At 67.1% G+C, this 43,725-nt stretch carries 36 protein-coding genes and 1 tRNA gene (1 of these 37 running past the window's edge); 27 read left to right on the top strand and 10 right to left on the bottom strand.

Features of this window, described 5'->3' with window-relative positions; genetic code table 11:
* The 10 genes from AC07WJ_RS31810 to AC07WJ_RS31765 form a co-directional block, all read left to right on the top strand.
* Positions 1–1,380 (top strand): porin (locus AC07WJ_RS31810; protein ID WP_494938731.1); only part of this gene is annotated, 1,380 nt, incomplete at its 5' end.
* Between the two features lie 263 nt (positions 1,381–1,643).
* Positions 1,644–4,517, top strand: a complete 2,874-nt coding sequence (locus AC07WJ_RS31805) for an OmpA family protein (protein ID WP_494938730.1) — start codon at positions 1,644–1,646, stop codon at positions 4,515–4,517.
* 10 nt (positions 4,518–4,527) lie between these two features.
* The gene (locus tag AC07WJ_RS31800) at positions 4,528–5,160 is read left to right on the top strand and encodes a hypothetical protein (protein WP_494938729.1); all 633 of its coding nucleotides are present in this window, start codon (positions 4,528–4,530) and stop codon (positions 5,158–5,160) included.
* A 163-nt stretch (positions 5,161–5,323) separates the two neighbouring features.
* Positions 5,324–7,099 (top strand): aspartate--tRNA ligase, encoded by a 1,776-nt coding sequence (gene aspS / locus AC07WJ_RS31795; protein WP_494938728.1) that lies wholly within the window; start codon positions 5,324–5,326, stop codon positions 7,097–7,099.
* A 4-nt stretch (positions 7,100–7,103) separates the two neighbouring features.
* Complete coding sequence (locus AC07WJ_RS31790; protein ID WP_494938727.1) at positions 7,104–7,976, top strand: alpha/beta fold hydrolase; 873 nt, start codon at positions 7,104–7,106, stop codon at positions 7,974–7,976.
* Positions 7,977–8,370: 394 nt separating this feature from the next.
* Complete coding sequence (locus AC07WJ_RS31785; RefSeq protein ID WP_494938726.1) at positions 8,371–8,901, top strand: CDP-alcohol phosphatidyltransferase family protein; 531 nt, start codon at positions 8,371–8,373, stop codon at positions 8,899–8,901.
* A gap of 82 nt (positions 8,902–8,983) precedes the next feature.
* Positions 8,984–10,078, top strand: a complete 1,095-nt coding sequence (locus AC07WJ_RS31780) for an AI-2E family transporter (RefSeq protein WP_494938725.1) — start codon at positions 8,984–8,986, stop codon at positions 10,076–10,078.
* Between the two features lie 2 nt (positions 10,079–10,080).
* A complete protein-coding gene (locus tag AC07WJ_RS31775) occupies positions 10,081–10,782 on the top strand; it encodes an HdaA/DnaA family protein (RefSeq protein ID WP_494938724.1) in 702 nt (233 codons plus the stop codon).
* Between the two features lie 160 nt (positions 10,783–10,942).
* Positions 10,943–13,120 carry an RNA degradosome polyphosphate kinase gene (locus AC07WJ_RS31770; RefSeq protein WP_494938736.1) on the top strand — a complete coding sequence of 726 codons (2,178 nt, stop codon included), beginning with the start codon at positions 10,943–10,945 and terminating at the stop codon, positions 13,118–13,120.
* A complete protein-coding gene (locus tag AC07WJ_RS31765; protein ID WP_494938723.1) occupies positions 13,107–14,633 on the top strand; it encodes a Ppx/GppA phosphatase family protein in 1,527 nt (508 codons plus the stop codon). The genes AC07WJ_RS31770 and AC07WJ_RS31765 overlap by 14 nt, the downstream gene beginning before the upstream one ends.
* A gap of 12 nt (positions 14,634–14,645) precedes the next feature.
* Here AC07WJ_RS31765 and AC07WJ_RS31760 read toward each other — a convergent pair whose 3' ends face one another.
* The gene (locus AC07WJ_RS31760) at positions 14,646–15,089 is read right to left on the bottom strand and encodes a winged helix-turn-helix transcriptional regulator (RefSeq protein ID WP_494938722.1); all 444 of its coding nucleotides are present in this window, start codon (positions 15,087–15,089) and stop codon (positions 14,646–14,648) included.
* Between the two features lie 130 nt (positions 15,090–15,219).
* On the opposite strand from AC07WJ_RS31760, the gene AC07WJ_RS31755 reads away from it, so the two are divergent.
* The 3 genes from AC07WJ_RS31755 to AC07WJ_RS31745 all read left to right on the top strand — a co-directional run bounded on the left by AC07WJ_RS31755 (position 15,220) and on the right by AC07WJ_RS31745 (position 18,130).
* Positions 15,220–15,783 carry an NADPH-dependent FMN reductase gene (locus AC07WJ_RS31755; RefSeq protein ID WP_494938721.1) on the top strand — a complete coding sequence of 188 codons (564 nt, stop codon included), beginning with the start codon at positions 15,220–15,222 and terminating at the stop codon, positions 15,781–15,783.
* 154 nt (positions 15,784–15,937) lie between these two features.
* Positions 15,938–17,959, top strand: coding sequence for an acetyl-CoA carboxylase biotin carboxylase subunit (locus AC07WJ_RS31750; protein WP_494938720.1), 2,022 nt, complete (start codon positions 15,938–15,940; stop codon positions 17,957–17,959).
* A gap of 86 nt (positions 17,960–18,045) precedes the next feature.
* Positions 18,046–18,130: transfer RNA gene (locus AC07WJ_RS31745), tRNA-Leu, on the top strand.
* A 66-nt stretch (positions 18,131–18,196) separates the two neighbouring features.
* Here the strand turns inward: AC07WJ_RS31745 and AC07WJ_RS31740 are convergent.
* The gene (locus tag AC07WJ_RS31740; protein WP_494938719.1) at positions 18,197–18,940 is read right to left on the bottom strand and encodes an IclR family transcriptional regulator; all 744 of its coding nucleotides are present in this window, start codon (positions 18,938–18,940) and stop codon (positions 18,197–18,199) included.
* Between the two features lie 141 nt (positions 18,941–19,081).
* Positions 19,082–19,489, bottom strand: a complete 408-nt coding sequence (locus AC07WJ_RS31735; protein WP_494938718.1) for a rhodanese-like domain-containing protein — start codon at positions 19,487–19,489, stop codon at positions 19,082–19,084.
* Positions 19,490–19,653: 164 nt separating this feature from the next.
* On the opposite strand from AC07WJ_RS31735, the gene AC07WJ_RS31730 reads away from it, so the two are divergent.
* The 12 genes from AC07WJ_RS31730 (at position 19,654) to AC07WJ_RS31675 (ending at position 32,821) form a co-directional block, all read left to right on the top strand.
* Positions 19,654–20,811 carry an acyl-CoA dehydrogenase family protein gene (locus AC07WJ_RS31730; RefSeq protein ID WP_494938717.1) on the top strand — a complete coding sequence of 386 codons (1,158 nt, stop codon included), beginning with the start codon at positions 19,654–19,656 and terminating at the stop codon, positions 20,809–20,811.
* On the top strand, positions 20,808–21,590 hold the full coding sequence (locus AC07WJ_RS31725) for an enoyl-CoA hydratase-related protein (protein ID WP_494938716.1): 783 nt from the start codon (positions 20,808–20,810) through the stop codon (positions 21,588–21,590). The genes AC07WJ_RS31730 and AC07WJ_RS31725 overlap by 4 nt, the downstream gene beginning before the upstream one ends.
* The gene (locus AC07WJ_RS31720) at positions 21,587–22,735 is read left to right on the top strand and encodes an acyl-CoA dehydrogenase family protein (RefSeq protein WP_494938715.1); all 1,149 of its coding nucleotides are present in this window, start codon (positions 21,587–21,589) and stop codon (positions 22,733–22,735) included. The genes AC07WJ_RS31725 and AC07WJ_RS31720 overlap by 4 nt, the downstream gene beginning before the upstream one ends.
* Positions 22,732–23,916: a trans-sulfuration enzyme family protein gene (locus tag AC07WJ_RS31715; protein WP_494938714.1), complete on the top strand. Its 1,185-nt coding sequence runs from the start codon at positions 22,732–22,734 to the stop codon at positions 23,914–23,916. Before AC07WJ_RS31720 ends, AC07WJ_RS31715 begins: the two co-directional genes overlap by 4 nt.
* On the top strand, positions 23,913–25,301 hold the full coding sequence (gene hydA, locus AC07WJ_RS31710; protein WP_494938713.1) for a dihydropyrimidinase: 1,389 nt from the start codon (positions 23,913–23,915) through the stop codon (positions 25,299–25,301). Before AC07WJ_RS31715 ends, hydA begins: the two co-directional genes overlap by 4 nt.
* Positions 25,298–26,521 (top strand): Zn-dependent hydrolase, encoded by a 1,224-nt coding sequence (locus AC07WJ_RS31705; protein WP_494938712.1) that lies wholly within the window; start codon positions 25,298–25,300, stop codon positions 26,519–26,521. Before hydA ends, AC07WJ_RS31705 begins: the two co-directional genes overlap by 4 nt.
* A 220-nt stretch (positions 26,522–26,741) precedes the next feature.
* Entirely contained in the window at positions 26,742–28,433 is a 1,692-nt protein-coding gene (locus AC07WJ_RS31700; RefSeq protein WP_494938711.1) for a long-chain-fatty-acid--CoA ligase, read from the top strand.
* Positions 28,430–28,912, top strand: coding sequence for a MaoC family dehydratase (locus AC07WJ_RS31695; RefSeq protein WP_494938710.1), 483 nt, complete (start codon positions 28,430–28,432; stop codon positions 28,910–28,912). The genes AC07WJ_RS31700 and AC07WJ_RS31695 overlap by 4 nt, the downstream gene beginning before the upstream one ends.
* A 72-nt stretch (positions 28,913–28,984) precedes the next feature.
* The gene (locus AC07WJ_RS31690) at positions 28,985–29,992 is read left to right on the top strand and encodes an ABC transporter permease (protein ID WP_494938735.1); all 1,008 of its coding nucleotides are present in this window, start codon (positions 28,985–28,987) and stop codon (positions 29,990–29,992) included.
* Between the two features lie 20 nt (positions 29,993–30,012).
* Positions 30,013–30,861, top strand: coding sequence for an ABC transporter permease (locus AC07WJ_RS31685; RefSeq protein WP_494938709.1), 849 nt, complete (start codon positions 30,013–30,015; stop codon positions 30,859–30,861).
* Entirely contained in the window at positions 30,858–31,832 is a 975-nt protein-coding gene (locus tag AC07WJ_RS31680) for an ABC transporter ATP-binding protein (RefSeq protein WP_494938708.1), read from the top strand. Before AC07WJ_RS31685 ends, AC07WJ_RS31680 begins: the two co-directional genes overlap by 4 nt.
* Positions 31,829–32,821: an ABC transporter ATP-binding protein gene (locus tag AC07WJ_RS31675; RefSeq protein WP_494938707.1), complete on the top strand. Its 993-nt coding sequence runs from the start codon at positions 31,829–31,831 to the stop codon at positions 32,819–32,821. The genes AC07WJ_RS31680 and AC07WJ_RS31675 overlap by 4 nt, the downstream gene beginning before the upstream one ends.
* A 171-nt stretch (positions 32,822–32,992) precedes the next feature.
* Here the strand turns inward: AC07WJ_RS31675 and AC07WJ_RS31670 are convergent, their stop codons facing one another.
* The 7 genes from AC07WJ_RS31670 to AC07WJ_RS31640 form a co-directional block, all read right to left on the bottom strand.
* Positions 32,993–34,588 carry an ABC transporter substrate-binding protein gene (locus AC07WJ_RS31670; RefSeq protein ID WP_494938706.1) on the bottom strand — a complete coding sequence of 532 codons (1,596 nt, stop codon included), beginning with the start codon at positions 34,586–34,588 and terminating at the stop codon, positions 32,993–32,995.
* A 306-nt stretch (positions 34,589–34,894) separates the two neighbouring features.
* The gene (kce, locus tag AC07WJ_RS31665) at positions 34,895–35,833 is read right to left on the bottom strand and encodes a 3,5-dioxohexanoate:acetyl-CoA acetone transferase (protein ID WP_494938705.1); all 939 of its coding nucleotides are present in this window, start codon (positions 35,831–35,833) and stop codon (positions 34,895–34,897) included.
* 7 nt (positions 35,834–35,840) lie between these two features.
* The gene (locus AC07WJ_RS31660) at positions 35,841–36,623 is read right to left on the bottom strand and encodes an SDR family oxidoreductase (RefSeq protein WP_494938704.1); all 783 of its coding nucleotides are present in this window, start codon (positions 36,621–36,623) and stop codon (positions 35,841–35,843) included.
* On the bottom strand, positions 36,620–38,950 hold the full coding sequence (locus tag AC07WJ_RS31655) for a molybdopterin-dependent oxidoreductase (RefSeq protein WP_494938703.1): 2,331 nt from the start codon (positions 38,948–38,950) through the stop codon (positions 36,620–36,622). Before AC07WJ_RS31655 ends, AC07WJ_RS31660 begins: the two co-directional genes overlap by 4 nt.
* Before the next feature lie 32 nt (positions 38,951–38,982).
* Positions 38,983–39,819 carry a MaoC family dehydratase gene (locus AC07WJ_RS31650; protein ID WP_494938702.1) on the bottom strand — a complete coding sequence of 279 codons (837 nt, stop codon included), beginning with the start codon at positions 39,817–39,819 and terminating at the stop codon, positions 38,983–38,985.
* Positions 39,820–40,201: 382 nt separating this feature from the next.
* Complete coding sequence (locus tag AC07WJ_RS31645; protein WP_494938701.1) at positions 40,202–40,732, bottom strand: hypothetical protein; 531 nt, start codon at positions 40,730–40,732, stop codon at positions 40,202–40,204.
* Positions 40,733–40,848: 116 nt separating this feature from the next.
* Positions 40,849–41,649: a polysaccharide deacetylase family protein gene (locus AC07WJ_RS31640; RefSeq protein WP_494938700.1), complete on the bottom strand. Its 801-nt coding sequence runs from the start codon at positions 41,647–41,649 to the stop codon at positions 40,849–40,851.
* A gap of 95 nt (positions 41,650–41,744) precedes the next feature.
* On the opposite strand from AC07WJ_RS31640, the gene mgtE reads away from it, so the two are divergent.
* Together mgtE and AC07WJ_RS31630 are read left to right on the top strand one after the other, a co-directional pair.
* Positions 41,745–43,142, top strand: a complete 1,398-nt coding sequence (gene mgtE / locus AC07WJ_RS31635; RefSeq protein ID WP_494938699.1) for a magnesium transporter — start codon at positions 41,745–41,747, stop codon at positions 43,140–43,142.
* 272 nt (positions 43,143–43,414) lie between these two features.
* On the top strand, positions 43,415–43,725 hold the 5' end (the start) of the coding sequence (locus tag AC07WJ_RS31630; RefSeq protein ID WP_494938698.1) for a putative bifunctional diguanylate cyclase/phosphodiesterase. 1,246 nt of this gene lie beyond the right edge of the window; 311 of the gene's 1,557 nt are visible here — the first part of the coding sequence; the start codon lies at positions 43,415–43,417; the stop codon falls past the right edge of the window.

The following is a 43,725-nucleotide window of genomic DNA, read 5'->3' as shown; positions in this document are numbered from 1 at the left end:
TACGGCGCGGGCTTCTTCTTCATCCCCGGCACCGACACCTGCCTGCGCATCGGCGGCTTCGTGCGCGTCGACTACACGGCCACGACCAGCCCGGGCAGCCGCGCCACCGGCAGCACCGCCGTCCCCGGCCAGGTGGCCGTCGGCACGTCCTACTTCGATCAGATCTACGCCACCTCGGCTCGTCTGACGCTGAACCTGGACGCTCGCTCCAACACCGAATACGGTCTGCTCCGCGCCTTCGGCCAGTTCTCGGCCTATCGCGGTCAGTTCGACGGCGCCTTCTCGTCGCAGGGCCTGTCCAACTCGGGTGCCGGCCAGTCGCCGCGCGCTTCCGCCATCAACGTCGAGCGTGCCTTCATCCAGTTCGCCGGCTTCACCTTCGGCTTCTCGGCCTCGTTCTTCAACTTCTACCAGGGCGACGTGCAGCTCTCCGGCAACTTCGCCGCGACCGCTCGTTCGACCACCGTGCTGGCCTATACCGCTTCGTTCGGTCAGGGCTTCTCGGCCACGTTGTCGGTTGAAGACAACATGTACCGCCGCTACTCGACCGGTGACGTGTTCGCCCAGGTCGGCGGCGCGCCGGTTGCTCCGGCGGTCTCCAACGTCGCGTTCATGCGTCCGTTCTCGGGCGTTGGCGGCCTGACCTACGGCGCCCAGAAGCTGCCCGACATCGTCGCCAACCTGCGCGTCGATCAGGGCTGGGGTTCGGCTCAGTTGATGGGTGCTCTGCACCAGCTGACCGATTACGGCTCGAACTTCGGTGCCGCGACGGGTGTCGGCGGTGCTGGTACCACGCCGACCGGCAATGCCGGCGACAAGCTCGGCTGGGCCATCGGTGCCGGTGTCCGCCTGAACCTCGACATGCTCGCCCGCGGCGACGTGCTCTGGTTGCAGGCAGTCTACGCTGACGGCGCTCTCGACTACGCTTTCGGCACGGCCAACCAGGGCGGTGATCGTCAGACGATCTCTGGCGCCGCCAACCTGTCGGGCGTGAACGCCCTGAACACCCAGCTGCGCGACGGTGCCGTCATCGGCATCGGCCCGACCAGCTCGGGCACGATCCAGACCACCAAGGCCTGGTCGATCGCCGCCGGCTTCCGTCACTTCTGGACCCCGGCTCTGCGTTCGTCGCTGTTCGGTGCCTACACCAACATCGACCAGCCGTTCCTGTCGACCCTCAACGACATCAAGTACTGGAATGTCGGTGTGAACACGATCTGGTCGCCGGTTCGTAACCTCGACCTCGGCCTGGAAGTTGTCTATCACAACATCCAGTCGCGCACCCAGGCTGGCGGCGTTCCCGCCATCTCGGGCGGCGGTCTGCCGCGCGGTCAGGAAGGCGCCTGGGTTGGTACCCTGCGCGTTCAGCGCAACTTCTGATCTGACTTTCAGATCCTGAGTTAAAGACCCCGGCGGGCAACCGCCGGGGTTCTTTTTTGTCGTGATGGGCTCGACCGCGCGCCGCCCATGGTCCTGGCCGCAATTGCGCCGGGACGTCATGCGAGGAAACCTCGCCATGCGAGGAAAGCTGTGGCCCGCCCCCGCTGGGGGTTGCGGTTCACCGCCGCCGTCGCAGACACTCGCGCCCGCAAGTCTCGCCACGGCGCGCGGCGGCGCTGGTTTGGGCGAGAAGGGATCGGGACATGTTTCGGCCGAAGCGTTGGGTTTGGGGTCTGCCGCCGCTGGTGCTGCTCATCGTCCTGGCCGTAAGCTTCGCGGAGACACCGGTCACCGCCGACATCGCCAAGCGCGTCAGCGGTCAATTGGCCGGTCAGGGTTTCGACTGGGCCAAGGTCGAGACCCTTGGCCGCGACATCCGGCTGACCGGCCAGGCGCCGAGCCCGGACGCGCAGGCCCAGGCCGTCGCGGCAGCCGGACAGGTCGCGGGCTCCCGATTGGTCGACAATGCGACCAGCATCATCGCCCTGCGCCGGCCTTATCTGTGGAGTGCGGCCAAGGCTGGGGGAACCATCACCTTGACCGGTGTGGTGCCGAGCGAAGCGGCGCGCGTCCAGGTCGTCGGCCGGGCGCGCCAGGTTTCACAGGGCGGCGAGGTGATCGACCGGCTGGAACTCGCCCGCGGCGCGCCCGACGGCTTCGCCGAAGCCTGCGCCATGCTGTTGCGTCAACTGGCGCGGCTCGATCAGGGAAGCGCCACCCTGTCCGATCTGAAGATGTCGTTGCAAGGCACTGCGAACGCAGCGGAAATCATTGCGTCGGTGGAGCAGGCCATGGCCGCGCCGCCGCCCGGATTTGTGGCCGCCGATATCGCCATCCGGCCGCCCCGGGCATCACCCTATCTGTTCGAGGCGGCGCGCGACGCGGTGGGGCTCGGCCTCTCCGGCCATGTCCCGAGCGAAGTCGTTCGGGCAGCGCTGCTGGCTCAGGCGCGGCAAGCCATGCCGGAGGCCGCCATCACCGACCGGATGACGCTGGCCGAGGGGGCGCCCGCCGGCTACGAGGCGATGACCGGTTTTGCGCTTGCCCAGCTCGGTCGGCTGAGCTCCGGCAGGGTCAGCTTGCGCGACGGGGTGCTGACGCTGCGCGGCGCCGCGCCCGACGGAGCCACCTACACGGCGGTGAACCGGGCGGTGCGCAGCGGCCTGCCGGCCGTGCTGGCCTCGGCGACGGCGACGATCACCGCGCCCATCATCGCGCCCTATCGCTTCTCGGTGGTCCGACAAGGTGACACCATCGCCATCGGCGGCTTCGTGCCGGATGAGAATGCCCGCTCGGATGTGCTGGCGGCGGTCAGGGCGGCGGCGCCGACATTGACGATTGCCGACCGGAGCCAGATCGGGCTCGGGGCACCCGCCGCCTTTCAGCCGATCGCGGCCTATGTCGCCGGGCAGGCGGCGAAACTCGACCCGGCATCCGCATTGCTCGCCGACACCACGCTGACCCTGCAGGGGCGCGCCGGCAATTTCGCGGTCCTCGACGCGGTCCTCGCATCGCTCAAGCAGCCACCGGCCGGGCTGACGGTCGCACGGATCGATGTCATGCCGCCGACGGTTCGGCCCTTCATCTGGTCCGCGGTGTTCGACGGCGCCGAAGTGACGCTCGAAGGTTATGCGCCATCGCAGGGCGTTCGCGACCAGGTGCTGGCGCGCGCCCGCGCCGTCGCGGCCAATGTCAGGGTGGTCGATCGCATGCGGATCGCCGAGGGCGCGCCGGCCGATTTTGCCGCCGCGGCCCTGTTCGGGCTTGGCCAGCTGCAGCGGCTGAAGACCGGATCCGTGTCGCTTTCCGACGGCAATTTCGCGATTGCCGGTACCGGCCGGGAAACGGTCGGCGCCGCTGATATCGCCAGCGCCGCCACCGGTCCGCAGGGGCTGCCACCGACGGCCCGGATCATTCAGAACGAGGTGGTGCCCACCATCCTGGTCGCCCGGCCGTTCTCGCTGTCGATCGTGCGCACCGTCCAGGGGGTGGTTGTCGACGGCTTTGCCGCATCCGAAGCGGACAAGGCCGCGCTGATCGACACCGCCAAGGCGACGCTGCCCGGCATTGCCGTGACCGACAAGGTCAAGGTCGCCCAGGGCCAGCCCACCGACATGGACTGGGTGGCCGCCGGCCGTTTCGCGCTGATGCAGGTCGCGCGCCTCAGGCAAGGCAGCGCCCGCTACCAGGATCAGGCCTTCACCATCGAGGGCGACGCCATCGACCGGCCGGGTTATGTCGCCGCCAACCAGGCGGTGCGCGCCGAGCCGTTTCCGAATGGCGGCCGGCTCGCCAGCGCCGATATCCGGCCGCCGCTGGTCTCGCCCTATCCCTGGTTCGTCCAGAAGACCGAGGCCGGCATCCTGCTGCAGGGCTTCGTGCCCACCAACGCGCTGCGCCAGGCCAATCGCACGGCGGCCGAGCGGATTTTCGCGCCGCTTGCCGTGCGTGACAGTCAGGAACTCGCGGCCGGCGCGCCCACCGGGTTCGAGGCGGTCGCGCTGTTTTCGATGGCGCAGGTCGCGCGCCTCGCCGAGGGCCGGGCGTCGATTCTCGACCGAACCCTGCGTGTCAGCGGTCGCGCGCCGTCGGAGGCCGTCGCCAATGACATCCGCGGCTTGTTGACGCCGACCGGGCCGGAGGGTTTCGTCGCGCGTCACGAGCTGACGGCTCAGGCCACGTCGGTGGCGGGCGGAGTTCAACCGGCATCCACGGTGCCCTGCGTGGCCGAAATCCGCCAGGTGCTGGCGGCGAGCACGATCGCGTTCCGCACCGACAGCGACGCCATCAGGCCGGAAGGCCTGGTCGTCCTGAACCGGCTCGCCCGCATCCTGCAGCAATGCCCCCAGATCGCCTTCACGGTCGAGGGCCATACCGACGATAGCGGCGCGGCGGCGCGCAATCTCGACCTGTCGCAGGCGCGGGCGCTGTCGGTGGTCAAATACCTGATCCGGCGTGGCGTCGCCGCCGCGCGGCTGACCGCGGAAGGCTTCGGCCAGACCCGCCCGCTGGTGCCGAACGATACGACGGCGAACAAGCTGAAGAACCGGCGCATCGACCTTGTCGTGAAGCCGTGAGGGGAGATCGATGGCTTATCTGGTGAGCACGCTCTGGCCCTGGGTCGTCGCCGCGATCGTGCTCGGTGTCGTGGTCGGGGCGGCGACCGGCCGGCCGCCGCGCCAGGGTGAAACAGCGAGCGCCGGCCTCGCGGCCGATCTCCTGGCCTGGGCGCTCGCCGCCGTGCTGGCGGCTGGCATGGCCGCGGCCGCGCTGCAATGGTTCCGAGGCCGTCACGGCCTTTGGCTCGACATGGCGCTGGCCATGACGGTTGCCTATCTGCTCGGCTGTGGCATCGGCGCCCTGTTGCGCCGGCTCGGCGCACCGGCGGCCAGTGGCGTCGAACAGCCACCGGCGGCCGTCGCCGTGACGGTCCTATCGGCCGACGTGGAGGTGCCCACGCCTCCGGCGGGTCCGGCCGACGTGCCGCTGCCGGTGATGGCCGAAGCGGGGCCGTCGCGGGCGGAGCGGTCGGACCAGATGCCTGGACCAGTTGGACCGGCCAGGCCGAAGGCCAAAAAGCCGCGCGCGGCGAAGCCGCCGGTGGGCGAACCGCCGGAACCGGCACCGAAGAAAGCATCGCGGCCGCGGCGGGCCACGCAACCCTTGGCCGTGCCCCCGGAGGCCAGGTCCCGCAAGCCGCGGGGCAAGCCGAAGGCCTGAGGGATCGCGATTCGCGCGGGCAGGGGCGCTTTATCGGGTCCGGCCAGGGCGGCGCGCGACGGTTTCGTGTCGGTTCCGTTTGAAGCGGACGCGCGCTTCCGCTAAACGGACGCACGATCTTTCGCGCGCGTTCGCGCCGCCGTTCCGTTTGCCGAGGCCTTCCATGCATCGCTACCGCTCTCACACCTGCGGCCAATTGCGCTCCACCGATGCCGGCGAGACGGTCCGTCTCTCGGGCTGGTGTCATCGCATCCGCGACCACGGGGGCATCCTGTTCGTCGACCTGCGCGACCATTACGGCATCACACAGTGCCTGGCCGATCCGGACAGCCCGGCCTTCAAGGCGCTCGAACAGTGCCGCGCCGAATGGGTCATCCGCATCGACGGCAAAGTGAAGGGGCGCGACGAAAGCCTGAAGAACGCCAAGATCCCGACCGGCGAGGTCGAGGTCTTCATCACCGAGATCGAGGTGCTGGGGCCGGCGGCCGAGCTGCCACTGCAGGTGTTCGGCGACCAGGACTATCCGGAAGAGACCCGGTTGAAATACCGCTTCCTCGATCTGCGCCGCGAGAAGCTGCACAAGAACATCATGACGCGCGGCCAGGTGGTCGATTCGATCCGCCGGCGCATGAAGGACGGCGGCTTCTTCGAGTTCCAGACGCCGATCCTGACCGCCTCCAGCCCCGAGGGCGCGCGCGACTTCCTGGTGCCGAGCCGCATCCATCCCGGCAAGTTCTATGCGCTGCCGCAGGCGCCGCAGCAGTACAAGCAGCTCTTGATGATGTCGGGCTTCGACCGCTATTTCCAGATCGCGCCGTGTTTCCGCGACGAAGACCCGCGCGCCGACCGGCTGCCCGGCGAGTTCTACCAGCTCGATCTCGAAATGAGCTTCGTGACCCAGGACGACGTCTTCGCCGCCGTCGAGCCGGTGATCCGCGGCGTGTTCGAGGATTTCGCCGAGGGCAAGCCCGTCACCCAGGCCTTCCCGCGCATCCCTTACGCGGAATCGATGCGCAAATACGGCTCCGACAAGCCCGACCTGCGCAACCCCTTGGTCATGCAGGATGTCTCCGAGCATTTCCGCGGCTCCAGCTTCAAGGTCTTCGCGCGCATGCTCGAAGACGCCAAGAACGAGGTCTGGGCGATTCCCGCGCCCGGCGGCGGATCGCGCGCTTTCTGCGACCGGATGAATTCCTGGGCGCAGAGCGAGGGGCAGCCGGGCCTCGGCTACATCATGTGGCGCGAAGGCGGCGAGGGCGCCGGCCCGATCGCCAACAATATCGGACCGGAGCGCACCGCCGCGATCCGCGACGCGCTCGGGCTGAAAGAGGGCGACGCGGCCTTCTTCGTCGCCGGCGATCCCGCCAAGTTCGTCAAGTTCTCGGGCCTTGCCCGCACCAAGGTCGGCGAGGAATTGAACCTCATCGACAAGGACCGGTTCGAGCTCGCCTGGATCGTCGACTTCCCGATGTATGAGTGGAACGAGGAAGAGAAGAAGGTCGACTTCTCGCACAATCCCTTCTCCATGCCGCAAGGCGGGCTGGAGGCGCTCGAGGGCCAGGATCCGCTGACCATCAAGGCGTTCCAGTACGACATCACCTGCAACGGCTACGAGATCGCCTCGGGCGGCATCCGCAACCATCGCCCCAAGGCCATGGTGAAGGCTTTCGAGATCGCCGGTTACGGCGAGGAGACGGTGATCGAGCGCTTCGGCGGCATGTATCGTGCCTTCCAGTACGGCGCGCCGCCGCATGGCGGCATGGCGGCCGGTGTCGATCGCATCGTCATGCTCATTTGCGGCGTGACCAACCTGCGCGAAATCTCGCTGTTCCCGATGAACCAGCGTGCCGAGGACCTGCTGATGGGCGCGCCGTCGGAGGTGACGCCACGGCAGTTGCGCGAGTTGTCGATCCGGCTCGCCATCGATCCGAAGGCCTGAGGCGATGGGCGAGGCGGGCTATGAGAGCCGGTTCGTCGGCGCGACCGATGGCCTGAAGCTGCATGTGCGGGTCTATGGCGCGCCGAAGCCGGGCCATCTGCCGCTGATCTGCCTCGCCGGACTGTCGCGCAATGCGGCCGATTTCGACGTGCTCGCCGGCCGGATGTCGGCGACACGCCAGGTGATCGCGCCGGACTATCGCGGCCGTGGCCGCTCCGACTGGGATCCGAACTGGCAGAACTACGCACTGCCGGTCGAACTCAACGACGTGCTCGCGGTCACCACCGTGCTCGGCATCGAGAGGGCGATCTTCCTCGGCACCTCGCGTGGCGGTCTGTTGACCATGCTGATGTCGGCGGCCCGGCCCGGGCTGATCGGCGGGGCCATCCTCAACGATATCGGCCCGGTCGTCGACGGCACCGGTCTTGCCCGGATCAAGAGCTATCTCGGCAAATTGCCGGAGCCGCGGGATCTCGACCAGGCCGTGGCCCTGCTGAAAAGCATCGGCAGCGCCAAGTTTCCGGCCCTCGACGATGCCGACTGGTATCGCCAGGCCGAGGCCATGTGGGTGACCAGGGACGGCAAGCTCACCCCGGCTTTCGACCCGGCCCTGACCAAGCCGATGGAGACACTGAACTTCGATACGGCCTTGCCGACGCTTTGGCCGCAATTCGACGGCCTTGCCAATGTGCCCACCATGGTGATCCGCGGCGAGCATTCCGACATTCTCTCGGCGGAAACGGTGACGGCGATGGTGGCGCGGCGGCCGGATCTCGACGTTCTCGAGGCTGCCGGTCAGGGCCATGCGCCGCTGCTGACCGACCAGCCGTCGATCGATCGCATCGCCGCCTTCGCGGCCCGTTGCGACGCGGCCTGACGGCCGTCTGAGCCCATTGGGCCGAAGTCGTGGATGGCCGGCACGAGTCCGGCCAAGACGAGAAGGGCCGTTGAGGGCAACACACTGGATCGGTGGGCGCAGGCGCTTGCCGATATCCAAGTATAATTTAGGGCTTACACATCGTCTTGCCCGGGCTTGTCCCGGGCACCCACGACTTGTTCGCACCAAGATCAACCCGTCATAATCACTGTGCGGCCGTACGCCTTCATCTCCAAGGCAACGCGATTGCTTTGCTCGGGCTCGGCCCGGGGGTGACGTAGAGCGCATAGCGATCGCGCAGGCGAAAAGGCCCGATCGGCATTTTGGCAGTCTTGGCAAGCCGTTGTCGCGGCCTTAGTGTCCCCGTCCCGAGGGCAGGATCGATATCGCGACCGTGAGCATTCCCAATCTCCTTACCATCCTGCGGATCCTGCTCGTCCCGGTCGTGGTTTGGGCCATTTCCCAAGGCCAGATGGGGGTTGCGCTCGGCATTTTCGTCTTCGCCGGCATTACCGACGCGGTCGATGGCTATATCGCCAAGCATTTCAACCAGCAGACCGAGCTCGGCGCCTATCTCGATCCGGTGGCCGACAAGACGCTGATCGTGTCGATCTATGTGTCGCTCGCCATTTTCGGTTTCATCCCACCCTGGGTGGTCATCCTGGTGGTGTCGCGCGATTTCATGATCGTCGGCGGCGTGCTGTTGTCGACCCTGCTCGACAAGCCCCTGGCGATCCAGCCCTTGCTCGTCTCGAAGGCGAATACCGTGGCGCAGATCGTGTTCGCCGCGCTGGTGCTGGCCGCCCAGGGCCTCGGCCTCGACCTCGGCCTGGCCATCGCCCTGGTGATGTGGACCGTCGCGGTGCTGACACTGGCTTCCGCCGGCGCCTATCTGGTGGCGTGGGTGCGGCATATGTCGACGTGACGCTCGATCGTCATGCGGACCCCTTGAAAGGACCGCGCGGTCTTGCGACCCTGGCGGCACGATCGGCCGCGATCCGCGAGGGATGCCTTTGACGCTTCAAAAGCAAGTGGGTTTCTGGATCGGCGGCCTGGTCTTCCTGATCCTCTCTCTCTACGTGTTGCGCGGCGTTCTGCTGCCCTTCGTCGCCGGATTGGCGCTGGCCTATTTTCTCGATCCGATCGTGCGGCGGCTCGCCAGGCTCGGCCTGCCACGCAGCCTGGGCGCGCTCATCGTCATCGGTACTTTCGTCATCCTGTTCATCGGGCTGATGTTCCTGATCGTGCCGATCCTGGCCAATCAGTTGACCAGCTTCATCGCGCGGCTGCCCGGTTATGTCGTGCAATTGCAGACATTGGCCACGGAGCAGAACCGCGAATGGCTGCAGCGGGTGCTCGGCGAGCGGCTGCCCGACGTGTCGCGCTCGGTCGGTGATCTCGTCTCCCAGTCGGTCGGCTGGGCCGCGGGGTTCCTGCAGGGGCTCTGGTCCGGCGGGGCGGCCTTCATCTCGCTGTTCTCGCTCATCGTGGTGACGCCGGTGGTGGCGTTCTACCTTTTGAACGACTGGCCGAAGATCATGATCAGGATCGATTCCTGGCTGCCGCTGAAGCACAAGGAGACGATCCTCGGCCTGATGCGCGAGATCGACCGGGCCCTGGCCGGGTTCCTGCGCGGCCAGGCTGCGGTCTGCGGCATCCTGATGATCTTCTACGGCGTGGCCCTGACCGTGTCGGGGCTGAATTTCGGCCTGTTGATCGGCATATCCATCGGCTTTCTGAGCTTCATTCCCTATGTCGGGTCGCTCACCGGCCTGATCCTGTCGCTCGGCGTCGCCATCGTCCAGTTCTGGCCGAACTGGTCGATGGTGGCGATCATCATCGGCATCTTCGTGGTCGGGCAGTTTCTCGAAGCCTATGTGCTCTATCCCTATCTGGTCGGCGAGTCGGTCGGCCTGCATCCGGTCTCGATGATGTTCGCGCTGTTCGCCTTCGGCGCGCTGTTCGGTTTTGTCGGTTTGCTGCTGGCGGTGCCGCTGGCCGCCGCAATCGGTGTCTTGACCCGCTTCGCCATCAGGCAGTACCTCGCAAGCCCGCTCTATACGGGTGTGCCCCGGGAAGGTCCGGCACCGTCGGAAAAGTGATCATGTTCCCGAATGCGTTTCGTGCCGGCCCGCGCCAGATGGCGCTCGATCTCGCGTTGCCCGAGAGCCTCGCGCGCGACGATTTTCTCGAGGCGCCCTGCAATGCCGAAGCCCTGGCGCTCGTCGAGGCCTGGCCGGAATGGCCGGCTCCGGTGGTCGCCCTCGTCGGCCCGCCGGGCGCGGGCAAAAGCCATCTCGGCGCGATCTGGGCCGACCAGGCCGGCGCCCGCCGGCTGGCGGCGCGCGACCTGGCCGGCACGCTGCCGGCCGACGCCCTGGCGACCGGCGCGCTGCTGCTCGAAGATGCGGGTCCCAAGACCTCGGAACTGGCGCTGTTCCATCTGATCAACAGCGCCAAGGAGGAGGGGGCCTTCGTGCTGATGACCGCGCGCGAGGCGCCGGTCGCCTGGGGCACCGCCCTGAAGGACCTGACGTCGCGCCTGCGCGCCATTCCGACCGTCGCCCTGGCCGAGCCCGAGGATGCCCTGCTGCGCGCCGTTCTGGTGAAATTGTTCGCCGACCGCCAATTGCTCGCCGATGCCGATATTGTCGAATTCCTGGCCCGCCGCATGGAGCGCTCGCTCGACGCGGCCCGCCGCCTGGTGACCGAACTCGACCGCGAAACGCTGGAGACGGGCCGGCGCCTGACCCGCCCGCTGGCGGCGCAAGTGCTCGAACGCGTGATGCAGCCGAGCCTGATCTGACGCGCAGTTTCCTTTGACGTCGGTCACAGCGGCGTCATGATGCCGGGCGATGGGTGTCCCCATCACCCGAGGGAATGACATGGCGACGCTCGAGACCAAGAAGGAAGCTCCGCGGCACGAACCGCTCGTCGAGCTTCGCAACGAGGAACATGTCGAGGTGATGATCCCGCCGCCGCTCGACAAGCTGGCGGCCGCGACCGACCTGCGCCATTCGCCGCAGCGCTTCATCAATCGCGAGCTGTCCTGGCTGCAATTCAACCGGCGGGTGATGGAAGAGGCCTCGAACCGCAACCATCCGCTGCTCGAGCAACTGCGCTTCCTGTCGATCTCGGCCAATAATCTCGACGAATTCTTCATGGTCCGGGTCGCCGGCCTGCGCGGCCAGGTGCTGGCCGGCGTCGGCACCCTGTCGCCGGATGGCCTGACGCCGGCCGAGGCGCTGGTCAAGATCAGCGCCAGCGTGGCGACGCTCGCCCAGGACCAGCAGCAGCGCTGGCGCGAATTGCGCGAGGACCTGTTCAACGAAGGCATCGTGCTGGTCGACGGTCCGGACGTCACCAAGGCCGAGCGTGCCTGGCTCGAGGATCATTTCCTTGGCCACGTCTTCCCGGTGCTGACGCCGCTCGCCATCGATCCGGCGCACCCGTTCCCGTTCATTCCGAACCTCGGCTTCACCATCGCGCTGTCGTTGCAGCGCGCCGGTGACGGCCGGGCGATGCGCGCGCTGATCCGCGTGCCGGCCAAGATCGAGCGGTTCATCAAGCTGCCCGATCTCGCCGATACCGGCGCCCGCCGGTTCATCACGCTGGAACAGACCGTCGGCCTGTTCATCGGCCGGCTGTTCCCCGGCTATATCGTCAAGGGGCAGGGCGCCTTCCGGGTCATCCGCGACAGCGATCTGGAAATAGAGGAAGAGGCGGAAGATCTCGTCCGCCATTTCGAATCGGCGCTGAAGCGGCGGCGCCGCGGCTCGGTGATCCGCATGGAGGTCGAGGCGAGCATGCCCGACGACCTCCGCCATTTCATCGCGCGGGCGCTCGGCGTGGTCGACGACGAGGTGTTCCGGGTCGAGGGCGTGCTGGCGGTGAACGAGCTGGCGCAGCTGGTCTCGCTCGACCGGCCCGACCTGAAATTCGTGCCTTATGCCCCGCGCTATCCCGAACGCATCCGTGACCAGGGCGGCGACTGTTTCGCGGCGATCCGACAGAAGGACCTGATCGTCCACCACCCCTATGAGAGCTTCGACGTGGTGGTGCAGTTCCTCAATCAGGCCGCACGCGATCCCAATGTCGTGGCGATCAAGCAGACGCTCTACCGCACCTCCTCGGATTCACCGATCGTCAAGGCGCTGGCGGAAGCCGCCGAGGCCGGAAAGTCGGTCACGGCCCTGGTCGAACTGAAGGCGCGTTTCGACGAAGAGGCCAATATCCGCTGGGCGCGCGACCTGGAGCGGGCCGGCGTGCAGGTGGTGTTCGGCTTCATCGAGCTGAAGACCCACGCCAAGCTGTCCATGGTGGTGCGGCGCGAGGGCGAGGCGCTCGTCACCTATTGCCATGTCGGCACCGGCAACTACCACCCGATCACCGCCAAGGTTTACACCGACCTGTCCTATTTCACCGATGATGCGGTGATCGGCCGCGATGTCGCGCGCATCTTCAACTTCATCACCGGCTATGCCGAGCCCCAGGAGCTGGAGGCGATGGCCGTGTCGCCGCTCAACCTGAAGAAGCGCCTGCTCGACCATATTGCCGAGGAGACCGAATTCGCCAGGACCGGCAAGCCGGCGGCGATCTGGATGAAGCTCAATGCGCTGGTCGATCCGGTCATCATCGACGCGCTCTACGACGCGAGCCAGGCCGGTGTCTCGATCGACCTGGTGGTGCGCGGCATCTGCTGCCTCAGGCCGGGCCTGCCCGGCCTGTCGGAGAATATCCGGGTCAAGTCGATCGTCGGCCGTTTCCTCGAACATACCCGCATCTACGCCTTCGGCGGCGGCCACGGCCTGCCGCATCCCAAGGCCCGGGTCTATATTTCCTCGGCCGACGCCATGCCGCGCAATCTCGACCGGCGCGTCGAGTCGCTGTGCCCGCTGAACAATCCGACGGTGCATCAGCAGACGCTCGACCAGATCATGATGGCCAATCTGAAGGATAACCAGCAGAGCTGGCGGGTCTTGTCGGACGGCAGCTCGGAGCGTATCAAGCCGGCCGAGGGCGAAGAGCCGTTCAACGCCCACAAATATTTCATGACCAATCCGAGCCTGTCTGGACGTGGAAAATCCCTCAAGGAATCATCTCCCCGTCACCTCTCTCGCCGGTCAGAGCGTGGAACGGCCTGACTTTTTCGAGATCGCGCCCGGCCGGCTCCAGCTCGGGCCGACGGTTGCGGTCATCGATATCGGCTCGAATTCGGTGCGCCTCGTCGTCTACGAGGCGCTGACCCGTTCGCCGACGCCGATCTTCAACGAAAAGGTCTTGTGTGGCCTCGGCCGCAACGTGCTGACCAGCGGCAGGCTGGCCGAGGATGCGGTGGCCAAGGCGCTGGCCTCGATCCGCCGGTTCCGCGTGCTGTGCAACCAGCTGAATGTCGGCGAGCTGCATGTGCTGGCGACCGCCGCCGTGCGCGACGCCAAGAACGGCGATGTCTTCGTCGCCGAATGCGAGGCGATCTGCGGCGTGCCGCTCCGGCTCCTGTCGGGGCGCGAGGAGGCGACCTTCGCCGCGCTCGGCGTCATTTCCGGCACCTATGAGCCGGACGGCATCGTCGGCGACCTCGGCGGCGGCTCGCTGGAACTGGTCGACGTCAAGGACGGCCAGATCGGCGGCGGCGTGACGCTGCCGCTCGGCGGGCTCGCATTGCAGGATACATCGGGCTTTTCGGTCAAGAAGGCCGAGCGGATCGCCGCCAAGACCATCGCCAAGGTCGATCTCCTGAAGAAGGGCAAGGGCCACACCTTCTATGCGGTGGGCGGCACCTGGCGGTCGCTCGCCAAGCTGCACATGGCCCAGCGCGGCTATCCCTTGAACGTCATGCATGGCTATGCGCTGTCGGGCAAGGAAATCGCCGACTTCTGCTACCTGGTCAGCCGGCAGCCGACCGACACGATCTCGCGCATCGAGGTCGTCGCCGAAAGCCGCCGGCCGCTGCTGGCCTATGGCGCGCTGGTGCTGGAGGCGGTGGTCCGGGCCTCGAAGGTCGACCGCGTGGTGATCTCGGTGCTCGGCGTGCGCGAGGGCCTGCTCTATTCGCTGCTCGACGATATCGAGCGCCAGCAGGATCCGCTGCTGTCGGCGGCCCGCGAGCTCAGCCTGCTGCGCTCGCGCTCGCCGCGCCATGGCGAGGAGCTGATCGCCTGGACCGACCGTTTCATGGAGGTTTCCCATCTGGAGGAGACCGCCGAGGAGTGCCGGCTGCGTCACGCCGCCTGCCTGCTCGCCGATATCGGCTGGCGCGCCCATCCCGACTATCGCGGCGAGCAGAGCCTCAACATCATCGCCCATGCCAATTTCACCGGCGTCGATCATCCGGGCCGGGCCTATCTGGCGCTGGCGATCTATTATCGGCACGAGGGTATCGTCGACGAATTCATGTCGCCGCGGATCCGCGAACTGGTCGGGGTCAGGCTGCTCGACCGTGCCCGCGTGCTGGGGGCGGCGATGCGGGTGGCCTATCTGATCTCGGCGGCCATGCCGGGCGTGCTGCCGCGCGCGCGGCTGACGGTGGAAGACCGCCGGCTGGTGCTGACGCTCTCCGGCGAACTGTCCGGGCTTGCCGGCGAGCGGCTGGTCAACCGGCTGCGCACGCTCGGCCGCATGGTCGGGCGCGACAGCGAGCTGCGGGCGATTCCTTAAAGAGTTCGGCCTTTAGGCCGCTTTGCCCTTGCCGGTCGCCGGTTGTTTCGGCTGGGGCGCGAGGTTCGGACAGTTCCTGTCGAAGCGCTCGCGCGCCGAGGCGATCTCGGCCTGATGGGCAAAGGCCCAGTCGCTGAGCGCCCGGATCGGACCGATCAGTGAGCGGCCGAGCGGCGTCAGGGCATAGTCGACGCGCGGCGGCACGGTCGGAAACACCGTGCGCGACACCAGGCCGTCGCGTTCCAGGCCGCGCAGCGTCAAGGTCAGCATGCGCTGGGAGACCACGCCGATCTTGTGCTTCAGTTCATTGAAGCGCATGGGGCCGGCGCCGAGCAGGCGCACCACCAGAACCGCCCACTTGTCGCCGATGCGCGCCAAGATCGGCCTCACCGCCTTGCAGTCGCCGGTGTGCGACCAAGCTTCGGCCTCGGTAACATCCCTGTGCCCTGGGTCCATGCATGTGCCTCCTTGCGGTCGGGGCGGCCGGTTCTCTAAATAGCCTCGGTCACAAAGAGTAACTTAGTGACTTCGGCGCCGGGTGCATAGGTCCGCGGCCGATGGCGATTGGATCAGGAGACTATCTTCAATGGCGTTGAAGCTGCACACCATCATCACCAGCACGCGGCCGGGCCGCGTCGGACCGATCTTCGCCAAATGGTTCGACGGGGTCGCCAAGGCCCATGGCAAATTTGACGCGACCCTGGTCGATCTGGCTGATTTCAAGCTGCCGATCTTCGACGAGCCGAAGCACCCGCGGCTCGGCGACTATCAGCACGAGCACACCAAGAAGTGGAGCGCCAGCGTCAGGGCCGCCGATGCCTTCGTCTTCGTCACGCCGGAATATAATTACGGCCCGTCGCCGGCGCTGATCAACGCGCTGACCTATCTCTCGGCGGAATGGGCCTACAAGCCGGCCGGCTTCCTCGGTTATGGCGGCCTGTCCGGCGGCACCCGCGCCATCCAGCAGGCCAAGCCGACGCTGACCACGCTGAAGATCATGCCGGTGCCCGAGGCCATCGCCATTCCGAATTTCGCCAGCACGCTGAACGAGGAGCGCGAGTTCACCTCGAACGACCTGATCAATGTCAGCGCCACGACACTGCTGGACGAGCTCTACAAGTGGTCGGACGCCCTGAAGACCCTGCGCTGAAGATCTCGCATTGATCGCCCGGCATTGACCGGCGAGGACGGCGGCCCGCATCCGGCGGTCCGCCGTCATCCCATCAGCCGAGTGGACGGGACTAGCGTTCGGGCCCTAGAACGCGGCATCATATGAAGTCGCGTGCCTCGAAGGGCCCCCTCGCATGTTCAAGAAGATCCTGATCGCCAATCGCGGCGAAATCGCCTGCCGCGTGATCAAGACCGCTCGCAAGATGGGGATCCTGACCGTCGCCGTCTATTCGGACGCCGACCGGGACGCCGTCCATGTCGAGATGGCCGACGAGGCCGTGCATATCGGTCCGCCGACGGCGGCCGAAAGCTACCTGGTGATCGACAAGATCATCGCCGCCTGCAAGCAGACCGGCGCCGAGGCGGTTCATCCCGGCTATGGCTTCCTGTCGGAGCGCGAGGCCTTCGCGCTGGCGCTCAAGGACAACGGCATCGTCTTCATCGGGCCGAACCCGCATGCCATCGCCGCCATGGGCGACAAGATCGAATCGAAGAAGGCGGCGGCCGCGGCCAAGGTTTCGACCGTGCCCGGCTTCCTCGGCGTCATCGAGGACGAGAACCACGCGGTGAAGATCTCCGACGAGATCGGCTATCCCGTGATGATCAAGGCCTCCGCCGGCGGCGGCGGCAAGGGCATGCGCATCGCGCATTCGGCGGGCGAGGTGGCCGAAGGCTTCCGGCTGGCCAAGTCGGAAGCCAAGAGCTCGTTCGGCGACGACCGGGTGTTCGTCGAGAAATTCATCGTCAATCCGCGCCATATCGAGATCCAGGTGCTGGGCGACAAGCACGGCAACGTCATCTATCTCGGCGAGCGCGAATGCTCGATCCAGCGGCGCAACCAGAAGGTCATCGAGGAGGCGCCGTCGCCGCTGCTCGACGAAAAGACCCGGCGCGCCATGGGCGAGCAGGCGGTGGCTCTCGCCAAGGCGGTGCAATATGATTCGGCCGGCACCGTGGAATTCGTCGCCGGCCAGGACCGCTCCTTCTATTTCCTCGAGATGAACACCCGCCTGCAGGTCGAGCATCCGGTGACCGAGATGATCACCGGCGTCGACCTGGTCGAGCAGATGATCAAGGTCGCCTATGGCGAGAAGCTCAGTCTCCAGCAGAGCGACGTGAAGCTCAACGGCTGGGCGGTCGAAAGCCGCATCTATGCCGAGGATCCCTATCGCAACTTCCTGCCCTCGATCGGCCGGCTGGTCACCTATCGGCCGCCGGCCGAGGGCAAGGCGGGGGTGGCGATGGTCCGGAACGACACCGGCGTGACCGAGGGCGGCGAGATCTCGCTCTATTACGATCCGATGATCGCCAAGCTGGTGACCTGGGCGCCGACCCGCGAGATCGCGATCGAGGCGCAGGCGGATGCGCTCGACGCTTTCGCCATCGAAGGCATCCAGCACAACATTCCGTTCCTGTCGGCGCTGATGCAGCATCCGCGCTGGCGCTCGGGCGAATTGTCCACCGGTTTCATCGCCGAGGAATATCCCGAGGGCTTCGCGCCGCGCCAGCCGGTGGGCGAGGCGGCGGAAGTGATGGCCGCGGTCGCCGCCTTCATCGATCACATGCTGAATGCGCGCAAACGCAAGATCTCCGGCCAGATGCGCCAGGGCCATCGGGTGTCGTTCGATCGCGACCGGGTCGTCAGCATGGGCGAGAGCCGCTACGACGTGCAGGTGCTCGACGACGGCGAGAATATCGCCGTTCGCTTTTTCGAAGGCGCCGGCGGCCGGGAGAGCGCCAGCCATACGATCGCCTCGGCCTGGGCGCCGGGCCAGCCGGTGTTTTCGGGAACGGTCGACGGCAAGCCGGTCAATGTGCTGGTCCGCGCGATTCCCAACGGCCTGTTGCTCGCCTATCGCGGCATCGCCACCCGCGCCTATGTCTATACTAGGCGCGAGGCGGAACTGGCCGCGCTGATGCCGGTGAAGGTGGCCGCCGATACCGGCAAGAAGCTGCTCTGTCCGATGCCGGGCCTGGTCAAGTCGATCGCGGTGGTGGTCGGCCAGGAGGTCAAGGCGGGGGAGGCGCTCTGCGTGGTCGAGGCGATGAAGATGGAAAACGTGCTGCGCGCCGAGCGCGACGGCAAGGTCAAGACCATCGCCGCCAAGCCCGGCGACAGCCTGGCGGTGGACGCCGTCATCATGGAGTTCGAATAACGGCTGTGAGAAGAGCGCTCACAAGCCTTGCGGCCGGTGAATCGCTCTGCTAGACAGCCGCTCTCGCCGGGCTTGCCCCGGCGAATGCGGTCGTGGCGGAACTGGTAGACGCGCTACCTTGAGGTGGTAGTTCTTAACCGAGTGGAGGTTCGAGTCCTCTCGACCGCACCAAATTAAAAACCCCGGCAAGGCGAACAGCCTGCCGGGGTTTTTGTTTTCCGGGATCGCTACCGCCGGTCAGGAATGTCCGGCCGCCCGCGAGAAGTCCTGCGCGTGGACGCGCACGATGTCCTTGGCGCGTTCGAAGCTGTCGCCGCCGGCCCGCATCGTCGGGATGGTGATGCCGATCATGGCATGCACCTTGCGGTCGACGCCGACCACCGGGGCGGCGATGCCGCTCACCCCTTCGGCGAATTCATCGAAGGCCAGCGCGACGCCGCTGGCGGTCGCCTTGGCGATCTCCGCGCGCAGGGCGGTGAGCGTGGTGATGGTGTTCGGCGTGAAGGCGTGCAGGGGCTGTTTGAGCCGCAGCAGCTTGTCCTCGGTATCGACCATCAGGAAGGCCTTGCCGAGCGAGGAGCAGTGCATCGGCGTGCGTGAACCGAGCGGCGAGAAGGTCTGCACGGCCTGCGATGAATCGCTCTTCTCGATGATCACCACGTCCTGGCCGTCGCCGATCGCGAGCACCGCCGTCTCATGCGTCTCGTTGCGGATTTTTTCCAGATAGGGAATGGCCCAGGCACGAATGTCGAGACGCTGGAAGGCACGCACGCCGATCTCCCACATGCGCGTGGTGATCAGGTAGCGGCCGTTCGGCTGGTCCTGCTGGACATAGCCCAGCTGGCTCATCGTCTCGAGCATCCGGTAGGTCGTGCTCTTGTTCATGCCGAGTTCGCGCGAGAGATCGGCCAGGCGAACAGGCGTGTCGTGACTGGAGAGAAGCTCCAGCACTCTGAGCGACTTTTCGACGGTTGCAGACATTCGAACCCTTTCTGCGCCTCTCGAGGACAGCATTTGCCTCTGTCTTCGCCGAATTGGAAGTGGATCTTCCCGCCATCCGATGATTCGTCCATGGGACCGGGTCCGGGCCCCATGGCGTCGCGATGGTCCGTGTCGCCTCGGTCACTTGCCCGGCGCGACGGTCTCGACCTCGCCGCCGGCCTCGCGCCAGCCGGTGAAGCCGCCAATGACGTGGGCGACCGGGGCCAGCCCCATCTCCTGGGCGGTGCGGGTGGCGAGCGCCGAGCGCCAGCCCGACGCGCAATAGAAGACGAAGGTCTTGTCCTGCTGGAACACGGGCTTGGCATAGGGGCTCGCCGGGTCGATCCAGAATTCCAGCATGCCGCGCGGGCAGCTGAAAGCGCCCGGGATCTTGCCTTCGCGCGACAGTTCGCGGGGATCGCGCAGATCGACGAAGACCACATCGTCGCGCCCCTTCATGGCGATGGCCTCGGTGGGCGACAGGCCTTTGATCACGGCATTGGCCGCTTCCAGCATCGCCTTGTAGCCCAGCTTGATCGTGGCCGGCATCGGTTTTCTCCCATTCCTGGCTCCGGCGGCGCCAATGACCGCCCGCATCACAATCACACTTCTTGACAGCGACGTCAAAATATCAAAACCTCGGTTCACATATCAAAACGTTCAGCCGCGTCGAGGACGCGGCTGGCGCTGCCAGGCAACGCAGGACAACCCTCATGTCTCTTTCCCTCAGCGAAGAGCAGCGCATGATCGCCACAGGCGTTCGCGACTTCGTCACGGCCGAGCTTCTGCCGCATGAACAGCTCGTCGAGAGCCTGGACGCGGTTCCCGACGACCTGTTCCGCGAGATCCAGAAAAAGGCGATCGCGGCGGGCTACTACGCGATCAACATGCCCGAAGAGCATGGCGGCGGCGGCCTTGGCCAGAGCCTGCGCTGTGTCGCCGAGATCGAGTTCGGCCGGACCACGCGCGCCCTGCAGAGCATCTGCAACCGGCCGGCGCCGATCCTCCGGGCCTGCGTCGACGACCAGATCGAGACCTACCTGAAGCCGGTCATCAGCGGCGAGCGCTGGGAATGTTTCGCCCTGACCGAGCCGGGCGCGGGATCGGACGCCCGCCAGATCTCGACCCGTGCTGTGCGCCAGGGCGACGATTACGTCGTCAACGGCGAGAAGATCTTCATCACCATGGCGCTGCGCGCCGACTTCATCATTCTGTTCGCCGTCACCGGCGTCGACGAAACGCCGAAAGGTCCGCAGAAGCGCATCACCGCCTTCCTGGTCGACAAGGATACGCCGGGCATCAGCGTTTCCCCGATCGGCGTCGTCGGTAATCGCGGCTTCAAGTCGTGCAGCATCGCGTTCGAGGACGTGCGCGTGCCGGCACGCAACATGCTCGGCCAGGAGGGCGGCGGCTTCGCCATCGCCAAGAGCTGGATCTTCTCCGGCCGCATCATGCTCGCCGCCAATTGCGTCGGCGTCGCCGAGCGGGCGATGGAGATCGCCGCGCGCTATGCCAATACCCGCAAGGCTTTCGGCCAGACCATCGGCCAGTTCCAGGGCACTGCCTTCAAGCTCGCCGACATGGCGACCGAGATCCACGCCACCCGGCTGATGGTGCTGGATGGCGCCGCCAGAATGGAGGCCGGCCTGATCACCCAGCGTGAAGCGTCGCAGGTCAACCTCTACGGCTCCGAGATGGCCGGCCGCGTCACCGACAATGCCATGCAGATCCTCGGCGGCATGGGCGTCACCAAGGAGATGCCGCTGGAGCGCATGTGGCGCGACGTGCGGGTCGAGCGGATCTGGGAGGGCACCTCCGAAATCCACCGCGACATCATCTCGAAGGACGTGCTCAGGGAGTTTCGGGCATGAGTGGCGCATCGCGCATCCGCGTCGCGGTCAATGGACCGATCCTCGAGATCACCTTCGATCATCCGCCGGCCCATGCCATCGACCAGCAGGCGAGCCGCGATCTCGACGCGGCGCTGACCCGGCTCAACGATGATCCCGCCCTGCGCGTTGCGATCGTCACCGCGACCGGCGACCGCATGTTCTCGGCGGGCTGGGACCTCAAGGCGGTCGCCGCCGGCGACAGCGGCGAGGATTTCGGCCCGCACGGCTTCATGAGCCTCAACCGCCACGACTTGGTCAAGCCGGTGATCGTCGCGGTCAACGGCCTGGCGGTCGGCGGCGGCTTCGAATTCGCCCTGAACGCGACGCTGGTGATCGCCGCGCCGCATGCCGAATTCGGCCTGCCCGAGCTGCAGCGGGGCTTCATTCCCGAGGCGGGCGGGCTCTGGCGCGCCCATCGGCGGCTGCCGGCGAATATTGCCTCCGAGCTTCTGCTCACCGGCCGGCGCATGACCGCCGAGGAGGGCCGGCATCACGGCTTCGTCAACCGCATCGTGCCGACCGACCAGCTGATGGCGACGGCGCGCGAACTCGCCGGCCAGATCGTCACGGCCGCGCCGCTGGCGGTGGCCGCCCTGCTCGAGGTGACCCGCGAGGTCGAGGGCCTGTCCGACCGGGCGGCCTTCGACAAGCTCTATTCGGGGCTGCCGGCGCGCGACCGGATCAGGGCTTCCGAGGATTACAAGGAAGGCCCGCGCGCCTTCGCCGAAAAGCGTGCACCGCGGTGGACAGGGAAATGACGATGAACTTCGAGATCAGCGACGAACAGCGCCTGATGCGCGACAGCCTGCGGTCGTTCCTGACCAAGGAATGCCCGATCGACTATGTGCGCGCCTGCGACGAAGAGGAGCGCTTTCCCTTTGAACTCTACGACAAGCTGGCGGCCGCCGGCTGGCTCGGCCTGCCGATCCCGGAAGCCTATGGCGGCATGGGCGGAAGCTGCACCGACCTCGCCGTGTTCCTTGAGGAGTTCGCCAAGCATTTCGAGGCCGGCGCCAATATCTATTACACCACCATCGTGATCGCGACCGATGCGATCACCCATTTCGGCACCGAGGCGCAGAAGCGCGAGCTGCTGCCGAAGCTGGCCAAGGGCGAGATCCGTTTCGCCTTCTCGCTGTCGGAGCCGAACTCGGGTTCGGACGCCGCCTCGCTGCGCACCCGCGCGGTGCTCGAAGGCGACCAGTGGGTGATCAACGGCCAGAAGATGTTCTGCTCCTGCGCCCAGGAAGCCGATTACATCCTGCTGATGGCGCGTTCCGATGCCGATGCGCCCAAGCACAAGGGCATTACCATGTTCCTGCTCGATCCCAAGACGCCGGGGGTCGAGATCCGCAAGCTCAAGAAGCTCGGCCTCAAGCCGATGGACCTGAACGAGATCTTCCTGACCGACGTGCGCCTGCCGAAAGACGCCATCATCGGCACGGTGAATGCGGGCTGGAGCAATGCGCTGAAGACGCTCGACTATGAGCGCTGCTGCCTGTCGGCGGTCAATGTCGGCGCGGCGCAGTCCTGCCTCGACAAGGCGCTCGCCTATACCGGCGAGCGCGAGCAGTTCGGCCAGAAGATCAACAGTTTCCAGCTCTCGCGGGCCAAGCTCGCCGATATGGACATGGAGATCGAGGCAGCCCGGCTCCTGCTCTATCGCAGCGCCAACCTGGTCGACCGGGGCATTCCCAACAACAAGGAGAGCGCCACCGCCAACCTGTTCTCCTCGGAAACCTATGTCCGGGCCGCGCTCAACGGCATGCGCCTGATGGGCGGCTGGGGCTATCTGATGGAATATGACATGCAGCGGCATTTCCGCGATTCCAAGCTCGCCGAGATCGGCGGCGGCACCTCGGAAATCCTGCGCATCATCATTTCCCGGGAATTGACCAAGTGAGCGGCGCGCCGGGAGATCGCATCGGCACGCGCGCAGTCCATGGCGGGTTCGAGCCGTCGGAGCATCTCGGCGCCGTTGTGCCGCCCATCTTCCAGAGCGCGACCTTCGTTTCGGCCGACACGGCCGAACTGGAGGCGGTCAACGCTGGCAAGAAGCGCGGCTTCGTCTATTCGCGGGTCAGAAACCCGACGGTCCTGGCCGCCGAACAGCGCATCGCCGCCCTGGAGCAGGCGGAATCGGCGGTTCTCTTTGCCTCCGGCATGGCGGCGGTGGCCGGCGCGCTGGCGCCCTTCCTCGCGAGCGGCGACGAGGTCGTGGCCCTGCCTGACATCTATGGCGGGACGTTCCGCTATTTCAGCGATGTTCTGCCGCGACAGGGCGTGGCGGTTCGCTGGGCCGCCTCGCTGGCGCCCGACGACGTCGCGGCCTGCATCTCCGCGAAGACCAAGGTGATCTATGCGGAAACGCCGACCAATCCGCTCTTGCGGGTGGTCGACCTCACGGCGCTGTCGGCGATCGCCGCCAAGGCCAGGGCGAAGCTGGTGGTGGACGGCACGCTCGGCGGCCCGATGAACCAGCGGCCGCTGGATCACGGCGCCGACCTCGTGATCCACAGCGCGTCGAAATATCTCAACGGCCATTCCGACCTGATCGTCGGCGCGGTGGTCGGGTCGCGGCAGCTGACCCGTGAGATCCGCTCGCTGCAACAGGCTGGCGGCGCGATCATGGATCCGCACGGGGCGTGGCTGCTCATGCGCGGGATGACGACCTATCAACTTCGCATGGCCCAGCATAACCGCGCCGGCATGGCGGTAGCGGGGTTCCTCGCGCGGCACCCCAAGGTGGCCAAGGTCCACTATCCCGGCCTGCCCAGCCACCCCGATCACGATCTGGCCAAGCGGCAGATGACCGGCTTCGGCGGGCTCTTGTCCTTCGTGTTCGACGATCCCGGCCATGCGCGCCATGTCGTCGATACGACGCGCCTGTTCGGCATCGGGCCCTCGATCGGCGGGGTCGAGAGCCTGATCAGCCAGCCCGGCAATACCTCGCATCATGCGGTCTCCGCCGAGCGTCGCCGCGCGATGGGGATTTCCGACGGACTGGTGCGCATTTCGCTCGGCATCGAGGACATCGAGGATCTCGTCGCCGATCTGTCTCAAGCGATCGAGGGCTGTAAATGACCGACCTGGTGATTGCCAACGGCCTGGTGGCGCTGCCTGATGGCGCGCGCCGGGCCGACGTGCTCGTGCAGGGCGAGACCATTCTCGACATCGTCGATCCGGGTTCGGGACGCGGTGCGCGGGTGGTCGACGCGACCGACCGGATCGTGCTGCCCGGCGGCGTCGATCCGCATGTCCACATGATGGTCGGCTTCATGGGCCAGCGCAGTGTCTACGACTTCGAATCGGGTGGCATCGCGGCGCTGCGCGGCGGCACCACCACGGTGGTCGATTTCGCCCTGCAGCGGCGCGGCGGATCGATGCTCGCCGGCCTGAAACATCGCCGCAAGCAGGCCGACGGGCATGCGACAGTGGATTACGGCCTGCACCTGATCGCCACCGACGTGAATGCGGAGACGCTGGCCGAGCTCGCCTCCTTGCGCGCCGAGGGGGTGTCGTCGCTCAAGGTCTATACGGTCTATGAGGAAGACGGGCTGAAGCTCGAGGACGGCGCATTGCATGCGCTGATGGCACAGGCGGCCCGTGACGACCTGATGCTGGTGCTGCATGCCGAGAATGCCGGCATCGTCGAGCGCCTGCGCGCCGAGGCGGTGGCCGCCGGCCATAGCCATCCGCGCTGGCACGCGCTGACCCGCCCGCCGATCGTCGAGATCGAGGCGATCTCGCGCGCCATCCAGTTTTCCGAGGATACCGGCTGCGGCGTGCACATTCTGCACCTGGTCGCGGGCAAGGGCATCGGACTGGTGGAGGCGGCCCGCCGCCGCGGCCTGCCGGTCACCGCCGAGACCTGCACCCACTATCTCGCGCTGACGGACGAGGCCCTGGAGCGCGAGGACGGCCACAACTACATCATGAGCCCGCCGCTCAGGGATGCCGACAACCAGCTGGAGCTTTGGAACGGGCTGCGGCAGGGCGTGCTCTCGGCCGTCACATCGGACGAGGTGTCCTATTCGGCGGCGGCCAAGGCGCTCGGCCTGCCGTCCTTCGCGACCGTCGCCAATGGCTGCACCGGGGTCGAGGCGCGGCTTCCCGTGCTCTATACCCTGGGGGTGGCCGAGGGCCGCATCAGCCTCGACCGTTTCGTCGAGGTGTTCTCGACCTGGCCGGCGCGGATCTTCGGTCTTGGCGACCGCAAGGGGCTGATCGCCAGGGGTTATGACGCCGACCTCGCGGTGATCGATCCGCAGGAGCGGCGGGTCATGACGCCGGCCAGCGACTATGGCGACATCGGCTATACCGTCTATGACGGCCTGGAGCTCACCGGCTGGGCCCGGACCACCGTTCATCGCGGCCAGGTCGTGGTCCAGGACGGCGCCTTCCTCGGCACGGCGGGGCAGGGCCGTTTCGTCGGGCGCGGCACGTCGGACCGGCCGCAACTGACATGAACCAGGCCACCGACCTGCGCGCCGATTTCGACAGGCTGGCCGAGATCGGGCGGCATCCCGATGGCGGCTGGGCCCGGCCCGCCTTCAGCACGGCGGATTGCGCCGCGCACGACTGGTTCCTGGACCGGGCCCGGGCGGCCGGCCTTGCCGCACGCTACGATGCCTTCGGCAATGCGATCGCCCGGCTGGAGGGCGATGGCCGCCCCGCGATCGTCATCGGCTCGCATCTCGACACCGTGGTGCAGGGCGGCGCCTTCGACGGCGCGCTCGGCGTGATGGCCGGGCTGGAGGTGGTCAGGCGCATCGCGGCTTCGGGCGGCATCGGCCGGCCGCTGGAGGTGGTCGCCTTTCGTGACGAGGAGGGCCGCTTCGGGCCGTTTGTCGGCAGCCGGGCGATGATGGGCAGGCTGCCGCGCGACACACTCGACAAGCTGCGCGCCGCCGATGGCGCCGTTCTGGGCGATGCCCTGCGCGCCGCCGGTTTCAAGCCCGAAGCCGTCGGGGAAGCGGCGCGCGATCCCGACGAGATCGGCGCCTATCTGGAGCTGCATATCGAACAGGGACCGGTGCTCGAGCAGGCCGGCGTTCCCCTCGGCATCGTCTCGGCCATCGCCGGGCAGGAGCGTCTGTCGATCCGCTTCACCGGACGGACCGATCATGCCGGCACCACGCCGATGACGATGCGCCGCGATGCCTTCGCCGCCGCCGCGCGCTTCGCCGATCGCTTTCGCGACCTGATCCTGGCCGACCGGAGCGAGACGCTTCGCGGCACCGTCGGCATCGTCAATCTCACGCCGAACCAGGGCAATGTGGTGCCGGGCGAGGTCCGGCTGGGGCTGGAGATCCGGGATATCGAGGAGGCTGCGGTCGAGCGCGCGGCCCGCGCGACCGAGGCCCTGGCGGCCGATGTCGGACAGGCGTTCGGCTGCGCCGTGCGGACGCGCAGCGTCTTTCGCGACGCGCCGGTGACCATGGATGCTCGCCTGCGGGCGGTTCTCGCTGATTGCGCGGATGCGCTGGCGGCGCCTTCGATGGTGTTGCCGTCGGGCGCCAATCACGATGCCGGCGTCATCGGGCGGCTGGTTCCCGCCGCCATGCTCTTCGTCCCCTCCAGGGAAGGGCGCAGCCATTGCCCCGAGGAACATAGCGACTGGGCGCCCATCGCCCTGGCCGCCACTGTCCTGGAGGCGGCGGTCCGTCGGCTGGGAGTTGCGCCATGAGCCGGGAGGATGGTCCATCGTGAACCGCCGCTCGCGATGTCATCGGCTGAAACAGCCGAAAAATGCGGCCTCTGGCGCGGGATTTGGATGATTTTTCCCTCACTTGCGGCGGAAGCTTCGCTTGTTTCAATAAGAAAAACGTAGTTTCATTTGTTGAGCTGATCGTCATGCGGCGCCAGGTGGTCGCGACGCACGGCGCCGAGAATTCAGGGAAGGCATCATGCCGACATCGATCCAGCGGGCGCAGTTCAGGACCGGCCCCGAGTCCGCGTTCTGGCCCCGCGCGTTTCCGGCGAGCCTGGCCATTCCCGGCGGCAATGCCTTCGAAAACCTCGCCCGCTCGGCGGCGCGCGGCCCGGACCGCCCGGCGCTGCATTTCTACGGCCGGACCACCAGCTATCGGGAATTGCTCACCGAGGTGACGGCGCTCGCGGGCTATTTGCGCCATAGCGGCGTCAGGCGCGGCGACCGGGTCCTGCTCGACATGCAGAATTCGCCGCAATTCGTCATTGCCTTCCACGCCATTCTGCGCGCCGATGCCGTCATCGTGCCGGTCAACCCGATGTATGTCGCAGACGAGCTGGACTATGTCGTCGCCGACAGCGGTGCCCGTGTCGCCTTGATCGGCGACGAGCTTGTCGACCGTTTCTCCGGCCTCGTGCCGGATCGCCTCGACCGCGTCATCGTGGCGCGATATGCCGATGCCGCGCCCGCCTCGAGTTCCGATCCGCTGCCCGAGGTGATGCAACGCCCGGCCGCCGCCTTGCCCGATGGGCCCTATATCGGCTTCGAGGCGGCCATCGCCGCCGGCCATGTGCCGGATCCGGTGGTCGGCGAGGCCGGCGATCTGGCCGTCATGCCGTACAGTTCCGGCACGACCGGGCGGCCCAAGGCCTGCATGCATTCGCACACCTCCATCACCTTCACGGCGGCGGCCCAGGCCAAATGGTACGGCCTCGACGAAACCTCGGTCATGACCTCGTTCATGCCGATGTTCCACGTGGCGGGAATGCAGGCGTCGATGAGCGCGGGCCTCTATGCGGGGGCCTCGCTCGTCATCATGACCCGCTGGAACCGCGACCTGATCCCGCCTCTGTTCGCGCGCCATCAGGTGACCTGGTGGAGCGCCGCGCCGACGATGATCATCGACGTGCTGGCAGCGCGCGATCATGGCGACGAAACCTTCGCGCATCTCAAGGTGCTGACCGGCGGCGGGGCCTCCATGCCGGTCGCCGTCGCCCAGCAGCTGAGCGACCGCTACGGCCTGCGCTTCTGCGAAGGCTACGGCCTGACCGAGACGCTTTCAGCGACCCATCTCAATCCGCTCGCCGCGTCCAAGCCGCAATGCCTGGGCCTGCCGATCTTCGACACGACGAGCCTGGTGGTCGACCCCGAGACGACAGAGGAAATGCCGCGCGGCGAAATCGGCGAGATCCTGGTCGCCGGGCCGCAGGTCATGACCGGTTACTGGCAGCGTGAGGACGCCAACCGCGAGAGCCTGCTGCAGCGGGACGGCAAGATCTTCCTGCGGACCGGCGATCTCGGCTATGTCGACGACGAAGGCTATTTTTTCATCGTCGACCGCCTGAAGCGGATGATCAACGTCTCCGGCTTCAAGGTCTGGCCGGCCGAATGCGAGGCGCTGCTGTACCGCCATCCCGCCGTGCAGGAATGCTGTGTCATCTCGGTGCCCGACAGCTATCGCGGCGAGACGGTCAAGGCGCTGGTCGCGCTGAAGCCGGATTATGCGGGCAAGGTGACGGACGAGGACATCATCCAGTTCGCGCGCACGGTGATGGCCGGCTACAAGGTGCCCCGGCTGGTCGAATTCGTCGCCGGCCTGCCGCGCTCCGGCAGCAACAAGATCGACTGGCGCAAACTCCAGGACGCGGAATGGGGCAGGCGGTCATGACCGAGCAGATCTGGTTCGAGGACTTCACCCCGGGCACCGTGCTGACCTCGCCGTCGCGGGTGATCACGCTCGACGACATCGACCGCTACGCCGATCTCACCGGCGAGCGCCATCCCGTGCATATGGACGAGGCTTTCGCCCGGGCCGCCGGGTTTCGCGGCCGGATCGCCCATGGCCTGTTCAGCTTGGCGCTGATCGAGGGGCTGAAGGCCGAGCTCGGCTGCTTCGAGCGCAGCGTCACCGCATCGCTCGGCTGGGACAAGGTCCGTTTCAGCGCGCCTCTGGAGCCCGGCGACGCGGTGCATCTCAGGCTCGAATTCGTCGAGCGCCGCATGACCTCGAAGCCCGGGCGCGGCGTGGCGACCGAGCGTGGCGTCCTCGTCAAGGCCGATGGCACCGAAGTGGTCAGCGGCGATCACGTGATCTTCCTGCTCTGCAAGCCCGGGGGCGCTGCGGGCTCCCGACCGGAGCAGACCTGACATGGCCGAGCCAGCATGGAGATCCGCATTGGTGGCGGCTTGCGCGCCGCCTCGATCCAGGGAGCGGCGGCGATGACCCTTCTGTGGCGTCTGTTCAGCGTGGTTCCGACCCTCTTCGGCGTCGTCTTGGCGACCTTCCTGCTGACGCGGGTCCTGCCGGGCGACCCCGCCGTCTTCTTCGCCTCGAATCCCGGGATGACCGCGGCCGATATCGAGCGCCTGCGCCAGGTGCTCGGGCTCGACAAATCGCTGCCCGAACAGTTCCTGATCTATCTCTCGCAGCTTCTGAAGGGCGATCTCGGCCAGTCGATCTCGACCGGCCTGCCGGTGACCACGGAACTGATGAACCGGCTGCCGGCCTCGGCCGAGCTCACCGCCTTCGCCTTTCTCCTGGCGATCGTGGTGGCGATCCCGCTCGGCGTGATCGCGGCGCTCAAGCCCGGCTCGCTCGTCGATCACGCCTGCCGGCTGATCGCCACATTGGGCGTTTCGATGCCGACCTTCGTCACCGGCCTGTTGCTGATCTATCTGTTCTACTACCTGCTCGGCGTGGCGCCGGAGCCGATCGGCCGGCTCGATCCGTTCCTGTCCAACCCGCCCGCGGTGACCCGCCTGATCACCATCGATGCGCTGATCGCCGGCGATTTCGAGACGTTTCGCGGGGCGGTCGGCCAGATCATCCTGCCGGGGGTGACGATGGCGCTGTTCGCGCTCGCGCCGCTGGCGCGCATGACGCGGGCGTCGATGCTGGGGGCGCTGTCGAGCGAATTCGTCCGGACGGCGCGGGCGAGCGGCCTGTCGCGGCGCCAGGTCGTGATCTCCTATGCCTTTCGCAACGCCATGCTGCCTTTGGTGACCACCATGGGCATGACCTTCTCCTACATGCTCGGCGCCAATGTCCTGGTCGAGCGGGTCTTCGCCTGGCCGGGTATCGGCGCCTTCGCGCTCGATAGCCTGATCTCGCTCGATTATGCACCGCTCCAGGGTTTCATGCTGATGATGGCGGGCATCTTCCTGCTGGTGAACCTCGCGACCGACCTGATCACCACGGTGGTCGATCCACGCGCGGGGTTGAAGTGATGGCTGGCGAGGCTCCCGGAATGATGCGCGAGCGCCTGCGTGTGGCGCGGTACGTGCTGGCCGAGAATCCGGTCAACATGCTGGCCTTCGTGCTGTTCGGCCTGCTCGTGCTGGCGGCCTGCGTCGGACCGGCGCTGGCGCCGCACGATCCGCTGGCGACCAATGCGGCGAACGCCCTGCAAGGACCCTCGGCGCGCTACTGGTTCGGTACCGACCAACTCGGCCGGGACGTCTTCTCGCGGGTGCTGGTGGCGACCCGGCTCGACCTGATGATCGCGCTCGGCGCCGTGCTGATGTCCTGCGTGATCGGCTCGCTGATCGGCGCGGTGCTCGGCTATTTCGGCGGTGCGCTCGATGCGACGGTGAGCCGCTTCGTCGATATCCTGATGGCCTTTCCGCTGTTCGTCCTGGCCATGGCCATGGTCGCGGCGCTGGGCAATACGGTGATCAACGTCGTCTATGCCACCGCGGTGATCAACCTGCCATTCTACATCCGGCTCGCCCGCGCCGAGGTCAGCGTGCGGCGCGACCTCAGCTACGTGTCGGCGGCGCAGATCGGCGGCTCCGGCCATTGGCGCATCCTGACCGTGTTCCTGCTGCCCAATATCATGTCGCCGCTGATCATTCAGGCGTCGGTCAATCTCGGCTGGGCGGTGCTCAATGCGGCCGGGCTGTCGTTCCTGGGCCTGGGTGTGCGGCCACCGACCCCGGAATGGGGCATCATGGTGGCCGAGGGCGCGCGTTTCATCGCCTCGGGCCAGTGGTGGATCGCGCTGTTCCCGGGCCTCGCGCTGATGCTGGCGGTCTTCGCCTTCAATCTGCTCGGTGATGCCTTGCGCGACATCCTGGATCCGAGGATGCGGACATGACGAACCGGGAACCGCTGCTCAGCGTGCACGACCTCTCGGTGAACTTCCGGACTCGCGGCGGCACGGTGCATGTGCTCGATCGCGTGTCCTTCTCGGTCGCGCCCGGCGAGATTGTCGGCATCGTCGGCGAATCCGGTTCGGGCAAGTCGGTCACCGCCTTTGCCGTGATGGGGATCCTCGAAAAGGCGGCGCAGATCACCTCCGGCCGGATCCTGTTCGATGGGCGCGACGTCCTCGGCATGACCGAGCGCGAGCTCCAGGCATGGCGCGGGGCCGAAGCCTCGATCATCTTCCAGAACCCGCGCACCGCGCTCAACCCGATCCGGGCCGTCGGCCAGCAGATCGCCGATGTCATCGCCCGCCACGATGCCGGCAGCGCCGGCGCCGTTCGCGACAAGGTCTACGAGGCGCTGCGGCGGGTGCGCATTCCGGACCCGCAGGAGCGTGCCAAGGCCTATCCGTTCGAACTGTCGGGCGGGCTGTGCCAGCGGGTCGGCATCGCCATCGCGCTCGCCTGTTCGCCGCGTCTGCTGATCGCCGACGAACCGACCACCGGGCTCGACGTGACGACCCAGGCGGTGATCATGGACCTGATCCGGGACCTCGCGCGCAACCGGCATCTCGGCACGATCCTGATCACCCATGACCTGGCGCTCGCCTCGCAATATTGCGACCGGATCGTCGTCATGCATGCCGGCCACGTCGTCGAGGCGGCGCCGGTGTCGGAGCTATTCGCCCGGCCGCGCCATCCCTATACGACCCGGCTGCTGCGCAGCATTCCCTCTCTCGTCGACGACATCTCGCAATTGCAGGCCATCCCCGGCTCGCTGCCCGACCTGCGCCGGGACGATCTGCCGCCCTGCCGCTTCGCCGAGCGCTGCGCGCGGCGGACGGCCGCCTGCGACGCCGCCGGCCTTGCGCTGGAGGATGTCGGCCCCTGTCATCTGGTCGCCTGCCGGAACCCGCTATGACCCAGACGCCGATCATCGAAATCGACAGGCTGGAGAAGCACTTCACCTTGTCGCCCGGGCGCCTCTGGAACCGCGGCAGGGCGGTCAAGCTGCATGCCGTGGACGATGTGTCCTTCGCCATCCATCCTGGCGAGGCGGTCGGTCTCGTCGGCGAGTCCGGCTGCGGCAAGTCGACATTGTCGCGCATCGTCTCGCGCCTCGTCGATCCGACCGCGGGCAGCGTCCGCATCAACGGCCGCGATGTGTCGGGCATGTCGAACCGGGCCTTTACCCGCTCGCCGCTGCGGCGCGAGATCCAGATGGTGTTCCAGGATCCGACCGAGAGCCTCAACCCGCGCTTCTCGATCTTCGAGCAGATCGCCGACCCGCTCCGCCAATTGATGCCGATCGCCGGCAAGGCCGACCTCACGGCCCGGGTGGAGGCCGCGGCGAACGCGGTGAACCTGCCGCTCGAACTGCTGCCGCGCTTTCCCCACCAGCTTTCCGGCGGGCAGAAGGCGAGGGTCGGTATCGCCCGGGCCATGGCGGTGGAGCCGCGCCTGCTGGTGCTCGACGAACCGACCTCCGCGCTCGATGTCTCGGTCCAGGCGACCGTCCTGCAACTGCTCGATCGCCTGCGGCGGGAATCCGGCGTCGCCATGCTGTTCGTCAGCCACGACCTGAACGTGGTCCGGCTTTTGTGCAGCCGCATCATCGTCATGTATCTCGGCCAGGTGGTCGAAAGCGGCACGCCCGATCAGCTGTTCGCCCAGCCCCGCCATCCCTACACGCGCGCGCTCCTGTCCGCGATCCCGACACTGCGCGCCGATGGCGGCACCGAGCGCATCAAGCTCGAAGGCGATCCGCTGAGCCCGATCAATCCGCCGCCGACCATGTGCCGCTTGTATGGACGCTGCCCGGCGCAGCAGGAGCGCTGCCGGCTGGAGCAGCCGTTGCTTCGCGCGGAGCCCGACGGGCGCCAGGTGCGCTGTCATTTTCCCGGCACGTGAGGAGGTGCGCCCCGGCAGCGCGTCAACCCTTGCCCGTGCCTTCGTGGGAGAGGGGGGCGGCGGAGCGACCGGGAGAGGGGCGCTGCGTTAAAACGTGACGTGAATTCCGGGTCGAATTGATCGGCGCAACCGCCGGCGCAGGGCGCCGGCGGCCCGCCGTCGTTCGTCCGGTCAGCTTCGCGCCAGGGTCCTGAGCTCGAGCTGGCGATGGAACTGGTAGCTGTAGTTCGTCACGTGCTTCTGCATGCCGGTGTCGAGCGAGGGGTGCCACAGAAGGATGATCGGGATTTCTTCCTTCACCAGCGTGATCATCCGCTTGACGTCGGCTTCGTAGATCGCCTGGTCGGTCTCGTAACGGGTCTTCTCGACCAGCTTGGCGAATTCCGGGTTCTGGTAGGAGCCGAAATTCCAGCGGGTATTGCCGTGGTAGAAGATCCGGAAGAAATAGTCGGGATCGGCGAGATAGGAGGTCGAGGCCTCGAAGTAGAAGGGGACCTTCTTCTCCTGCAGCAACGTGCCGAGCTGGCCGGGGGCCACCTTGTCGATCTCGACCTTGATGCCGATCTTGCCGAGGGATTCCTGCAGGAACAGGGCGACCGGCTCAGCGACGGTGGCGAGCGACAGCTCGAAGGAGAACCTGGTCGAGAAGCCGTTGGGCAGGCCGGCCGCGGCGAGAAGCGCCCTGGCTTTGTCCAGATCGGTGGCATAGCCCAGCGGCTGCGGGAACCTGGTCGTGTCGGGCGCTCCCGGCTTGCCGCCGAACAGCGGCTCGCCGCGGCTGAACAGGGCCGCCTTGAACATGTCCTCGTAAGGCAGCGCATGGGCGATCGCCTGCCGGACGCGGACATCGTTGAACGGGGCGATGGCATTGTTCATGCCGATGAACTGGAAGTTCGACGTGGGCACCCCGACGATCTTGACCGCCGGATTGGCCAGCAGCGCCACGACGTCCTTCGGCGGCAGGTCCTGCACGATATCGGCATTGCCGCGCACCAGCGAGGCCACGCGCGATTCCGCCGCCGGCACGGTCTGCCACAGCACGCGCCGGTAGCGCGGCAAGGGGCCGCTCTTCCAGGCGTCGTTGCGCACCATCATGACGCGCTCGCCCATGGCCGCCTGTTCGATCTTGTAGGCGCCGCCGGCGGCGGCATTGGTCTTCAGCCATTCCATGGCGAAGGGATCGGCCGGCGTGGCGTGCTTCTTGGCCAGCGTCGCGTTGACGATGATCGGATAGGTCAATGCCAGGTTCGGCAGCGCGAAGCGGTCCGGCTGCGGCAGGTCGATGCGGATCGTGTGGGCGTCGACGACGACGAACTGTTTCGGATCGGTCATCGAGCCGGTGGAGAATTGCGACTTGCCGACCGCGCTCGCGACCACACGGTCGAGCGACCATTTCACGTCTTCCGCCGTGACCGGCGTGCCGTCGTGGAACAGCGCGTCCTTGCGCAGATTGAAGGTGATCGACTTCTTGTCGTCGGAAACCTTGTAGCTCTCCGCCAATTCGCCCCTGATGTCGAAATAGTCGTAATAGAAGGTCCCGTCCGGACGGGGCTTGTAGGCAAAGGTCACCAGACGGTCGTAGACGTTCCAGTTGATCTGGATGGCGTTGCGGTTGACGCCGACGGAGAAGGCGTCGAAGGAGTTTGCCGCCCCTTCGCTCAACACGCGCAGGCTGTCGTCACGCGATTGGGCATGGGCCCATTTCTCGGGCAGCACGAGCGCGCCGGAGACACCGGCGAGGCCCATCAGGAAGTCACGGCGTTTCATCATTCCTCCAACTCAGGTTCGACCTCTGGAAGGCCGGTGGGAAAACGCGGGGGGGCGCAAACCAATGCGCATAGCCGCGAATTGTCGATTGGTCGTCCGGCCCGTCGGGGAAATAAGAAATTCATTATCCCGCTGGGGTGATCCGGGAGACCGGCAATCTCCGTGGTTCGATTCTGGCGGTTATCCGCTTCTGCGAACCTCGCCGGCCTTGGGCGAAGCCCGCCGCCGGGAGAGGGGGCGGCCGGCGGAGCGCTCCGCCGGCCAAGATTCGTGGCGCACCTTTCGTGGTGCGCCTTTCGCCGAGGATCAGAACCGGACCTCGGTGGCGCCTTTCAGGCCGAGCGCGGCGCGCGCCTCGTCGGGGCTCGCGATCTCCTTGGTCAGGCCCTCGATGATCCCGCGGATCATGCGCACCTGCTCGGCATTGGAGGTCGCCAGCTTGCCGCGGCCGGCATAGAGGCTGTCCTCCATGCCGACGCGGACATTGCCGCCCATGGCGGCGGCAATCGTCGCCATGTTGATCTGGTGGCGACCGCCGGCCAGCACCGACCACTTGTAGTTCTCGGCGCCGAACAGCTTGTCGGCCGTCTGCTTCATGAACATCAGGTTTTCCGGGCCCGGCCCGATACCGCCGAGGGTGCCGACGATGAGCTGGAGGAACATCGGCAGCTTCACCAGCCCACGGTCCACCATATGGGCGAGGTTGTAGAGGTGGCCGACGTCGTAGCACTCGAACTCGAAGCGCGTGCCGAGGCTGCCGAGCTTGGTCAGGATCGTCTCGATGTCGGCGAAGGTGTTGCGGAAGATCGCGCCGCGGCTGGCTTCGAGATAGTCCTCTTCCCAGTCGAATTTCCACTGGCCCTGATATTTGTCCTTCATCATGTAGGTGCCGAAATTCATCGACCCCATGTTGCACGAGCACAGTTCCGGGGCCGCGGCGAGCGGCGCGGAGAGCCGGTCCTCGATCGCCATGAAGGTTGAGCCGCCGGTGGTCATGTTGAGCACCGCGTCGGTGCGGCCGCGGATCGAGCGCAGGATGTGCATCCAGACGTCGAGATCGGCGGTCGGGCGCATGGTCTTCGGGTCGCGGGCATGCAGATGCAGCACCGCGGCGCCGGCTTCCGCCGCCTCGACCGCCTGTTCGATGATCGCGTCGGGGGTGACCGGCAGGTAGGGCGACATGGTCGGCGTATGGGTGGCGCCGGTGATGGCGCAGGTGATGATCACCTTGTCGTTTCGTGCCATGGGGAATTCACTCCGTATATTCGAGGCCGCCGCAGATGCTCATCACCTGGCCGGAAATCGGACGGCCCGAGGGGCCGCACATGAACATGACGAGGTCGGCGATCTCTTCCGGCTCGACCATGGTCTTCATCGAGACCGCGCGCAGCGCGATCGCCTCCATTTCCTCGTAGCTGATGCCGCGGGTGGCGGCGCGATCGGTGAAGACGCGGTGGATGCGGTCGCCGGCGACGACGCCCGGCGCGATCGCGTTGACGCGGATCTGGTCCGGGCCGAGCTCGACCGACAGCGCGCGGGCGAGCGAGATGACCGCCGCCTTCGACGCGGCGTAGGGCGAGCGCAGGGGGAAGGCATATTTGCCGGCGACCGAGGCCATGCAGACGATGGAGCCGCCCTTGGCGGCCTTGAGATGCGGGATCGCCGCGCGCGCCATGAAGAACTGGCCGTTGACGTTGACCTCGAAGCAGCGTGTCCAGTCCTCGGTCTTGATGTCCTGGACCGGGGCGGCGGGGCCCGCGATGCCGGCATTGTTGACGAGGATGTCGAGGCCGCCCATGGCGGCCGTGGCCTTGGCGACGAAGGCGTCGCAGGCCGCGGGATCGGCGACGTCGCAAACCAGGGTGCCGAGGCCGGGCAGGGCGGCCGCCGCTTGGGCGAGCTGCGCCTCGGCGATGTCGCAGATCCAGACCTTGGCGCCGGCCGCATGCATGGCGGTTGCGATCTTCAGCCCGATGCCGGTGGCGCCGGCGGTAATGATGACTTTCTGGTTCTTCCAGAAATCGGCCCTGGTCATGTCGTCTCCGTCTTCATGTCGCGGACCGGGTCCGCAAGAATTGCCGGCGGCCGGAAGGCCGCCATGTCGGGCGGTTCGCCGGTGAACAGTTCCGCCTGGATCAGCGTGGTGTGGGCGATCGGCCCCTGCGCGAGCCGCGAGGTGCCCTCGTCCAGGGTCAGCACGTTGGGATTGCCGTGCCTGTCGAGGCTGAGGTCTTCGCCCGGGACGGCCGGGTCGTACCAGGCGCCGGTGGCGAGCTGGACGCTGCCGCGCGCCACCCGGTCCGACAGGCGGGCGCCGACGAGGCAGGCGCCGCGATCGTTGAACAGGCGCACCAGGCTTCCCTCCGCGATGCCGCGCAGCCCGGCATCCGCCGGATGGAAGGTCGCGGGTTCGCGGCCGGCGACCTTGTCGTCGCGGCTCACCACGCCGTTGTCGAGTTGGCTGTGCAGCCGGGTCGAGGGCTGGTTCGATACGAGATGCAGGGGGAAGCGCGCGGCCGTCGGGCCGCCGAGCCATTCGGCCGGCTCGATCCAGACGCCATGGCCGGGGCAGTCGTCATAACCGAAAGACGCGATGCGCTCGGAAAAGATCTCGATCCGCCCGGAGGGGGTGGCCAGGGGGGCGGCGACCGGATCGGCGCGAAAATCCTCCAGGAGGCTCTTGAGGACCACGGGATTGTCGAAACGGAACTCGCCGGCGGCCCAGAAGCGCTCGAAATCGGGAAGCGCATGGCCATGCGCGGCGGCGGCCTTGCGCGATCCTTCGTAGAGGTGGCGCACCCAGCCCATGTCGTCCCGGCCTTCGGTGAAGCTGTCGCCAAGGCCCAGATGGCCGGCGATGTCGTTCAGGATGTCGTAGTCGTTGCGCGCCTGCCCGACCGGCGGCACGATCCGTTTCATTGCGAAGAGATGCGGTTCCGCCTTGGCAATGCCGAGATCGTTGCGTTCGAGCGTCGTGGTGCAGGGCAGGACGATATCGGCGTGGCGCGCGGTGGCGTTCCACCAGGCTTCCTGAACGATCACCACCTCAGGCCGCCGCCAGGCGCGGACGAGCTTGTTGATATCCTGCTGGTGATGGAACGGGTTGCCGCCGGCCCACCAGACCAGGCGGATGTCGGGGTAGCGATAGTCGCCGCCGTCATAGGCGAAGGGAGCGCCGGGATCGAGCAGCATGTCGGCGAGCCGGGCGACGGGAATAAAGCTTTGCACGGGGTTGCGGAATTGCGGCAGCGCCGGCCAGGAGAAGCCCATATCGGGATTGCCGACCCGGTTGGCGCCGGCGTAACCGAAGCCGAAGCCGCCGCCGGGCAGGCCGATCTGGCCGAGCATGGCGGCGAGCGTGATCGCCATCCACAAAGGCTGTTCGCCATGGCTGGCGCGCTGCAGCGACCAGCTCACCGAGATCATCGTGCGCGAGCCGGCCATCCGGCGGGCGAGGTCGCGGATCGTCCCGACGGGGACGGCGCAGATCCCGGCGGCCCAGTCCGCGTCCTTCGGCCGGCCGTCGACTTCGCCCATGAGATAGCGGCGGAACCGCTCGAAACCCGTCGTGAAGCGGGCGAGGAAGCCATGGTCGCTCAAGCCCTCGCTTTCCAGCGTATGGGCCAGGCCGAGCATGAAGGCCGTGTCGGTGTTCGGGCGCGGCGCGATCCACTCGGCCGCCAGCCCGGGTTCGATATCCGAGCGGAGCGGGCCGATATTGACGAAATGGGTGCCCGCCGCCCGGCATTGGGCGAGCCAGCCCGGCACGCGATGCCGGCTGACGCCGCCGGCGCTGACCTGGCTGTTCTTGACCGGCAGGCCGCCGAAGGCGACGAACAATTTGGTATGGTCGCGCAGGATCGGCCAGGGCGTGTGCCGGTCGCCCATGCCGTCGCAACTGCCGATCAGATGCGGCAGCAGCACCTCGGCCGCGGCATGGCTGTGGGTGTTGACCGAACTGGTATAGCCGCCGACGACATTGAGGAAGCGATGGAGCTGGCTCTGGGCGTGATGGAAGCGGCCGGCGCTGGCCCAGCCATAGGAACCGCCGAAGATCGCCGCATTGCCGTGATCGCGACGGACGCGGTCGAGTTCGCGGGCCGCCAGCCGTGTCGCCTCGGCCCAGCTCACGGCCACGAAGGGCTCGCCGCCGCGCCGGTCGCGCGATGCGGCGCCTTCGGTCAGGAAACCCTGGCGGACCATGGGCTGGCTGATCCGCACCGCATCGTCGAGCGTGCCGGGCATCGAGCGGCCGATCGGCGAAGGCGAGGGGTCGCCCGCGATCGGCTCGATCGCCACCAGCCGGCCGTCGCTGACCTCCGTGCGGTAGGCTCCCCAATGCGACAGCGTGATGGTGCTCACACGAGATCTCCGGTTCGGATCGGTGGCGGCGGTCAGCCGGTGATTTCGGCGAGCCCGGCGTCGAGGACCGGTTGCCCGCGGTCCCGCGCCCGGGCGGTGAAGGCGAGGCCGGCGGCGGTCTTCCAGAACGAGAAGTCGAGCGTCTCGCCGGGATAGAGCGGACCGCTGAAGCGTGCGGCGAAGCGCTTCATGCGGGCGGGCTCGCCGGCGCAGAAGCGCTGGAGCACGGTCAGGCAGGCGATGCCGAAGGTGCAGGCGCCATGCAGGATCGGCCGTTCGAAGCCGGCCGCACGGGCGACGTCAGGCACGGCGTGCAAGGGATTGCGATCGCCGAGCAGGCGGAACAGCAGCGCCTGGTCCGGCCGGGTCGGTACCGCGCAGACCGAATCCGCCGGGCCTTCGGGCACGGCGTTCATCGCCGGCTGGTGGCCGACCGACCCGCCGAAACCGCCGCCGCCGCGGACGAAGAGGCTGGAGAGCGAGGTGAAGATCGGCCGCCCGTGCTGCTGGACGGTGATCTCCTGCGCGATGACGGCGGCCTTGCCTTCGCCCTTGTCGGCCAGCCCGACAATGGTGCCGAGCACGTCGGCCGAGCCGGCGGGGGCAAACGGCGCCTCGAAACGCAGGTCCAGGCCGCCGTGCACCACCTTGGCGAGGTCGACGCCGGCGCCCTCCATCCAGCTGTCGTCGAAAGCCAGGTTCTGCCCGAAGCTCGGCACGACGCGCTGCCCTTGCTCGTGGACGAGACGAAGATCCTCGGCAAGGCCGGCGCCCAGCGACAGCGCGTAGAGCAGGGTGTCGCGGTCGCTGTAATCGACACGCCGCGAGGCGATCCGGAGGTTCAAAAGGCGGGCGGGGTCAAGTGCCACGATCGGCTCCCATGCTGGTCGATCGATGGGAAGCGTGACATGACGATCAAGAATTTGCAACAGCGTCTCAAATGATGAAACGATTTGCCGGGCCGGCGCGTGGCGCCGCCCTGCGCGGCCGGGCAAGGGGCCGCGTCGGTGCTATCAGTGCGCTACCGTCTGGAATTGAAGGGCCGGCCCCGTTCAGACCCTCGCCTGACGCTTGCATAGCGTCGAGCGAAGGCGAGACGCGTTCACGTCTCGCTATGCGGCGCCATCCTCCCCCGCGAGCGGGCAAAGGTTTTACGCGCCGCCGGGCGAGGGCGGTTGCGTCGATGCGCGACGTTCATTCCGGCTTGAAATGAGGGGCGGGGCCTGTCGTCACATGCCGCGCCGGACCCGCTCAGTTCGGCGGGATTTCCATGAAGGTCACCGAGGTGATGTTGAGCTGCGGGTCGTTGCGCACCGAAAAGCCGATTTCCCGGTCATATCCGGCGATCTTGACCGCATAGACCGCGTTGCGCACGGCTCCCTCGGTGCGCTCGCCCACCAAGGTCGGGCTGAAATCCGCCGTCAGCCGCCGCTTGGCCTCTTCGAACGTCAGGCTCTCGCTCGTCACGTTGCATGAGCGCAGGACGGAACCGCCGGCCTGACGGTGCGCCAGCATCACCGAAGCGACCGCCCTGCTGTCGCCGACCCTCCAGCCGTCGGAGGCGTTGCGACTGACGATGCGAAGCGTTTCGGGCGGCAGGGTCTCGATTTGCAGGCCGGTATCCTGCGCGTATTTCTGGACCTGCTGCTGCGTGCCCGGCGCGGTGAACTGGCCGCCGACGCAGGCGTTCCGGAAAACCGTCATGATGTCGGCCGGGCCCTGGGCGGCGGCCGGCGTCGCGACCAGCACGAGCAGGAGCGAGAGCGGAAGGAAACGTGACATTGCGGGTCCCAGCGTGACATTTCGGAAGATCTTGCGGCATGGTCTTCCACCATATTATGGCGGTGCGATGGAAGGCCCCATTTGGCGCGGCGCGCTCGCTGCGCGGCATCCCTGCCTTACGCCGGCTGCATGTGGACGACCCTGAAGTCGCGGTGTTTCAGCTCGCGCAGGAAGCGCGGCAGCATGGCGGCGGTCTGCGGCCGGGTGTCGTGCATCAGGATGATGCCGGAACCGGTGCGCTCGAGCCGTCTGAGCGCCAGCGCCAGCTGGGCCTCCGGCGTCATGTCGTTCCAGTCGCTGATCCAGAAGTCACAGCCGAATATGCCGATGCCGCGGGCGGCCAATCCCCGGTTCAGCTCGTCCGAATCGCCGAACCCCGGAAAGCGGAAGAACGGCGTGCGCGGCTGGCCGGAATAGCTGCCGTAGAGCGCGTGATCGACGGCCGAGAACCCCGCCTCGATATCGGCGCGGGCACGCTCGGGCGGCAATTGCGCGAGCGTCATCGGATGGGTCATCGAATGATGGCCGACAGTATGACCCTCGGCCAGGATCTTGCGGGCGAGGGCCGGCGCCGAATGGGCCATGCGGCCGACCAGGAAGAAGGTGGCGCGCACGCATTCCTCGCGCAGCGCCGCCAGCACGTGGTCGGTCGGGCCGGGCAGGGGACCGTCGTCGAAGGTCAGCACCACCTCGCGCGGCCCGAGCGGCAAGGTTGCTGGATAGCTCTTGTGTCCGACACGCAGGCCGTCGGCGGTTTTCACCGCCAGGACCCGGGTGGTTCCGAGCGCCTCGGGCCGGCAGGCCGCGGCGGCACGGGCCGCCTGCGGCATCAGCGCGGCGCCGGTGATGCCGGTCGCCAGGCCGGCGGCGAGTTTGGCCGCGAAGCGGCGGCGATCCATCCTGTTCATGCTGGTCATCGTGGCGCTCCGGCCTCCTTGCCAAATATCTCTCAGGCGCCCAAGAAGGCGCCACCCTCCGCCGCTCGACGTGGCATGCCATCAGCGAGGCGCCCATGGCCGATACCACGCCGGACCCGATCCTCACCGACGATTGGCGCGACGACGATGGCGCGCTGCGGTCGGAAATCGTCGAGGCGGTGACATCGGCGATCGCCGGCGGCGACGCCGCCCGCCTGAAAGATCTGGTCGGCGAGGCCCACGAGGCCGATATGGGCGATCTTATCGCCCAGCTCGACACCGAAGACCGCCGCAAGCTGGTCGAACTGCTCGGAGCGGATTTCGACTTCGCCGCGCTGACCGAAGTCGACGAAACGATTCGTGTCGAGATCCTGGAAGATCTTCCCGCCGAGACCGTGGCGGAAGGCATCGCCGAACTCGACAGCGACGACGCCGTCTCGATCCTGCAGGACCTGGACGAGGAGGATCGCTCCGAGATCCTCGAAAAGATGCCGGCGGTCGAGCGGGTCGCGCTGAAGCGGGCACTCGACTACCCGGACGATTCCGCCGGCCGGCGCATGAAGGACGACTTCATCGCGGTGCCGCCGTTCTGGACGGTCGGCCAGGTGATCGATCATCTGCGCGAATCCGGCGACTTGCCCGACGACTTCACCGAAGTTTTCGTGATCGATCCCGGCTACCACCTGCTCGGCCATATCCGGCTCGACCGGCTGTTGCGCACCAAGCGGCCGGTGACGGTGACCGAGATCATGGAGGAGGATGTCCGCACCGTCGAGGCGAGCGAGGACCAGCAGGACGTCGCCCTGATGTTCGAACGCTACAATCTCCTGTCGGCGGCGGTGGTCGACGAGGCCGGCCGGCTGGTCGGCGTGCTGACCGTCGACGATATCGTCGACGTCATCGAGGAGGAGGCCGACGCCGACATCAAGGCGCTCGGCGGCGTCAAGCCCGAGGAAGAGATCTCCGACAGTGTCTGGACCACGGCCAAGGGGCGGTTCCGCTGGCTGTTCATCAACATGCTCACCGCCTTCATCGCGACATCGGTGCTGAAGTCCTTCGAGAAGCAGATGGAGACCATGGTGGCACTGGCGGTGCTGGCGCCGATCGTGGCCAGCCAGGGCGGCAATGCCGCGACCCAGACCATGACGGTGGCGGTCCGGGCGCTCGCCACCCATGATCTCGGCTCTCACAACGCGCTCAGGGTGATCGGCCGCGAGGCGCTCACCGGGCTGATCAACGGCACGGCGTTTGCGCTCATCGTCGGGGTCGTCGCCGGCTTCTGGTTCTCGCTCGCGGGCCTCGGCGTGGTCATCGGGCTCGCCATGGTCTGCAACCTGGTGGCCGGCGCGCTGGCGGGCATCCTGATCCCGCTCGGACTTTCCAAGCTGGACGCCGATCCCGCGGTCTCGTCGGGACCTTTCGTCACGACGGTGACCGATGTCGTCGGCTTCCTGGGGTTTCTCAGCATCGCCGCCTGGTGGTTCAAGATCTAGCGGGGCGCCGTTCTGGATCGAGGTGAATGGCACCAGGGCCCGGTCTCGATGCCGTACCTCAATCCGGATCGAACGCGCCTTCGGCTCGCATGACAGTAATATGACGCTTTCGATGAAGTGTAGATTTTATTTCTGCTGCGACACGTCGACCTTAATCGCCCTTATTGCTGATTGTTAGAAACATTCAGGCTCTGGCGATAAGTCTCCGTTAATGCCGCCCGCCTATAGAGCCGGCGAGATCGATCTCTTGCGATAATGTCTGGGGCGACAGAATGTCGGCGTCCATCAAGCGTAGCGCCTATTCGGCGCTCAGCCGGCATGTCTGGGCGGTCGGCGCGGCGATCGTGTTGTTCGCCGCGCCGGTGGCCACGGCCGCGGCGCTGACCTGGTTTCCCAGCCGTTTCGCCTGGTCCGTCGAGCCGGCATCGGCCGGGCTGCTGATGGCGATGGCGCTCGCCGCCGCGGCCATGGCGCTCGGCCTGCTCGTCCGCCTGCGCCTGGTCCAGGCCGAGGTCATCCGGGGCGCCCGCTTCCTGCTGCCGGTCGGCATCGACGACCTGACCGGCCTGTCGAACCGGGCGGC

Source organism: Phreatobacter sp. GW821-FHT04C01, assembly GCF_059420385.1.
The sequence above is the reverse complement of the archived record's forward strand: the minus strand, read 5'-3'. Positions and strand labels throughout refer to the sequence as shown.

Coding starts and splice junctions, on each gene's coding strand:
- AC07WJ_RS31805 (WP_494938730.1), top strand. CDS start 1,644: ATGTTTCGGCCGAAGCGTTGGGTTTGGGGTCTGCCGCCGCTGGTGCTG.
- AC07WJ_RS31800 (WP_494938729.1), top strand. CDS start 4,528: ATGGCTTATCTGGTGAGCACGCTCTGGCCCTGGGTCGTCGCCGCGATC.
- aspS (WP_494938728.1), top strand. CDS start 5,324: ATGCATCGCTACCGCTCTCACACCTGCGGCCAATTGCGCTCCACCGAT.
- AC07WJ_RS31790 (WP_494938727.1), top strand. CDS start 7,104: ATGGGCGAGGCGGGCTATGAGAGCCGGTTCGTCGGCGCGACCGATGGC.
- AC07WJ_RS31780 (WP_494938725.1), top strand. CDS start 8,984: ATGCCTTTGACGCTTCAAAAGCAAGTGGGTTTCTGGATCGGCGGCCTG.
- AC07WJ_RS31775 (WP_494938724.1), top strand. CDS start 10,081: ATGTTCCCGAATGCGTTTCGTGCCGGCCCGCGCCAGATGGCGCTCGAT.
- AC07WJ_RS31770 (WP_494938736.1), top strand. CDS start 10,943: ATGATCCCGCCGCCGCTCGACAAGCTGGCGGCCGCGACCGACCTGCGC.
- AC07WJ_RS31760 (WP_494938722.1), bottom strand. CDS start 15,089: ATGGACCCAGGGCACAGGGATGTTACCGAGGCCGAAGCTTGGTCGCAC.
- AC07WJ_RS31755 (WP_494938721.1), top strand. CDS start 15,220: ATGGCGTTGAAGCTGCACACCATCATCACCAGCACGCGGCCGGGCCGC.
- AC07WJ_RS31750 (WP_494938720.1), top strand. CDS start 15,938: ATGTTCAAGAAGATCCTGATCGCCAATCGCGGCGAAATCGCCTGCCGC.
- AC07WJ_RS31740 (WP_494938719.1), bottom strand. CDS start 18,940: ATGTCTGCAACCGTCGAAAAGTCGCTCAGAGTGCTGGAGCTTCTCTCC.
- AC07WJ_RS31735 (WP_494938718.1), bottom strand. CDS start 19,489: ATGCCGGCCACGATCAAGCTGGGCTACAAGGCGATGCTGGAAGCGGCC.
- AC07WJ_RS31730 (WP_494938717.1), top strand. CDS start 19,654: ATGTCTCTTTCCCTCAGCGAAGAGCAGCGCATGATCGCCACAGGCGTT.
- AC07WJ_RS31725 (WP_494938716.1), top strand. CDS start 20,808: ATGAGTGGCGCATCGCGCATCCGCGTCGCGGTCAATGGACCGATCCTC.
- AC07WJ_RS31720 (WP_494938715.1), top strand. CDS start 21,587: ATGACGATGAACTTCGAGATCAGCGACGAACAGCGCCTGATGCGCGAC.
- hydA (WP_494938713.1), top strand. CDS start 23,913: ATGACCGACCTGGTGATTGCCAACGGCCTGGTGGCGCTGCCTGATGGC.
- AC07WJ_RS31705 (WP_494938712.1), top strand. CDS start 25,298: ATGAACCAGGCCACCGACCTGCGCGCCGATTTCGACAGGCTGGCCGAG.
- AC07WJ_RS31700 (WP_494938711.1), top strand. CDS start 26,742: ATGCCGACATCGATCCAGCGGGCGCAGTTCAGGACCGGCCCCGAGTCC.
- AC07WJ_RS31695 (WP_494938710.1), top strand. CDS start 28,430: ATGACCGAGCAGATCTGGTTCGAGGACTTCACCCCGGGCACCGTGCTG.
- AC07WJ_RS31690 (WP_494938735.1), top strand. CDS start 28,985: ATGACCCTTCTGTGGCGTCTGTTCAGCGTGGTTCCGACCCTCTTCGGC.
- AC07WJ_RS31685 (WP_494938709.1), top strand. CDS start 30,013: ATGATGCGCGAGCGCCTGCGTGTGGCGCGGTACGTGCTGGCCGAGAAT.
- AC07WJ_RS31680 (WP_494938708.1), top strand. CDS start 30,858: ATGACGAACCGGGAACCGCTGCTCAGCGTGCACGACCTCTCGGTGAAC.
- AC07WJ_RS31675 (WP_494938707.1), top strand. CDS start 31,829: ATGACCCAGACGCCGATCATCGAAATCGACAGGCTGGAGAAGCACTTC.
- AC07WJ_RS31670 (WP_494938706.1), bottom strand. CDS start 34,588: ATGAAACGCCGTGACTTCCTGATGGGCCTCGCCGGTGTCTCCGGCGCG.
- kce (WP_494938705.1), bottom strand. CDS start 35,833: ATGGCACGAAACGACAAGGTGATCATCACCTGCGCCATCACCGGCGCC.
- AC07WJ_RS31660 (WP_494938704.1), bottom strand. CDS start 36,623: ATGACCAGGGCCGATTTCTGGAAGAACCAGAAAGTCATCATTACCGCC.
- AC07WJ_RS31645 (WP_494938701.1), bottom strand. CDS start 40,732: ATGTCACGTTTCCTTCCGCTCTCGCTCCTGCTCGTGCTGGTCGCGACG.
- AC07WJ_RS31640 (WP_494938700.1), bottom strand. CDS start 41,649: ATGACCAGCATGAACAGGATGGATCGCCGCCGCTTCGCGGCCAAACTC.
- mgtE (WP_494938699.1), top strand. CDS start 41,745: ATGGCCGATACCACGCCGGACCCGATCCTCACCGACGATTGGCGCGAC.